This is a genomic window from Sunxiuqinia sp. A32 (assembly GCF_052690465.1).
In genome coordinates this window covers 1-57671 of record NZ_JBQYLI010000026.1, presented here as the reverse complement: position 1 = coordinate 57671, position 57671 = coordinate 1, and the positions used below count along the sequence as shown (strand labels likewise).

At 38.4% G+C, this 57671-nt stretch carries 43 protein-coding genes; 23 read left to right on the top strand and 20 right to left on the bottom strand.

Translation table 11 applies throughout. The features are described from left to right. Nucleotides 1-204: 204 nt before the first annotated feature. From ACUNWD_RS19460 to rpsO, 6 genes are all read right to left on the bottom strand, one after another. Entirely contained in the window at nt 205-1959 is a 1755-nt protein-coding gene (locus tag ACUNWD_RS19460; RefSeq protein WP_445589533.1) for a tetratricopeptide repeat protein, read from the bottom strand. 95 nt (nt 1960-2054) lie between these two features. Next, entirely contained in the window at nt 2055-2693 is a 639-nt protein-coding gene (locus ACUNWD_RS19455; RefSeq protein WP_445589532.1) for a deoxynucleoside kinase, read from the bottom strand. Nucleotides 2694-2771: 78 nt separating this feature from the next. Further along, nucleotides 2772-4874 carry a prolyl oligopeptidase family serine peptidase gene (locus ACUNWD_RS19450; RefSeq protein WP_445589531.1) on the bottom strand — a complete coding sequence of 701 codons (2103 nt, stop codon included), beginning with the start codon at nt 4872-4874 and terminating at the stop codon, nt 2772-2774. A 75-nt stretch (nt 4875-4949) separates the two neighbouring features. Next, nucleotides 4950-5432, bottom strand: a complete 483-nt coding sequence (locus tag ACUNWD_RS19445; RefSeq protein ID WP_445589530.1) for a hypothetical protein — start codon at nt 5430-5432, stop codon at nt 4950-4952. A 57-nt stretch (nt 5433-5489) separates the two neighbouring features. Beyond that, the gene (pnp, locus tag ACUNWD_RS19440) at nt 5490-7748 is read right to left on the bottom strand and encodes a polyribonucleotide nucleotidyltransferase (RefSeq protein WP_445589529.1); all 2259 of its coding nucleotides are present in this window, start codon (nt 7746-7748) and stop codon (nt 5490-5492) included. 106 nt (nt 7749-7854) lie between these two features. Continuing rightward, nucleotides 7855-8124 carry a 30S ribosomal protein S15 gene (gene rpsO, locus ACUNWD_RS19435; protein WP_445589528.1) on the bottom strand — a complete coding sequence of 90 codons (270 nt, stop codon included), beginning with the start codon at nt 8122-8124 and terminating at the stop codon, nt 7855-7857. Between the two features lie 245 nt (nt 8125-8369). Here rpsO and ACUNWD_RS19430 point away from each other — a divergent pair, with 245 nt between their 5' ends. After that, on the top strand, nt 8370-9854 hold the full coding sequence (locus tag ACUNWD_RS19430) for an alpha-L-fucosidase (protein WP_445589527.1): 1485 nt from the start codon (nt 8370-8372) through the stop codon (nt 9852-9854). An 81-nt stretch (nt 9855-9935) separates the two neighbouring features. On the opposite strand, the gene ACUNWD_RS19425 is transcribed toward ACUNWD_RS19430, so the two are convergent. Both ACUNWD_RS19425 and ACUNWD_RS19420 read right to left on the bottom strand, forming a co-directional pair. Then, nucleotides 9936-10976 (bottom strand): potassium channel family protein, encoded by a 1041-nt coding sequence (locus ACUNWD_RS19425; RefSeq protein ID WP_445589526.1) that lies wholly within the window; start codon nt 10974-10976, stop codon nt 9936-9938. Continuing rightward, nucleotides 10957-12258 (bottom strand): DUF2851 family protein, encoded by a 1302-nt coding sequence (locus tag ACUNWD_RS19420; protein ID WP_445589525.1) that lies wholly within the window; start codon nt 12256-12258, stop codon nt 10957-10959. Before ACUNWD_RS19420 ends, ACUNWD_RS19425 begins: the two co-directional genes overlap by 20 nt. A gap of 248 nt (nt 12259-12506) precedes the next feature. Between ACUNWD_RS19420 and ACUNWD_RS19415 the strand changes: the two genes are divergently transcribed. Continuing rightward, nucleotides 12507-12905: an HU family DNA-binding protein gene (locus ACUNWD_RS19415; RefSeq protein WP_445589524.1), complete on the top strand. Its 399-nt coding sequence runs from the start codon at nt 12507-12509 to the stop codon at nt 12903-12905. Nucleotides 12906-12976: 71 nt separating this feature from the next. On the opposite strand, the gene pyrF is transcribed toward ACUNWD_RS19415, so the two are convergent. The 7 genes from pyrF to ACUNWD_RS19380 form a co-directional block, all read right to left on the bottom strand. Continuing rightward, nucleotides 12977-13810, bottom strand: coding sequence for an orotidine-5'-phosphate decarboxylase (gene pyrF, locus ACUNWD_RS19410; RefSeq protein ID WP_445589523.1), 834 nt, complete (start codon nt 13808-13810; stop codon nt 12977-12979). A gap of 93 nt (nt 13811-13903) precedes the next feature. Next, entirely contained in the window at nt 13904-14989 is a 1086-nt protein-coding gene (gene prfA, locus ACUNWD_RS19405) for a peptide chain release factor 1 (RefSeq protein WP_445589522.1), read from the bottom strand. 73 nt (nt 14990-15062) lie between these two features. Then, nucleotides 15063-16229 carry an AIR synthase related protein gene (locus ACUNWD_RS19400; RefSeq protein WP_445589521.1) on the bottom strand — a complete coding sequence of 389 codons (1167 nt, stop codon included), beginning with the start codon at nt 16227-16229 and terminating at the stop codon, nt 15063-15065. 116 nt (nt 16230-16345) lie between these two features. Beyond that, nucleotides 16346-17533 (bottom strand): glycine C-acetyltransferase, encoded by a 1188-nt coding sequence (kbl, locus tag ACUNWD_RS19395; protein WP_445589520.1) that lies wholly within the window; start codon nt 17531-17533, stop codon nt 16346-16348. A gap of 141 nt (nt 17534-17674) precedes the next feature. Then, nucleotides 17675-18919 carry a hypothetical protein gene (locus tag ACUNWD_RS19390; protein WP_445589519.1) on the bottom strand — a complete coding sequence of 415 codons (1245 nt, stop codon included), beginning with the start codon at nt 18917-18919 and terminating at the stop codon, nt 17675-17677. Nucleotides 18920-19046: 127 nt separating this feature from the next. Continuing rightward, nucleotides 19047-19670: a ribonuclease HII gene (locus ACUNWD_RS19385; RefSeq protein WP_445589518.1), complete on the bottom strand. Its 624-nt coding sequence runs from the start codon at nt 19668-19670 to the stop codon at nt 19047-19049. 14 nt (nt 19671-19684) lie between these two features. Further along, complete coding sequence (locus ACUNWD_RS19380; RefSeq protein WP_445589517.1) at nt 19685-20824, bottom strand: glycosyltransferase family 4 protein; 1140 nt, start codon at nt 20822-20824, stop codon at nt 19685-19687. Between the two features lie 83 nt (nt 20825-20907). Between ACUNWD_RS19380 and ACUNWD_RS19375 the strand changes: the two genes are divergently transcribed. Together ACUNWD_RS19375 and ACUNWD_RS19370 are read left to right on the top strand one after the other, a co-directional pair. Further along, the gene (locus ACUNWD_RS19375) at nt 20908-22353 is read left to right on the top strand and encodes an oligosaccharide flippase family protein (protein WP_445589516.1); all 1446 of its coding nucleotides are present in this window, start codon (nt 20908-20910) and stop codon (nt 22351-22353) included. Then, nucleotides 22353-22994, top strand: a complete 642-nt coding sequence (locus ACUNWD_RS19370; protein WP_445589515.1) for a DUF3267 domain-containing protein — start codon at nt 22353-22355, stop codon at nt 22992-22994. Before ACUNWD_RS19375 ends, ACUNWD_RS19370 begins: the two co-directional genes overlap by 1 nt. Before the next feature lie 26 nt (nt 22995-23020). Here ACUNWD_RS19370 and ACUNWD_RS19365 read toward each other — a convergent pair whose 3' ends face one another. Next, nucleotides 23021-23560, bottom strand: a complete 540-nt coding sequence (locus ACUNWD_RS19365; RefSeq protein ID WP_445589514.1) for an RNA methyltransferase — start codon at nt 23558-23560, stop codon at nt 23021-23023. Nucleotides 23561-23565: 5 nt separating this feature from the next. Then, entirely contained in the window at nt 23566-24825 is a 1260-nt protein-coding gene (locus ACUNWD_RS19360) for an arginine deiminase (protein ID WP_445589513.1), read from the bottom strand. Nucleotides 24826-24956: 131 nt separating this feature from the next. Here ACUNWD_RS19360 and ACUNWD_RS19355 point away from each other — a divergent pair, with 131 nt between their 5' ends. Both ACUNWD_RS19355 and thpR read left to right on the top strand, forming a co-directional pair. Next, a complete protein-coding gene (locus tag ACUNWD_RS19355; protein WP_445589512.1) occupies nt 24957-25544 on the top strand; it encodes a DUF4294 domain-containing protein in 588 nt (195 codons plus the stop codon). Continuing rightward, entirely contained in the window at nt 25544-26101 is a 558-nt protein-coding gene (gene thpR / locus ACUNWD_RS19350; RefSeq protein WP_445589511.1) for an RNA 2',3'-cyclic phosphodiesterase, read from the top strand. Before ACUNWD_RS19355 ends, thpR begins: the two co-directional genes overlap by 1 nt. Here the strand turns inward: thpR and ACUNWD_RS19345 are convergent. Next, nucleotides 26086-27525, bottom strand: coding sequence for a sugar transferase (locus ACUNWD_RS19345; RefSeq protein WP_445589510.1), 1440 nt, complete (start codon nt 27523-27525; stop codon nt 26086-26088). The genes thpR and ACUNWD_RS19345 overlap by 16 nt on opposite strands. A gap of 104 nt (nt 27526-27629) precedes the next feature. Then, on the bottom strand, nt 27630-28460 hold the full coding sequence (locus ACUNWD_RS19340; protein WP_445589509.1) for a hypothetical protein: 831 nt from the start codon (nt 28458-28460) through the stop codon (nt 27630-27632). 136 nt (nt 28461-28596) lie between these two features. Here ACUNWD_RS19340 and ACUNWD_RS19335 point away from each other — a divergent pair, with 136 nt between their 5' ends. The 4 genes from ACUNWD_RS19335 to ispE all read left to right on the top strand — a co-directional run bounded on the left by ACUNWD_RS19335 (nt 28597) and on the right by ispE (nt 33710). Next, complete coding sequence (locus ACUNWD_RS19335) at nt 28597-29250, top strand: protein-L-isoaspartate(D-aspartate) O-methyltransferase (protein ID WP_445589508.1); 654 nt, start codon at nt 28597-28599, stop codon at nt 29248-29250. A gap of 10 nt (nt 29251-29260) precedes the next feature. Beyond that, nucleotides 29261-29902 (top strand): MBL fold metallo-hydrolase, encoded by a 642-nt coding sequence (locus tag ACUNWD_RS19330; RefSeq protein WP_445589507.1) that lies wholly within the window; start codon nt 29261-29263, stop codon nt 29900-29902. A gap of 76 nt (nt 29903-29978) precedes the next feature. Further along, entirely contained in the window at nt 29979-32843 is a 2865-nt protein-coding gene (gene gcvP, locus ACUNWD_RS19325; RefSeq protein ID WP_445589506.1) for an aminomethyl-transferring glycine dehydrogenase, read from the top strand. Nucleotides 32844-32897: 54 nt separating this feature from the next. After that, nucleotides 32898-33710 (top strand): 4-(cytidine 5'-diphospho)-2-C-methyl-D-erythritol kinase, encoded by an 813-nt coding sequence (ispE, locus tag ACUNWD_RS19320; RefSeq protein WP_445589505.1) that lies wholly within the window; start codon nt 32898-32900, stop codon nt 33708-33710. 64 nt (nt 33711-33774) lie between these two features. Here ispE and ACUNWD_RS19315 read toward each other — a convergent pair whose 3' ends face one another. Further along, entirely contained in the window at nt 33775-35586 is a 1812-nt protein-coding gene (locus tag ACUNWD_RS19315; protein ID WP_445589504.1) for a glycoside hydrolase family 2 protein, read from the bottom strand. A 361-nt stretch (nt 35587-35947) separates the two neighbouring features. Between ACUNWD_RS19315 and ACUNWD_RS19310 the strand changes: the two genes are divergently transcribed. The 13 genes from ACUNWD_RS19310 to ACUNWD_RS19250 form a co-directional block, all read left to right on the top strand. After that, nucleotides 35948-36571 (top strand): RNA polymerase sigma factor, encoded by a 624-nt coding sequence (locus tag ACUNWD_RS19310; protein ID WP_445589503.1) that lies wholly within the window; start codon nt 35948-35950, stop codon nt 36569-36571. Nucleotides 36572-36626: 55 nt separating this feature from the next. Then, nucleotides 36627-37766 (top strand): FecR family protein, encoded by a 1140-nt coding sequence (locus ACUNWD_RS19305; protein WP_445589502.1) that lies wholly within the window; start codon nt 36627-36629, stop codon nt 37764-37766. A gap of 182 nt (nt 37767-37948) precedes the next feature. After that, the gene (locus tag ACUNWD_RS19300; protein ID WP_445589501.1) at nt 37949-41329 is read left to right on the top strand and encodes a TonB-dependent receptor; all 3381 of its coding nucleotides are present in this window, start codon (nt 37949-37951) and stop codon (nt 41327-41329) included. A 19-nt stretch (nt 41330-41348) separates the two neighbouring features. Then, the gene (locus tag ACUNWD_RS19295) at nt 41349-43313 is read left to right on the top strand and encodes a RagB/SusD family nutrient uptake outer membrane protein (protein ID WP_445589500.1); all 1965 of its coding nucleotides are present in this window, start codon (nt 41349-41351) and stop codon (nt 43311-43313) included. A gap of 46 nt (nt 43314-43359) precedes the next feature. Further along, on the top strand, nt 43360-44637 hold the full coding sequence (locus ACUNWD_RS19290) for a DUF4959 domain-containing protein (protein ID WP_445589499.1): 1278 nt from the start codon (nt 43360-43362) through the stop codon (nt 44635-44637). Between the two features lie 35 nt (nt 44638-44672). Further along, complete coding sequence (locus tag ACUNWD_RS19285; RefSeq protein ID WP_445589498.1) at nt 44673-46325, top strand: DUF4998 domain-containing protein; 1653 nt, start codon at nt 44673-44675, stop codon at nt 46323-46325. Nucleotides 46326-46923: 598 nt separating this feature from the next. Further along, the gene (locus ACUNWD_RS19280; protein WP_445589497.1) at nt 46924-48483 is read left to right on the top strand and encodes a family 43 glycosylhydrolase; all 1560 of its coding nucleotides are present in this window, start codon (nt 46924-46926) and stop codon (nt 48481-48483) included. Between the two features lie 187 nt (nt 48484-48670). Beyond that, nucleotides 48671-49234, top strand: a complete 564-nt coding sequence (locus ACUNWD_RS19275; protein ID WP_445589539.1) for an RNA polymerase sigma-70 factor — start codon at nt 48671-48673, stop codon at nt 49232-49234. A gap of 94 nt (nt 49235-49328) precedes the next feature. Next, on the top strand, nt 49329-50411 hold the full coding sequence (locus ACUNWD_RS19270) for a FecR family protein (RefSeq protein WP_445589496.1): 1083 nt from the start codon (nt 49329-49331) through the stop codon (nt 50409-50411). A gap of 128 nt (nt 50412-50539) precedes the next feature. Next, nucleotides 50540-53953 carry a SusC/RagA family TonB-linked outer membrane protein gene (locus ACUNWD_RS19265; protein WP_445589495.1) on the top strand — a complete coding sequence of 1138 codons (3414 nt, stop codon included), beginning with the start codon at nt 50540-50542 and terminating at the stop codon, nt 53951-53953. Nucleotides 53954-53972: 19 nt separating this feature from the next. Continuing rightward, the gene (locus ACUNWD_RS19260) at nt 53973-55850 is read left to right on the top strand and encodes a RagB/SusD family nutrient uptake outer membrane protein (protein WP_445589494.1); all 1878 of its coding nucleotides are present in this window, start codon (nt 53973-53975) and stop codon (nt 55848-55850) included. A gap of 5 nt (nt 55851-55855) precedes the next feature. Next, on the top strand, nt 55856-56563 hold the full coding sequence (locus ACUNWD_RS19255; protein ID WP_445589493.1) for a DUF3823 domain-containing protein: 708 nt from the start codon (nt 55856-55858) through the stop codon (nt 56561-56563). Nucleotides 56564-56672: 109 nt separating this feature from the next. Further along, the coding region (locus ACUNWD_RS19250; protein ID WP_445589492.1) for a DUF4964 domain-containing protein at nt 56673-57671 on the top strand (999 nt) is incomplete at its 3' end.

The following is a 57671-nucleotide window of genomic DNA, read 5'->3' as shown; positions in this document are numbered from 1 at the left end:
ATGAAAATAAATTTTAATCTATATATAAATATAGAACCTTACGTATCGCGTAAAGCCGTGATCATATTTGCTTGACTGACGGGGGCTAGATGCAGATCCTGAAACAAGTTCAGGATGACGTGGTATAAAAGGGAAATGTGAAATTTAGCCCACAAAAAAAGCGGTCTCTTTCGAAACCGCTTTTGAAATATCTTTTTGAAAAGCTTATTCTACGATAGCTTTGAATTTAGCATCTTCGAAGTACTTAGCAAATTCCATATCAGTTTTTGCAGTAGCTTTCAAGTCAGCATTCTTTTTAACAGCATCAGCAAGGTTTTCGAACATCAAGTTTTCTTTGGCTGTACGGGCACCAATAACTGCAGTTAGGTAAGGCTTCATGAAGCATTGTTCCATATCGATAGCATTCAAGATTTTCAATGCCCCGTTGTTGTCACCAGCTAACATTTTAGCCAAGGCAGCGTTGATTGAACCTGATTCGCCGAAGTACTTAACAGCTTGGTCATAGTCGCCTTTTTTGATTGCAACGATACCTAAGTTGTGGTTTACTTCTTCGCCAGCGCCAGAAGCAGCACCGAACAACGTTTCAGCTTTTTCAATGTCACCTTCAGTCAATGCAACAGCACCTAAGTTGTTTTTGATGATAGGCTCGTCATTGTTCATGCCTTCAGCTTTTTCGAACAATGGCTTAGCGTCAGCATATTTTCCTTGTTGAGCCAATACCATACCAGCGTTGTTATAACCTCTCCAGTCTTTTGGATAAACTTTCATGAAAGAGTTATAGATAGCTAGTTGTTTGTTCTTATCAGAAGTTAATGTTCCGGCATAAAGCAATTCTGCTGGGTTTAATGAAGCAGGATCTGAATCAGCTAAAGCAGCAATTTCTTCGTCAGTTTTTCCAATTAAATCAACATCAGCAATCAATTTAGCACGACGTAGTTTTGGAAGAATTTCGTCAGCTACAGTAGTGAAAGCTTCAGACAAGTTTTTGATTTCACGTTCACGAACTTCAGGATCTGAGTACATAGAAAGCACACGCAAGATCAATTCTTTATCCTGGATGTTTGATTTTTCCATCAACTCTTTGAATCCATCCCAGTCTTCAGGAGTGAATTTAGTTTTCAATTCAGCTTCAACTTCTTCTTTTTTCAAGTTTTTAGCAACAATTTTAGAAGAAGAACCTTCACGTTTTTCTGCCAATTTTGTGTTCCAGTCCAATTCACCATCAGGAGAAGCGTAAGCAGAAATTTCAAGACCTTTTAAATCTTTACGTTCTGCAGTAGCAGCATCTTTTGCATAAGCATAGAATTCTTTCACGTCTTCAGCTGAAAGTTCAGTTCCGCGAACATATGAACTGTTGATCAGGTAGTGAATGTCTGCAATATACTGATCAGGCACAATGCGTTGGAATTTGTCAATATTTGGATCGTAAATACCGGTTGTGTTTGCTTCGCGCTGAACACCAATAATTGGAGATGGATAGTTTACAACCAATGTAGAAGTAGCAAGGACACCGTCGGCAACTTTGATAGGCTCAAAATCCAAGCTTTTACTTCCTTTAGAAGCAGTAATTCTGATTTCAAGGTCAGATAAACGCATGTCATCAGTAAAACCAACTGCATCTTTATATGCAAAACTTCCTCCTGTGCTGTAGCTAATAACTTTGTTGTTAGCATCCACTTTTTCACCTTGAACAGTTACAGGTTCAAAAGCGGTTTCTCCACCATCATATTTCAATACCGGAGTAGCAACAACCGTTGCTTTTTTGTTGAAATATGAAGCAGGAAAACGTCCGTTGATAGCAACGTCAACGTCACCACCGTGAGCTTCAAGGATTTCTGGAGTTACTTTGAAATCAATTTGATCAGCATTTTTCTTCATTTTCTGAAGGCTGGAGCAGCTTGCAAGAACAACAGCTGCCAGTGCGAACAAGGCTAGAGGTTTTAAGTTAAAATTTTTCATATTGACAGTATTAGAATATTGATTTTTAAAATTTCCGGTTAATGTTCACAAAATTAGCAATGTTTTGATGAAATAAAAGGATAAAGCAGACTTTTTTAATCCATTAAAACCCTGTTAATCCCCTTTGGATAGTCCCTTTCAAAAATTAATTGGGCAATCCTTTTATAATGTTCCTTATTTCGAACAAAATCTATCTTATTGGTATCTAATATTAAAATTGGAAAATTATTTTGTTGATTAAAAAAGCTAAAATACCCTTGACTTATTTTTTCAAGGTAGAGAGGATCCATTTTTTGTTCGTAGCTACGACCACGTTTTTCAATGTTTTTCAGAAGGTTATCTACGTCTAAATGCAAATAAACATAGAGGTCTGGTTTTGGAAGTTTCTCATAAATTATATTGAAAAAACGCTGATAAAGCTGGTATTCAGTCTCCGATAAAGTGTTTTGTGCAAAAATCAATGATTTCATGAAATAATAGTCGGAAATCACAAAAGAACTAAACAGTTCAAATTCCCTGATATTCTTATTCAGCTGACTGTAACGATCAGCTAAGAACGACATTTCAAGCGGGAATGCATATTTGTCTCGATCCTCGTAAAATTTTGGAAGAAAAGGATTTTCATTAAAGCCTTCCAAAACTTCTTTCGCATGAAATTCCTTTGCCAACATTGTAGCAAGGCTTGTTTTCCCGGCACCTATATTTCCTTCTATGACTAAATAATTGATTTTCATAACAAAAAAATCCCGAAGGAACTTACCCTCCGGGAAATAAAATTACAATATTTAATTCTGTTTTATCTAATCGAATGCTTACATTTTCACCCCTAAATGGTAGAACATAAACGACCACATATCTGTATATTCTTCAATCACTTTTGAAGTTGGTTTACCACCACCATGGCCGGCTTTGGTTTCAATTCGAATGAGTACAGGCGCTTTACCTCCCTGACACTCTTGTAAGCGGGCAATGTATTTGAAAGAGTGAGCAGGAACTACCCGATCGTCATGATCTGCAGTTGTAACAAGCACAGCAGGGTACTTAGTTCCTGGTTTGATATTGTGATATGGTGAATATCCATAAAGATATTCAAACATTTCTTTATCGTCTTCGCTGGTGCCATAATCGCCAGCCCAAGCCCATCCAATGGTGAATTTATGGAAACGAAGCATATCCATTACACCAACTGCAGGGATTGCAACTTTATACAGTTCAGGGCGTTGATTTACTACCGCTCCAACAAGCAGCCCACCGTTAGATCCGCCAAAGATAGCTAGCTTGTTGCTGTTTGTATAATTGCGCTCAATTAAGTGTTCTGCAGCTGCTATAAAATCGTCAAATACATTTTGCTTCTGAAGTTTCGTTCCGGCTTTGTGCCATTCTTCACCGTATTCGCCACCACCACGTAGGTTTGGCATTGCGAATACGCCACCATTTTCCATAAAAACTATGCGTGAGGTTGAGAAGCTTGGAGTCAGGCTGATATTGAAACCGCCGTAAGCATAAAGTAGAGTGGGGTTGTCTCCCGTTAGCTCAATTCCTTTTTTGTGAACGATAAACATTGGAACTTTGGTTCCGTCTTTTGATTCGTAAAACTCTTGCTTTACAATGAAGTCATCCGGATTAAACTGAACCTCGGGGCGATAATGCAGGCTTGACTCTCCAGTGCTAAAATCATACTTGTAAATTTCGCCAGGCGTGTTGAATGAAGTGTAGCTGTAAAAAGCAATCGGTTCGTCTTTTTTACCTGAAAGTGATCCGGCACTTCCGATTCCAGGAAGCTCAATAATATGAGAGAAAGCCCCTTCATAATCATAAACTTCCAATTTGCTCCAGGCATCTTTCATGTATTCGGCAACAATTTTACCTCCTACAAAGCTGATGGATTGGAGTACATCTTCTTTTTCTGGAATAATATCAACCCAGTTTTCTTCTTCAGGATGATTGGCATTGATTTTTATCAACCGATATTTTGGTGCCCTATAATTTGTCCTGCAGAATAATTCATTTCCAACATTATCAATAGGATTAAATTCATATTCGAAACTTTCCATCAATGGAACAAACTCGCTGTTCTTCTTTTCCATGTCTTTTACTGACAAAGCATTGCCATTTCCAGCTTCACTTTTAGTCAAAAACATAAAACGGTTATCCTCCGACACGCCAGCTCCAAACATTCGTTTCGGATGTTCTTTATCCTCGACAATTAATTGATCAGACGATTGGTCTGTGCCTAATTCGTGATAATATATCTTTTGGTGTTCATTTGATTTTGATAGTTCACTACCTTCTTCCGGTTGATCATAGGCACTATAGAAAAATCCATTTTTATACCAGCTTAATCCTGAAAATTTAACCCACAGTATGTGATCTTCAAGAAGCTCTCCGGTTTCAATATCTTTTACAAAAATTTCATTCCAATCAGAACCAGAGCGAGCAATTTTATAAGCAAGGTATTTCCCATCGTCAGAGATATCGCCGCCAGAGTAAGCAACCGTTCCGTCTTCCGATAAAGTATTGGGGTCTAAAACAACAGCAGGTGCTCCCCCCAGAGTTTCCGTCATGTAAAGAACACTCTGATTTTGAAGTCCGTCATTTTTAAAGAAAAAGTATTTCCCGGCTTCTTTAAATGGAGTGCTGTATTTTGGATAGTTCATCAGCTCGGTTAATCGAGCATTGATCTTATCACGATTTGGTAAACTTTCCAGATATCCAAATGTAACCTCATTTTGAGCTTTTACCCATTCTGCAGTTTCTTCCGAGTTATCATCTTCAAGCCATCGGTATGGATCTGAAACTTCGGTTCCAAAGTACGTATCTTTTACGTCTCCTTTTTCTGTAACCGGGTATTTAATTGATTGATCAGCGCAAGAAATCATAAATGATAATGCGATAAGGTAAATAAGTTCTTTCATTTTCAGGATGATTTATTAGTAAGATTCTCAAAAATAGAAAACATCATCCCATCTGTCTCCGAATCATCGGAAATATTACAATAGTTTTTGTCGATTTCTCACGTCTGAATCTTTTTTTGCGCCTTTTAGCTGGCCAACCAACAATCCAAGAACAAAAGCAGGGATCACGAAGAACCAGCTACTTATTTGTGGAAATAAAAAACTGATTAGATAAGCGGCAACTGATGAAACGGCAGGATAGATACTCCCCAATAAATAAGTAAAGTGATATGGAGGATAAAACTCATGTTTTTTCTGCATATGTTTCGAAAGTTTTCCCAACAAGCGATCGTATTGCCGGCGAACCTTTCCCGGATGGTTGACTGCTTGTCCGATAGAATCCACCTGTTTTTCAATTTCGTATTTGAATGTATTACACTCTCTGCAGCTTGAGTGAAACTCGTTTATGTGTTTTGCCATACGAAGAAATTCTTCAATGCGGAAAAAGCGCAGGTCTTTTTCCCGGGCGTTTGCAGTTTGTTCCCTGGTCGTGTTTTCTATAGTATTGTACCAATCCATTTCAAATCTTTTTAAAAAGAAAAAATGCCCGACAATGCGGGCATTTTATATCTTGGCTTAATCTCTGTTTTCTCTTGGAGGACGAGGCCCGCGGCGATCACGATTGTCACGGTTGTCACGATTGTCACGACGTGGAGGGCGACGATCGCGGTCACCACGTTCAGGACGTTCACGTTCTACATAACCTTCAGGTTTTGGCAATAAGACTTTTCTTGAAAGTTTAAATTTGCCATCACGGTCAATATCCAACAATTTAACTTCAACTTCTTCACCTACCTTAAGGGCATCTTCCACGTTCATCAAACGTTCCCAGGTAATTTCAGAAATGTGAAGCAATCCTTCTTTTCCAGGTAGAATTTCGATGAACGCACCAAACGAAGTAATTGATTTTACTTTCCCTTTGTACACTTCACCTTTTTCCGGCATCGCAATGATTCGCTTAACGCGCTCTTTGGCAGCATCAAGAGCTTCTTTGTTCAATCCTGAAATTTCAACCCAACCAAAATCATCACGTTCTTCAATAACAATTACAGTTTTTGTTTCTTCCTGCATTTGCTGAATATTCTTTCCTCCAGGTCCAATGATTGGTCCAATCATTTCTTTTGGAATCTGAATAGTTTCAACACGTGGTACATTTGGTTTGTATTCGGCACGTGGCTCAGGAATAATCTCCAGGATTTTTCCTAAAATATGCTCACGTCCTTCTTTTGCTTGATGCAATGCTTTTGAAAGTACTTCGTAAGAAAGTCCGTCAACTTTGATGTCCATCTGAGTTGCGGTAATACCTTTTTCGGTACCAGTTACTTTGAAGTCCATATCTCCCAGGTGATCTTCATCTCCCAAAATATCAGAAAGAACTGCAAATTTGTCTGAACCTTTGTCGGTAATTAATCCCATTGCAATACCCGATACAGGACGCTTCATGTTCATCCCTGCATCTAGCATACACATGGTTCCTGCACAAACAGTAGCCATCGATGAGGATCCGTTTGATTCTAAAATATCCGAAACAACACGAACAACATATGGGAAATCTTCAGGGATCATTCCTTTTAGTGCGCGGAAAGCAAGGTTTCCGTGACCAATTTCACGACGACCTAATCCACGAGGAGTTTTTGCATCACCTACACAAAATGGAGGGAAATTGTAATGCAACAGGAATTTCTCAGTTCCCTGGAAAGTTACATTGTCAATTTTCTTAATATCCATTTTTGTACCTAAAGTGATGGAAGAAAGTGATTGAGTTTCTCCACGAGTGAAAATGGCTGAACCATGAGCTCCTGGTAAATAATCTACTTCTCCCCAGATAGGACGAATTTCATTTGTTTTACGACCATCCAAACGAATACCTTCATCTAAAATCATGCGACGCATTGCTTCGCCTTCAACTTTATGGTAGTAACGTCTGATCAGTTTTTCATCCTGAACAAGGTCAATTTCTTCATTTTCAGCATTTGCTTCCAAGTATGCTTCTACATACTCATCGACAATTTTAGCAAACGACTCAATGCGAAGTTGTTTGTCTTTAATTTGCTGTTTTGCAATTTCGTAGCATGGAGCGAGCAAGTCAGCTTCAACTTTAGCTTTCAGTTCTGCATTATTCACTTCGTGACAATACTCACGTTTAACAACGCCAACTTCAGCTGCTAATTCTTCCTGAGCTTTACAATGAACTTTGATGGATTCGTGTGCAAATTTAATGGCATCCAGCATCTCTTCTTCGGACACTTCATCCATTTCACCTTCAACCATCATAATATTATCGTAGGACGCAGCAACCATGATGTCAATATCTGATTCAGCTAGTTGTGCACTGCTTGGGTTGATGATAAATTCACCATCCAGACGGGCAACACGAACTTCAGAAATTGGAGTTTCAAATGGTACATCAGAAACAGCAATTGCTGCTGATGCTGCTAACCCGGCCAATGAATCGGCCATTACATTTTCGTCATAAGAAATGAGGCTAATCATCACTGCAGTTTCTGCGTGATAGTCCTCAGGGAAAAGAGGGCGAAGCGCGCGGTCAACCAAACGGGCAACCAATATTTCATCATCTGAAGGACGAGCTTCTCTTTTAAGGAATCCACCAGGAAAACGACCTGCTGCTGAAAATTTTTCGCGATAGTCTACCGATACCGGCATAAAATCAACATCTTCTTTGGCATCTTTGGCTGAAACCACAGTTGCCAGCAACATGGTGTCACCCATTCTAACAACAACTGCCCCGTCAGCCTGTTTGGCTAATCGTCCGGTTTCAATCGAAATTGTCCGGCCGTCACCAAGGTCAATTGTCTTAATAATTGCTTGATTCATAATCAATTTTTGTGATAAAATTTAACAATACAAACTTTGTCGAATGGTGGTGGGGATTTCAAAAATAAGAAAAGGCAATAAATATATTGCCCTTTCTCTTGAAAAATTATCGACGTAATTTTAATTCTTTAATGATCGCACGATAGCGTTCAATGTCTTTTTTCTTGAGGTAATCAAGTAAGCTACGACGCTTACCTACCAAACTAATCAATGCACGCTGTGTGCTGTAATCTTTTTTGTTTTTTTTCAAGTGCTCAGTTAAGTGAGCAATACGATAAGAAAACAATGCGATTTGACCTTCGGCAGTACCTGTGTCTTGAGCATTTTTTCCAAACTTTTCAAAAAACTCTTGCTTCTTTTCAGGAGTTAAATACATTTTCTTTGTCTTTAAATTGTGATACAATCTTTAATCCGTTGCATTGCATTCAATAACAACGGCTTAAAATTAATTTCTAAAAGCTGCGCAAAAATAACTAAAATTCTTTGGATGTCAACTTTTTATCGTTTTTTTCTTTTTGTGTTTGAGAGAAACAATCACGGATCGTGATAGCACAGGACAGGTTGTTGATTTGATTTATTAAATTTGATAAAATTATAAGTTGAAACTAATACCTAACTAACATGTCACAAAAGATACGATTTTATGCGAAACTGGCTAAAGTTTGGCAATTGTCCCTTTATCTTGTATTTATCCCTTTAGTTTTTACAAGCTGCAGTAAACAAGTTCCTCCTCCGGAACCTTGTGGACCAACTCCAACCGAACGCCAATTAGCCTGGCATCAAATGGAGCAATATGCTTTTATTCATTTTACAACAAATACGTTTACTGATTTAGAATGGGGATATGGAGATGAAAGTACAAGTGTATTTAATCCAACGGCATTAGATGCAAACCAGTGGGCAAAAACAATAAAAGAAGCTGGGCTGAAGGGAATTATCCTGACTTGTAAGCATCATGATGGGTTTTGTTTATGGCCCAGTGAATATACAGAACATGATATTGCAAACAGTCCGTATAAGGATGGAAACGGGAATGTGGTGGAAGAGGTGTATGAAGCATGTAAAAAGTATGATCTGAAATTTGGGATCTATCTTTCTCCATGGGATCGAAATCATGCAAAATATGGCACTCCTGAATATGTTGAATACTATCGCAATCAATTGAAAGAATTGTTCAGTAAATACGGGCCGGTTTTTGAAATGTGGTTCGATGGAGCGAATGGAGGAGATGGCTATTACGGGGGAGCCAATGAGAAACGAAAAATTGATGGTTCAACCTATTACGATTGGCCGACAACTTTAAGAATGGTCAGGGAAATGGAACCGGAGGTGATCTTTTTTAGTGATGCAGGTCCAGACATTCGATGGTGTGGAAACGAACGGGGATCTATGGGAGAGACCAATTGGAATACAATTACTCCCGATACTTTATACGCTGGGAAAAGTGGCATCACCAAGTTGCTCAATAGGGGTTCGGAAGACGGGACCGCATGGATTCCTGCAGAGGTGGATGTGTCTATCAGACCAGGATGGTTTTATCATGCTGATGAAGATGACCAGGTTCGAACTCCGGAAAACCTATTTAAAATATATCTGGAATCAGTTGGGCGAGGAGCGAACCTATTGTTGAATATTCCTCCTGATCGCAGAGGCTTGATTCATGAAAATGATGTTACATCGTTGAAAGAATGGAAGCAAATGATTGATGATGCGTTTAAAACAAATTTAGCCTTAAATGCTGGAGTAGATGCATCAAGCGTGCGAGGGAAATCAAAAGACTATTCTGGCCCAAATGTAACTGATGCTAATCCCGAGACTTATTGGGCAACGAACGATGAAGAATTAACTGGACATTTAGTCATCAATTTGGAGGGTGCGAAATCGGTTAATTATGTCGTGCTTCAAGAGTACATCAAACTTGGACAACGGGTGAAAACTTTTGATGTTGAAGCGTTAGTAGATGGGAATTGGGAAATAGTAAAAACGGCGACAACAATAGGGTACAAGCGGATAATTCCTGTTGGCGGAATTCAGACCGATAAAATCAAGATTTCGATTACTGAATCAAAAGCTTGTCCGGTTATCTCGAATGTGGAGGTTTATTAACTCAATAAATAGGTGAACAAATAAAAAAGTCCCGGCATTTCTTGTTCCGGGACTCTCTTTATATTAATAAGTGGACGGTTCTTAATTATTCCCCTTTTCCAGTAAATTTCGAAAATTCTTAATTTGTTCAACAGATCCAATTACAAATAGCTGATCACCCCGGCTAAGTGTTAGTTCCGGATCGGGATTGAAAACATATTTTGCACCACTGATTTTAATCCCAATGATGTTGATCCCAGATGTGTCCATGTCTTTAAGCTGTTGGATGGGCTTATTTACAAACTGATCAGACATGTTGGTGCAGCTAATTTCTTCCAGGCTTACATCTTTACTTTTTTGAAGTAGAATGTTTTCAACAAACTCGACAACATCGGGTTGAGTGACCAGTTTCGCCATCCGTTGTCCACCGATTCGTTCAGGCATGATAACATTCGTAACACCTGCTCTTTTTAATTTTGTAACTGATTCAATCTCTGATGCACGACTCACAATTCGAAGTGCCGGATTCATGCTTCTGGCTGTAAGCGCTACAAATACATTATCCGCATCATTTGGAGTCGTAGCAATTAAAGCACGGGCTTTATCAACACCTGCATGTTTTAAGACTTCCTCATGGGTTGCATCCCCTCGAATGTAGAGCAAAGTGGCATCTTCCCGAATACGGCTGATCACATTCTCACGCTTGTCGATGATGACGAATTTAATGCCATGATCACGGAGTTCCATTGCTGCCTGCTCTCCATTTCTGCCATATCCAATAATAATGGCATGATCTTTTAGTTTAACAATTTTTTTATCCACGCGATATGTTTTTAAGTAATTTTTTAGTTCTCCATCAAATACAAAGCGGGCCATTGTAGAACCCACCCATGCAAGGCTTCCCAGGCTAAAGAAAATAAGTCCGGAAGTGAAAATTTTGCCGACATCAGACAGTGGTTTGATTTCCCGAAATCCAACTGTTGAGATTGTGATAACCGTCATGAAAAATGCGTCAATTGGCTTTAGTTCTTCCAGATACATGTATCCAAACGTGCCTGAGAGAATTGTAGCAATAAATAAAAAAATTGCCAACTGTATCGTTCGGTTTGAAATCTCTTGAAATTTATTGACCTGTTGATTCATGATTCCCGGGAATGTTTTTTTTAATGAGCTTTGCACCCAGGTGGCAATTTAAGCATTTTTTGTGGTTGCAGTAACAATTTTTTAATTGAATCAATGCTTGACTTTCAAATGCTGAACTGGCTTTAATTCCCATTTTCTCCCAGTTTGAGATGATTGAATTTTTTTCCGGGGGGATTGAATCAAGGTAGTCTAATGCCAGATCTTTCAGTTTTTCAACATGATGATAATCTCCATAAACAAACAAGAATGGAACAATGGTATTAATTACAATATTTTGAAATGCAGACTCGCCCAAATGTTTTTTACGAATGGGTGCTGTTTTATTGAATCGATAATGATTATCCCAATAGTTGGACGCAGATATATCAAATAATTTTTGAATTGATTTTAAGTCTGTGAGTTCTATTAATCGTGAAAATAGAGCCGACGACTGATGAATTAAATTTGCAAACTGAGCAATTCGGAGGCTTGGAAAGTTGACTGGACGTAATCGTAGGAACTTCCATAAATGAGCCTCTATTGGTTTCAGTTTATATTTCTTAAATAGATAGGAGTATTCTTTTCGCAATGCCAGGTAGTAATCGTCTCCTAACAGTTCTTGGTTCAGCAAACCCGCAGTTCCGAATAGCAATGCTTCCAACTGAAATAAATCGTTTTTGTGCTTGCCCAATATTGATAAGGGTACTGCTTTTGCCAGCATTTCGAACGGTAGTGCATTGGTTTTGAATCCAAAGTTGCGTGCAAGAAACTGGTAGAATGTTTCGTTCCAATCATTGTTGTTTTGAGCCAGCCTATCGGTTATTTCACTGGTTTTCTGTTGCAATCGTTCAATCATTAACGAGTGAAAACGGATTTTCAGTTCCAGCAAGTCGGCTTCCCTGATTATACTTCCGCAGGCGACCCATGCTTTCGATTTTAATAAATCCTCATAGTTGGTTTCTAAATGTTTGGGGTAGTCGAACTGATAGGTTGCAATTTTTTCTTTGTTCGAATTGAAGACAATATGGTCGTTGCATTGCACCACGTGTAAAATAACATTGTCGTACGCAGCATCTTTTTCGTGCTGGTGACGGTTCCAGTCAGACGCTTTTTGATGAATTTCGACATTCCCGGCCCAGGACGTTTCTCCGATTTTAATTCGTGCATTAAAAAAGTCAGGCCCCGAATCGGTATTGTGTTGCCCCGGCTGAATTATCTCAATAATATCACCATCAGTGGTTTGCATGTTCTGCGCATAATACAAGCGATGTTGCCAGATAAATTGTAGGAAAGCTTCGTTCATAACAGGGTGGATTTTTCATTAAAGTTATGAAAAACAAATTAAATTATTTGGTTTCCAGTAGTGGTTGTTTTGTTTGCAGAAGCATTCAGCACCTGATGATTTTTTTCTGCTTATGAATGGATAACTCTCTAGTGAGTAAATAAAATATAATAGGTATCAATTAATAAAATAATAGGTATTATATTTCATTTTAATAAGTATTAGATTTAAATTTAATAGCTATTAATAATTTATGATTTAATTAGATAATGAGTGTAAAATACAAATTGATTAAGCAAGCGACACCCGGGATCAAAGGTGGTGGTGCTTATAAATATTATGTGAGGGCTTGTGAGCGCCAGAAATCAACACTAAATGATGTTGCTTCAAAGCTCGCCGAACGATCGTCGTTGAGTAGGGCAGATGTGGTTGGAGTACTTACTGGGTTGGCTGATTTGGTGCCTGAATTGTTGTTGAATAACCAAACTGTGGAGCTTGGAGAGTTGGGGATTTTTAGTCTTCACTTAAAAAGTGAGTCTGCCGAACAGCCACGAGTAGATGCTTACCGACTAATTAAAGGTGTGCAGGTGCATTTTTCTCCCGGATCAGAGTTGAAGCGTGCTGTGCGTTTTCCGGACTATGAAAAATCGAAGCTTAATAAATATTAAAACGGGCAACAAAAAACCCGACTGTTTAGCCGGGTTGTATCTTGGTTCTTGAATCTAATATCTTTGTTCTTCTAAAGCAAATCTGCTTCGAGCAACAATTCTTCCATATCCACCTGTACTTCCATGGCAGCTTCGCGAGCTTTTTCAGCAAAGTCAGTTTCTGAAGAGGCATATATAATTCCGCGGCTCGAATTGACAAGTAATCCACATTGATCATTCATACCGTTTCTGGCAACTTCTTCTAAGCTTCCGCCTTGTGCACCAACTCCAGGAACCAGCAAAAAGTGTTCTGGAACAATCACTCTGATTTCTTTTAGCTTTTCTGCCTTGGTGGCACCCACCACGTACATCATCTGATCAGTATCTCCCCAATTTTGCGATGTTTTTAATACCGATTCAAACAACTGATCACCACTTGCTTCGTCTTTTAAATATTGAAAATCTGCGGCTCCCTTGTTCGAAGTTAAAGCTAACAGAATCACCCATTTGTCAAGATATGTCATGAATGGTTTTACCGAATCTTCTCCCATGTATGGAGCAACGGTAACCGCATCAAAATCCATGTGATCGAAAAAAGCGCGGGCATATAAATTCGAAGTGTTTCCAATATCGCCACGTTTGGCATCGGCAATAATAAACTGCTCGGGGTATTTCTCACGAATATAATGAACGGTCTTTTCAAGACTTTCCCAACCGGAAACGCCTAAGCTTTCGTAAAATGCCAGGTTGGGCTTGTAAGCGACACATAAGTCTTGCGTGGCATCAATAATTTCTTTATTAAAAGCAAATATGGGATCAGAAGTATCTTTTAGGTGTGCTGGTATTTTCAGTATGTCTGAGTCTAATCCAACACATAAAAAACTCCGTTTATTTTTGATTTGTTCGAAGAGTTGTTCTTTGTTCATTGCGAAATATTCTATGTTTTTACAGTGGTATATACGTTGCGAGTTCCGCGTTTTAAAAAAACGAACTCCGTAATTTGTAACCCGAAACCCGGTTTAAATTTCTGCTTCTTTTAGTTTTTCAGCGTTTTCCTCAACTTGTAGTTTTTCGATAATTTCATCAATGTCACCATTGATAATAGCCTGTAAATTATATAAAGTCAGGTTGATTCGGTGATCAGTAACACGACCTTGCGGCCAGTTGTAGGTGCGAATCTTTGCTGAACGGTCACCAGTGGAAACCATCGTTTTTCGTTTCGATGAAATTTCATCCAGGTACTTTTGGTACTCCATGTTATACAGGCGAGTACGCAATTCAGCCATTGCTTTATCCAGGTTTTTCAATTTTGATTTCTGATCCTGACACTGAACGACAATACCTGATGGAATATGTGTTAAGCGAATTGCAGAGTAAGTGGTGTTCACCGACTGTCCACCTGGGCCGGAAGAACAGAACTCATCTCGTCGGATGTCTTCAGTTTTTAATTCGATATCGAATTCTTCAGCTTCGGGAAGCACTGCAACCGAGGCTGCAGATGTGTGAACACGTCCTTGCGTCTCCGTTTGAGGAACTCGTTGAACCCGGTGAACTCCGGATTCGTACTTCATGACACCATAAACACCGTCGCCACTGATTTTGGCTACAATCTCTTTGTATCCACCAGAAGTTCCCTCATTCACGTTGGTAATCTCCATTCGCCAACCTTTTTTCTCACAGTATTTGGTATACATGCGGAAAAGGTCTCCGGCAAAAATACTTGCTTCATCACCACCGGTTCCAGCCCTGATTTCAAGGATTGCATTTTTACCATCCTCCGGATCAGCAGGAACAAGCAGCAGTTTAATTTCTTTCTCTTTTTCCGGCAACTGAACCTCGCTGGCTTCAATTTCTTCCTTCGCCATTTCCCTTATTTCCGGGTCTGATTCTTCAGCCAACATTTCCCTTCCGGACCGAATGTTGTCAACTAAAGCTTTATATTCTTTGAATGCCTGAACCAACGACTCCATTCGTTTGTATTCCTGGTTCAGTTTCACGTAACGCTTCATGTCGGACATCACCGAAGGGTCGGTAATTTGTTGCCCCACTTCGTCAAAGCGATGTTGAATTGCTTCGTATTTTTCTAAAATTGAATGATCTGCCATATTTTCTAGATGCTAGATACAAGATTTAAGATACTAGATTGTCAGTCCAGAATCAAAGATCGGGTATCAAGTTTTAATATTCAAAAGTTCCGTATTCAGATTGAATGGTGAGTTTTTTGCCTTCATAAGCTTCAACCCGACCAACAATTTGAGCATCAATGTCAAATGATTTTGAAATTTCTATAATAGATTCAGCAAGTTCAGGCTTTAGGTATATTTCCATTCGGTGTCCCATATTGAAAACCTTATACATTTCCTGCCAATCTGTTTTCGATTCTTGCTGAATCATTTTAAAGAGAGGAGGAATTGGAAACATGTTGTCCTTGATTACATGCACTCCATCAACAAAATGCAATACTTTTGTTTGTGCTCCCCCTGAGCAATGAACCATTCCGTGTATATCGCTGCGATGCTGGTCCAGAATTTTCTTAATAACGGGTGCATAAGTGCGGGTTGGCGAAAGAACCAGTTTGCCGGCATCTAATCCAAGCCCTTCAATTGTGTCAGTAAGTTTTTTACTCCCGGAATAAACCAACTCGGCAGGCACATCAGAATCAAAACTTTCAGGATATTTTTCAGCAAGATAATTGGCGAACACATCATGACGGGCAGAAGTTAATCCGTTGCTTCCCATGCCACCATTATATTCCTTTTCGTAGGTTGCTTTTCCAAATGATGATAGACCTACAATTACATCTCCAGCTTGAATATTATCTGCAGAAATGACCTCATCTCTTTTCATTCGGCAGGTAACGGTTGAATCGACAATAATGGTCCTTACCAAATCACCTACATCTGCAGTTTCACCTCCGGTAGGATAAATTCCAATACCCATTTCCCGCAATTCAGCGCAAAGTTCATCGGTTCCATTGATGATGGCAGCAATGACTTCGCCGGGAATCTTATTTTTGTTGCGACCGATGGTTGATGACAATAAAATATTGTCGGTTGCACCTATGCAAAGCAGGTCGTCAATATTCATAATTAGTGCATCCTGAGAAATGCCTTTCCATACTGAGATGTCACCGGTTTCTTTCCAATACATGTATGCCAGTGAAGATTTGGTACCCGCACCATCGGCGTGCATAATGTTGCACCAATCTGAATCTCCTCCTAAAATGTCGGGAATGATTTTGCAAAATGCTTTTGGATATAATCCCTTGTCAATATTTTTTATGGCGTTGTGCACGTCTTCTTTTGAAGCCGAAACACCCCTTGCCATGTACCTACTGTCGCTCATAAATTCTCTTACTAAATTCGAGGCACAAAGTTAATATTTTTAAGCGATTTTTTATAGGAAGAAAAATAGGGTTGTTTTCGCACAGAAAACAACCCTATTTTCATATTTTGAGTTGATTAAATAACTTTCAATTCTTTGCCAACTTTAATGAATGCATCCACCGCTTTATCGATTTGTTCTGGTGTATGAGCAGCAGATAATTGAACACGAATTCGTGCTTTGCCTTTTGGAACAACAGGGAATACGAAGCCAATTACATAAATACCATCTTTTAGTAATTCATCAGCAAATTTTACAGCCAATGGTGCATCATAAAGCATTACCGGAACAATCGCGGTTTCGCCTTTTACTAGATCAAATCCCGCTGCTTCCATCTTACTGCGGAAGTTGTTGGCATTTTCCATTGTCCGGTTTTGTAATTCGGATGAAGAAGTAAGCATCTCCAGAACTTTTAAAGTTGCTCCGACAGTTGCAGGTGCCAATGTGTTGGAAAATAAATAAGGACGAGAACGTTGGCGAAGCATCTCGATAATTTCTTTGCGTCCAGAAGTACAACCGCCATTTCCACCTCCAAGAGCTTTCCCAAATGTGGTTGTAATAATGTCGATTTTACCAAGTAAGCCGAAATGTTCAGCAGTACCACGCCCGGTTGCTCCTATATAACCCGATGCATGAGAATCATCGACCATTACCAATGCATCATATTTATCCGCTAACTCAACAATTTCGGGCAACTTGGCTAAATCACCATCCATGGAAAAAACACCATCTGTTACGATGATTCTATATTTTGTGGATTGTGAGTCTTTTAAACATTGCTCCAATTCTTCCATATTGGAATGTTTGTAACGAAAACGTTGAGCTTTGCAAAGCCTTACCCCATCGATAATGGAAGCATGGTTCAATTCATCAGAAATGATGGCTGAGTCATCGCCTAAAAGTGGCTCAAAAACACCACCATTCGCATCGAAAGCTGCACAATATAGAATGGTGTCTTCTGTTCCTAAAAACTCAGAAACTTTTTGCTCCAGCGTTTTATGAATTTGTTGTGTTCCGCATATAAAACGTACCGAAGAAAGACCAAATCCCCATTCATTCATTATGGTTTGAGCTGCTTTCACAACTTCAGGGTGATTAGCCAGGCCAAGATAATTATTAGCACAGAAATTCAGTACAGTATCTTTATTATTAACAGTTATTTCTGAACTTTGAGAAGAGGTAATAATGCGTTCAGCTTTGTATAATCCTTGTTCTTTTAAGCTTTCTAAGGTGTCTTGTAAATCTTGCTTTATTTTTCCGTACATGCCAGAATTATTTGAGGGTTAAAAAGTCAGAATAATCAATCAGTACAAAGTAAGTGAATAACTTAATCTGAAAAAGTGAAATAAATCACAAATTCCGGATTCTGATCTTTAAATCAAATTATAAAATGGCAAATAAGTCGGTTATCCTTTTAGTCGTGGGTTTACAACATTGTTGAATAAAGAACCAAAAGTAAATGAAAGCCCCATGCGTATCTGATAACGATAAGCCGTAGCCATTTGTCGTTGTTTTAAAAGAATTTCTTCGATACTGGCTTCAGCTTTTTCAATAGAGAGGCGGTCGTTAATCATCGAGTAATTTCCAGATACATTTAAAGACAATCCTTTCCAAACCCGAACGTACAATCCTGACCAAATTGAAAGGCTGTTTTTCTGAAAGTCATGAAAGTAATTTTGAAAAGAAACTGAGGTGTATGCAGATCCCCATTCTTCTTTTACTCTGTACGCGATTGCAAATCGTTCACGGAATAAATCTTCATCTATTTTGTTGAAAATGGTTGTGTCATTGTATTGTCTTCCATTGTAACCTACAAAATATGAGAAACGAAGTTGTTTTCTGCTGGACAACTCGTATGGGAAAAGATTATATTCTATCGCAGGGAAGAACCAATAATTCAATTTGATGTTGTTATAGCTACTCGTTGAAATTCCATTTTCCATCCCAATTGCCATGTGGTCACCAATACTTTTTACAATTAGTGATTCAAATTTTCTGGATAAGCGGGTTGCTATAACTTCTTCTTCACCGGTGTCATACCAGTCTTCATCATAGTTGTTGTCAAAGTCGAATTCGTATCGCCATTCTGGTGTAATTCTGGTTGCTTCAAGTGATAAGTCTAAATCAAATTCACGTTCGGCTTCTTCACCAGCTATGTTGGAGTTTAAGTCAATGTCAAAGACCCAACTGTTCCATTTGTCTTTTTCAATAGCAACAGGTTTTTCATGATGTCCGTTAAATATCAGGTCAACCCATTCCTGAGCATGAGCCAGATAACGAACCATTCCCATTTTTATAACTTTTGTGTATCCTTCACGAACTTCAGTTCCGGTATCACTTCCTGATGAAAAATAAGATAAGGTATCGTTAAGTGTGTCAAATTCCTTTAGTCCAATAAAGTAAAACGTATATTCACGGCCACCACTTCCGGTTCGGTCTAAAGTTCCCAGTAAATGTACATTTGCGGCTTCTCTGGTTCGTACATAATTAACATGTTTCAATTCTTCACGAAGAAAATTAAAATCAATACCAGGAGCATCAACAAAAACATTGACATCACCTACCTGTGATTCCGATTCCTGTGAATAAACATTGAAGGTAAACAGCAACAAAAAGACGTGTAAAATTGAAAATAGCTTCAGAGTTTTCATAATGAAATCGACGTAGAATTTTATTAGTGGTTTTGGTTACGCGCAAAATTAGAAAGATTAATTGATTATCAACCATTGATTTGCATGTCAAATGAGAAAAAAAACGTCTATTAAGAAATATTTACATTTAGAGGTCAAGGCGAAGTTGGTTGTCGAGTAATTGAAAACTCATTCTGTGAAAAGGTGTAGTTCCAAATTCTCTGATTCCATTTCGGTGAGCTTTGGTAGGATAACCTTTATTTTTATCCCATTGATAATTCGGGAATTTTTGATGAAGTTTAATCATCATATCATCCCGATAGGTTTTTGCAATTACTGAAGCTGCCGCAATCGGTAGCAACTTCCCATCGCCTTTGATAACGCAGGTGTGTTCAATTTCAGGAAAAGGTTTGAATCGATTACCATCAATTAATAGATGTTCCGGAATTTTCAAAAGTTTCTCAACTGCCCGGTGCATTGCTAAAAAAGAAGCGTTTAATATATTAATCTCATCAATTTCAATATTGTTGACAATACCTACTGCGAAGGCCATAGCTTCTGCCTCGATAACAGGTCGCAACTGGTAGCGTTGTTTTTCTGTTAGTTTTTTTGAGTCGTTTAGTAAACTGTTTTCGAAATGTGGTGGGAGAATTACGGCTGCAGCAACCACAGGACCAGCCAAACAACCTCTTCCGGCCTCATCGCATCCAGCTTCAATTCTTCCTTCTTCTAAAAATAATTTCAGGGAATTTTGCACTTTACTCTTTCTCACAACTCATTCAACTTTTAGGTGTTTAAACAAATCTGAATGCTTCCCCAGAGTTGGTCTGCGGTTTTGTCCCAACTAAATTTCTTTTGTTGTACGTGTCCTTTTCTTATTAAATCCATCCTGAGTTGTTCATCTTCGAGTACATTAATCATGGCATCTTTTATTTGGCTGATGTCGAATGGATCGGCATAATAAACAGCATTACCACCAACCTCGGGAAGAGAAGTCGTGTTTGAACAAATTACAGGAATACCAGCGCTCATGCCCTCAATCACCGGGATACCGAATCCTTCAAAGAAAGGAACAAACGTTAACGCAAGGGCTGCTCCTAGAACTTGGTGTAAGTCCTGGATTGTTAATCTTCCGGTAAATATCACATCATCCTTAAAGCGCATTCCCTCATAGGTTTTTGTAATATCGCCGGTTTTAAACATTTCCCCGCCAGTAATCAATAGTTTAACATTACTATCCATGGAAGTGCGAAATGCGTCATAAGCTCTTAATAGTCCACAAATATTTTTGCGTGGATGGAGCGAACCGATATATAAAAAGTAAGGTTTTCCGTTGCTGTATTTCAAACGAGTTTGATCCTGTTCTTCAGTGTCGGTTGGAGTGTATAAGGTATTTACGCCATTGTAGATAACGTCAATATTGTCCGGATTAAGTTTATACGTGCGGACAATATCTTCTTTTGAATAGAATGATACAGTTGCAATACGTTTGGCTTTCCGGGCAAACTTTGGAAAAAAGAAATTATAATATTTTGCTGTCAACCAGGGTAAATCTTTGGGGCGGTGTGCAAAGTTAATGTCATGAATAACTGTAAGTTGCTTTACTTTAGTATTGAGGGATAAGTATCCATCTGGTGAGAGGAATAAATCTACTTTATATTTTTTCAGGATTCTGGGTACTTGTAATTCAAACCACATATACCACAAAATTGGATGTCTCGTGGGAGGAGGTATAACAACGGGAATGACATTATCCGAGAAAATAAATTCTTCATCATATGGCCGGTCAAACAGGAAGATGAATTTATGATAGGGGTGATTTCTCGTAATTCTCGAAAGAGTTTCGCGAGTAAACCAACCAATTCCTTCCAGTTTTCCTTTTTGCAATAAGCGGGTATTAACGGCAATGACCATTTGATTTTTCATTAGATAGATTTCATCTCAAATGTACAAAGTCTGCCCAAAAAATGCTTACTTTTATCCAAATTAATCTGCAAAAAGCCGCAGCTTTGAAACGAAAGTTTGTTACAAATTTACTGCTGATCCTTTTCCTCAATATTTTAATTAAGCCTTTCTGGATATTTGGGATAGACCGGACCGTTCAAAATATCGTTGGTTCAGAAACCTGGGGCCTGTACTTTTCATTGCTCAATTTTTCTATGATCCTTAATATTTTGCTTGATCTTGGGATTACCAATTACAATAACCGGAACATTGCCCAACATCATCAACTTTTGTCCAAGCATTTGAGCAATATTGTTGGCTTGAAGTTCATGTTGGCAATTGTTTATGCCATTGTTTGTTTGGTAGTCGCTTCGGTTATTGGCTACAATGAAGTCCAGTTTCACCTGTTATTTTTCTTGATATTTAACCAGTTCCTGGTTTCATTTACCATGTATCTCCGATCCAATATTAGCGGACTTCACCTGTTTCGGACAGACAGCCTCTTATCTGTGCTAGATCGCAGCCTGATGATTGCATTTGTTGGGGTGTTACTTTTTACCGATTGGTTTGGAGGGTACTTTTCCATTGACTGGTTTGTGTATGCGCAGACTGCAGCCTATGCGTTTTCAAGCTTAATAACATTTGTAATTGTTTTGGCGCAATCTGGTAGAATCAGGATAAGGTTTGACTACCGATTCTTTTTAGTGTTTTTGAGACAAAGCTATCCATACGCATTGCTCATTTTATTGATGTCCTTTTACAACCGGATGGATTCGGTGCTGCTTGAACGATTGCTCCCTGATCCTTTGGGTAAAGAGCAGGCAGGAATATATGCGCAGGCCTTTAGGTTGTTGGACGCATTTGCAATGTTTGGGGTGTTGTTCGCAGGCTTGTTGCTACCCATTTTTGCGAGAATGATCAAACAAAAGGAGGAATTGGGGCAGATGCTTCGATTTGCATTTCTTCTAATTATTGTTCCGGCAATCATCATAGCAGTTTCTGCAAATGTTTACGAGAACGAGATTATGCACTTGCTTTATTGGGAGCATGCTGATCAGTCTGCTCCCATTTTTGGGATTTTGATGATTGGTTTTATAGGCATTGCAACCACCTACATTTTCGGTACGTTGCTAACTGCCAACGCAAGTATGAAGCAGCTGAACCTGATGGCAGCTTTTGGCATGGTGATTAATATTGGTCTAAACCTGGCATTGATCCCAATCATGAATGCGATGGGCCCTGCATACGCTAGTTTGATAACCCAAATCTTTACTGGTATTGCTCAATTAATCATTGCAGTGTATGTTTTCAAACTTTCGGTAAACTACCTTTTAATTTTAAAATTGATTGGGTTCAGCATTTTCACCATATTAGCGTTTAAAGTTTCAACTTTATTGGATGGATGGATGCTTGGTTTTGGTCTGGCAGTACTATCCAGTGTGCTTTATGCATTGGCAACCCGTCTGATTAATCTGAAGACTTTCTTTTTGATTTTGAAAAATGAACAGTGATGCATCAATTAACTCCGGAAGATATAATCAATAATGAAAACTTTGAGTTGATTGCTGAAGTTGAGCACGTCAAAATAAAGGCATTCATCATGGAGCAGGTGATGAAAGAAAAAGAAGTAATTCGTGCTTATGGGATTTACCAGGTGAGCATGATGGCTATCTTTTTATTTATTCTTGTGAAAGCTATTATTGCATGGACTCGAGCAGCTGCTGAGCCTATTGGATGGATTGGATTATCTGTTGTTTTTTCTCTGACGGCTTTGGTTGTTATTCACGAGTTAATTCACGCGCTTGCCTACTGGACTCTGGGAAAACGTAACCTGAAAGTAGGTGCAATGTGGCGGAAATTTATCTTTTATATTGCCGCCGATCGCCAGGTCGTTGATTTTTCTTCTTTTCGAAAAGTCGCTTTAGCTCCATTTGTTGTGGTGAAAATGGGTTGTATTGTTCTGGCAATTTATTTTTGGACTACTTCATTGGCATATTTCTTCATGAGCTTAATGTGTATCCATTCCTTGTTTTGTGCCGGAGACATTGCCATGCTGGCATTTTATCATCTTCATCATGATAAGGAAATCTATAATTTTGATGATTTGAAAGAGGGCAAAACCTATTTTTATTCCAGGAAGTCATCTATTTAATGATGATTCAAGCTTTAGCGATGTCGTCAAAAATTCCCATTCCTAATCTTGTTAAAAATATCCCAAAGCACGATTCCAGCGCTTACAGAAACGTTGAAAGAATGCTTGGTGCCGTATTGTGGAATTTCAATAGCCCCATCACAGAGGTCAATAATTTTTTGCTGTACTCCTTTTACTTCATTCCCAAAAACCAAGGCTAGCTTTTCATTTTCTTTTGGTTGAAAATCTGGAAGCATAATACTGTTTTCAACCTGCTCAATCGCAAAAATTTTATAACCTTTTTCTTTTAAATCAGCCAACGAATCTTCGGTTTGTTCGAAGTATTTCCAATCAACCGATTTCTCTGCATCCAATGCAGTTTTATGTATTTCCTTATTTGGAGGGGTTGCTGTAATTCCACATAAGTGAATGGCTTCGAGTAATAATGCATCCGATGTGCGGAAAAAAGAGCCAATGTTATTACAGCTTCTAATATTATCCAGAACAACGACTACCGGATTTTTGGTAGTCGTTTTATATTCATCTGCACTGATTCTTCCAAGTTCGTGAGTTCGTAATTTTCGCATTTGTTTTACCAATTTACAGGTTTCCTTTTAAATGGCATGGTCATACATCTGGCGCCGCCACCACCACGGGCTAATTCCGATCCGGCAATTGTTATAACACATTTTCCATTTCTTGGAATCACTTTTTCTTTGTTCAATATTTCATTGGCCTTGATCACTTCAAAACCATTTTTATTTAATTCTTCTACTGTTTTTACATTGCGTTCGTACCCGATGACCTGCCCAGGAGCAATAGCAAAAAAGTTGGCTCCACTATGCCATTGCTCACGCTCTTGTGCCCATGTTTCGTTACTTCCGCCGCACTTAACAGGTTTTAAATCCATCCCTAGCTTCTTTAAAGCAGCTGGTAAATTTTTCTCTTCAATAATGGAGGTGACTTCACCATTTTCAACTTGAATATGGATGGTGTGATATCGATTGGTCCCCAAAATAAGTGGTTCGTAAACCATGCAGGTATCCGTATCCAGAAAGGTGAAAACCATATCCAAATGGATGAAAGATTCCGGTGTATCTGGAAGCTCCTGAACCAAGATGTGGCGTACCTTTTCTTTCTTGGATTTAATACTTTCCAAAATGAAATCAATTCCTTCTGTGGAGGTTCTGATGCCTGTGCCAATAACTAATACATCTTCACGGGCAACCTGAACGTCTCCGCCTTCAATAGAAATATTTTTCCCAACAGATAATACTCCTGGCTTTTCAGAATTGATTGTTTTTGTTTTCAAACTGGGATGATAATTAAATATAGCTTCCATGATCATGGCTTCACGATCACGCACTTTGTTTGCCATTTTCCCAATCAGTACTTCATCACGAATAGTCATTGATGCATCACGAGTAAACAGAAAGTTGTGAAGCGGCCAAAGACTAAAACGCTCCTGGCTCAAATATCGTGTAAGGTTATTCCGGTTGATAGGCACTCCCTGAATTAATTGACGGGAAAGTTCCTTTGCTTCCAGATCAACTAAAACAGGATAAATGTCCTCGGCTTGTTCCATCCTGCAAATGTCTTTCATTAAAGACTTTTTCACCTGATCGTCACTCAATATCTCAGATAGTAAGTCACTTACTTCATGGCATTCTGCTACTGACGACAAAACTCCTTTAAGTTGCCGGTATTCTTCGGTTGCTACCGATAAATTTAGAATGTCGCTGTATAGTGCACGCTTGGCTGTTTCTGGTGTCATTTCTTCAACCTCAAGCCCGGGTGTGTGGATGATCACGCCTTCGAGTTCCCCAAACTCAGAAGTAACGTTTACATTCATTTTAGACATGTTTTTACCCTTTTCAAATTTTAGCAAAGATAATAACTCTATACTAGAGGATAATTCTAAAGGCTACTTATTCGTTTCAGTTTAATAACATATATTATCTTCGCATTGAAGGAACAGAAAACATGAAGAAACTCTTTATATATATCATGTTAGCGTTGCTGGGAAGTATTGAAGCTCACTCGCAAATTCTCGATTCGTTGAATATATTAGAAGGCATTCAACAAGATGGAGACACTTTGCCTCACCAAACAATTGGGGCAGTTGTTGTATATCCGAAGAGGGATTTTAAAAACACGCGCCAGGAAAGACGGTATTGGCGTTTGGCTGCTAAAGTGAAGAAAGTTTATCCGTATGCTAAAAAAGCAGGAGAATTATTGGACAAATATGAAGCTGATTATGAGGCTGCCAATAGTCCAAAGGAGAAGCGGAGGTATGTAAAACAAGCGGAAAAGGAATTGTTTGATGAATATGGGCCACAACTAAAAAAGCTAACACTCTCGGAGGGACGAATCTTAATCAAACTGATTGATAGACAGACCGGACATACTTCTTATGATTTAATTAAGGATTTAAAAGGAGGTTTATCTGCTTTTTTTTGGCAAAGTGTAGCTCGAATATTTGGCAATGACTTGAAGGATGATTACGATCCGGTGGCGGAAGACCGGATTATTGAGGAAATTATATTTTACATTGAAGCTGGAATAATGTAATGAAACGACTATTTATCGGCATAAAGATTGAGCTTGAAGCTGTATTGAAGCAGGTGGCAGATGTGTTGAAAAGGCAATTGAAGAATGAACGAATCAAATGGGTTCCTGATGAAAATTTGCATATCACTCTTCATTTTCTGGGTAATACAAGCGCTGTTCAGCTTCAGAAAGTTGTAGAACTAATGCACATGGAAATCTCCCGGAAAAATAGTTTTTCATTTCGGTTGGGAGAGGTAGCTTATTTTAAACGTCATGCAATGCCTAGTGCATTGTTCTTTAGCCTGTATGATGCAGATGAGTTAATTGAGTTGGCTGGTAATTTAAAGGATGGATTGAAAGATTTGGGTTTTAATGTAGGAAATACCTTTAAGCCTCACTTGACACTTGGCAGGGTGAAAAACCTAAAGGACAAGAGGAATTTTTATGAAACGGTGCATGCTCTGCAAAACGATACGCAGCAAGTAGTGCAGGTTGAAAAAGTTATTTTATTTGAAAGTGTATTGAACCCGGCTGGCCCGATTTACAAACCACTGGAAATTATTTACCTGGAAGGTTGAGTTCCGTTTCCGTTTCCGTTGCCTTTAAAACAAGCCATGATGGTGTAAATCAGTATTTTGAGATCGACATAAAAAGAAATGTTTTTAAGATACACCAAATCATATGGAAGTCGTTCCAGCATTTGGTCAATATTGGAGGCATAGCCATATTTTACTTGTCCCCAGGATGTAATTCCAGGCCTGATTTTTTGAAGTTGTTTATAGTGCGGAGCTATTTTTACTATTTGATCGATATAGAATTGTCTCTCAGGACGAGGCCCCACCACTGACATTTCTCCTTTAATAACATTATAAAATTGTGGAATTTCATCGAGATGTGTACGTCTTAGAAAGTGGCCGATTGGTGTAATTCTTGGATCATTTTTGCCAGATAATTCAGGGCCATCAATTTCTGCATCAGCAACCATTGTGCGGAATTTGTAGATCGTAAATGGTTTCCCAAATCGACCAATTCTTCGTTGTTTGTATAAAATAGGTCCTTTTGATTCCGTTTTAATTATCACGGCAATGGCTACTAAAAATGGGATTAATAATATAAATGCTACAATTGAGAATACTACATCAATCATTCGTTTTAAATTCTCCTGCCAGGCTGGCATCAATCCATTTGATATTTTTATTAGCGGACTGCTATAAATAACATTCGTCTTAGCGTTTGCCGAGAGTAGGTCAAAAAGGTCAGGTATTCCCCAGATGGTCAGCGACCAGTTTTGAAGAGAAGTCAGAATCTTACTCATCAAGTCATGCTGGGTGGTTTCAAGTGCAATTATTACTTCTTCAAGTTCGTTGTTCTGAATGATTTCAGGTAAGTCGTTGAGGTTGCCTAATCTCGGTAAATTATCTTCCAGAGGATAGCGATCACTTTCATCAACACTTACAAACCCAATAAATTTATTGCCGGCGGGACGATATTGAGAGCTCAGTTCCCAGTATATTCGTAACGCTTTATCATTTCCTCCAATAATTAATGTGTTAAACCCAATTTCCCTTTTATGTATTTTGTGAACAGTCTGGCTGGTAAGAATAAACCTGAACAGGAAGGTGAGCCCAAAATGCAAACCTAAAAGCGTAAAAAACAGGTTGTAGTAGTTTTTATACGAGTCAATAAAGTCATCTAAAAGCAACGCAAAGAAAATAATTACCACTCCAATAATAGAAGTTGTAATTGTTTGTCCCAGTTCGATTAATCTTGATTTTCGATAGATTTTACTGTAGTACCCAGTTATGTAGTAGAAGGTTAGCCAAAAAACAGGAATGAAAATGAGACCCAAATAAAAGCGCGTAGTAAATTCTATTGGAACATCGGTGCCAAATTTTTGCGGCTCAATAAATAGTTTACGATAGATAAAAAACAATACCCAGCTTCCCGATGCAGCAATAAAATCAAAAAACAAGTACTTGGCAACTTGTACTTTTTTATTCATGAAATACGCAATTTACTTTGGTCAACTACCGGAACATGCATGCATGTTGTCCATTACAGACAAACGGCATAAATAAAAAAAATATTGCGGCAATTATAGGGAAATTAATTTGATAAGCTAATGTTCGGATATTTTAATTTTTCCTTTATTTCGTGTAGTGCTGATAACGCAAGATGCAGATCGTTCAATGATAGGGTGGTAGCATCTTTATTTTTGTGACTTTTAATAAATTCCTTCAGTGAATTTTTTTCACTGGCGCTAACCTGTGTTTCCGAATTTGTGATTTCAATATTTACAGGAACTTTATCTTTTTGAAAAATAGAAACCTTGCAGGATGATTTGGATTTTTCGCCCATGTAAATATTTAATTGGGCAACCGATCCTGAAATAAATTGCATGTGTAGGTTTAGCAAGAAATGCTTTTCTCCCTGAAGAGCAAAAACATCTATTTTCCGATACCCGCTATTATCCGTTTTTGAAAGATAAAGCAATACGTTCAGCAGCTCAAATTCAAGTTTGCCTTTTTCTTCCAGGTTAATGCTTATTTCTGTAAGCTGAGGTTTTTCCAACGTTGAGGATATTTTCAAAACGTCCGAAGTAAACAAATAAGGATTATTGATTTGCACAATGCACTCAGCTTCCTGTTGAAGCGAGATTAATTCTTTAATATCAGTTAGTTTGGAGAAAAATGCTTGTTGCAGAAATATGTTTTTGCTTTTGCGAAGAATCATTTTCAGAAAGTCTTTCTCTAATGTTCCATTGTGTGCAATATATACAGCTTCTGAATTCTCCAAAAGGCTTTCTTTTGCATATTGACTTTTTTCGCATTCTTCGGGATTTAATGACCCCGAAATTTTAAATTCCTTGAATTGTTGAATTTTTTGAATGTATTCAACGCCAATTTGACTTTTATTTAAAATTCCAATCCTTATCATCGCTGCAAATTATAAATAAATAGCTATTTTCAGGCTGTGTTAGAGATAGAACTTTTCAACTTCGTTTGTTGATAATGCAAATACTTTCCTTGCTTGTGAAGAAGGAGTTAATTTTTTTATAATAAAAAAATCAAAAATGATAGATTCTCGTGATACTCTGAGGCATCAGGGGCTTCGAAAAAGGCTGACTGAGGGAATTCGTATTAAGGGAATTCGTAATCAACAGGTGCTTGACGCCATCGCAAAAGTGCCACGGCACTTGTTTATGGATAGTAGCTTTATTCAGTTTGCCTACAAAGATCAGGCATTTCCCATCGGATCGGGGCAAACTATTTCGCAACCTTTTACAGTAGCATTTCAAAGTCAACTGTTGCAGGTGCAGCCAAATGAAAAGGTATTGGAAGTAGGAACCGGCTCTGGTTATCAGGCAGCTGTCCTTCTGGAAATGGGGATTAAGGTTTTTACCATTGAACGTCAGCGTGAATTGTATTTAAAAGCACAGCAATTGCTTCCGGAGATGGGATATTTCCCAAAGTTTTTTTACGGTGATGGATACAAAGGTTTGCCAACGTATGGACCTTTTGATGGTATTATTGTAACCGCGGGAGCTCCAATTATTCCCCAGGATTTATTATCTCAATTGCGTGTTGGGGGAAGACTGGTCATTCCTCTTGGACCAACCGAAAAGCAAATCATGACTGTAATTACCCGTGTTGATGAGGAGAACTATAAAAAGGAAACTCATGGAACATTTGTGTTCGTTCCTATGTTGAAAGGGACAGAGAAATAAAACAATTAGTATGATTCAGATTCAGAAATTCACATTTAATCCTGTTCAGGAAAATACCTATTTATTATATGATGAAACAGGGGAGTGTATTATTATAGACGCAGGTTGCCATTTTGATTACGAAAAAGAAGAGCTGGATAGTTTTATTACTGATAAAGGGCTCAAGCCGGTTAAGCTGGTTAATACGCATTGTCATTTCGATCATATACTGGGAATAACCCATTGCCGAACCAAATACAAGATTCCATTCTATGCTCACCAGGCTGATGAGTTTCTAATTGAAAATGCAGTTGCCCATGGAGATCGATTTGCTGTGCCTGTAGAACCGATTGATAAACCAGATCATTATTTGGATGAAGGAGATTTGGTGGAATTTGGTAATTCAAAACTGGAAATTATTCATGTCCCTGGTCACGCCCCGGGTAGCTTAGTTTTTCATCAGCCAGAACAACAATTTATTCTCGTAGGAGATGTCCTTTTTTATGGAAGTATTGGAAGAACCGATTTGCCTCAGGGAAGTTTTGAACAATTAATTTCCAATATTAAAAATAAGCTGTTTATTTTGCCGAATGAAACCGTTGTTTATTCTGGCCATGGTCCGGAAACATCAATTGGTTTTGAAAAGCAAAATAATCCATTTCTAATGGATTAAAAATTACCGGATAAAAGTCATTTTTCAATATTGTTTTTCGTCATAATATTGTCGAAAATTTTCAAATACTCTGAGCATGCCAAGTGATAAATTTGCTGCCCGTCATATAGGGCCAAGAAAACAAGAAGTTACAACTATGTTGGAAAAGATTGGTGTTTCTTCATTGGAAGAATTAATCAGTCAAACAGTTCCAGCAAATATTCGTTTAGAACAGCCTCTAAAACTGGAAGATGGTTTGACGGAACGTCAATATTATCGAAAGATATTATCGCTTGCATCAAAAAATAAGGTATTTAATACCTACATCGGAATGGGATACTACGACACAATTACACCCGCTGTAATTTTGCGTAATGTACTGGAAAATCCGGTTTGGTATACTTCCTATACTCCTTATCAGGCAGAAATTTCTCAAGGACGGTTGGAGGCCTTGTTGAATTATCAAACAATGGTTTGTGAGTTGGCAGGAATGGAGCTTGCTAATGCGTCGTTGTTGGATGAAGCCACTGCTGCTGCCGAGGCTATGATTCTCATGTATAATTCGCGTTCCAGGGTAAAAGCAAAAGCTGGAGCAAATGTCGTTTTGGTTGACAAATATATATGGCCTCAAACATTGGATGTGTTGCAAACCAGGGCAATTCCTTTAAATATCGAGTTGAAAGTGTTGGATGCCGTTGATTTCATTTTCACTGATGAGGTTTTCGGTGCAATTGTGCAATATCCAAACTCAAATGGAGAGATTATTTCTTACAAAGAAATAGCAGAAAAGGCACATGCTGCTGATAGTAAATTAGCTGTTGCTGCTGATTTGTTGAGTTTAGCCATGTTGGTTCCACCGGGAGAATGGGGTGCTGATGTTGTTTTTGGTAACTCGCAACGTTTTGGAGTTCCGATGGGCTATGGTGGTCCGCATGCAGCGTTTTTTGCTGCAAAGGATGAATTTAAACGTAATATGCCTGGACGCATTATCGGAGTTTCTAAAGATGTGCATGGGAATCGTGCGCTTCGGATGGCTCTTCAAACCAGGGAGCAGCATATTAAGCGTGAGCGGGCAACTTCAAATATTTGTACAGCACAAGCTTTATTAGCTACAATGGCTGGGTTTTATGGAGTTTATCATGGTCCTGAAGGTGTTCATCAAATTGCAGAACGCGTTCACTGCATTACTGTTTTGTTAGCAAAAGAAGTCGAAGCATTGGGATACAAACAACTCAATGAAAATTATTTTGATACCATACGTTTTGCTTTACCAAAGCATGTGAAGCTTGAGGATATTGAATGGCTCTCTCATGAATTGGAGATGAACTTCCGTTATTTTGAAACCGGTGAAGTTGGCTTAAGCATCGATGAAACGACCAATCTCGAAGATATTAACTGGATTATTGAAGTATTTGCAAAAGCTGCAAATAAACGGTATCCAACTATTAATGCATACCCTGAGATTTGCTCTATAAATGAAGACTTTTTGAGAACTTCTTCTTACATGAAGCAGGAAGTATTCAATAAATTCCGATCTGAGACAGAAATGGTGCGTTACATCAAAAGATTGGAGCACCGTGATATTTCACTGACTCATTCTATGATTCCACTCGGATCATGTACCATGAAATTGAATGCAGCAACAGAAATGCTTCCATTAAGTTGGATTGAGTTTGGCGGAATTCATCCTTTTGTTCCCAAAAATCAGGCTCGTGGGTATCAGGAAATGATGGAAGAGCTTCGTCGCGATCTTTCCGAGATCACCGGTTTTGCAGATGTGAGCTTGCAGCCAAACTCTGGAGCTGCTGGCGAATACGCCGGGCTCATGGTTATTCGTGAATATCATATCAGCAGAGGTGAGCCACAACGCAATGTTGTTTTAATACCGTCTTCTGCACACGGAACAAACCCTGCAAGTGCCGTTATGGCTGGGATGAAAGTGGTTGTTACTCCTTGTGATGAAAAAGGAAATGTTGACGTGGCGATTTTAAAACAAAAAACTGAAGAGTACAAAGATACCTTATCCGCATTCATGGTTACGTATCCTTCAACACATGGTGTGTTTGAGGCTTCCATAATTGAGATGTGTGATATTATTCATCAGTATGGCGGGCAGGTTTATATGGATGGTGCCAATATGAATGCTCAGGTTGGGTTAACCAATCCGAAACGTATCGGGGCAGATGTGTGTCACCTGAATCTCCATAAAACATTTGCTATTCCACATGGTGGTGGTGGCCCTGGTGTTGGACCGATTGCCGTAGCTGAGCATCTAGTAGAATTTTTACCATCGCATCCGGTCATGAATAATGGGCATATTGGGATTTCTGCAGTTTCTGCAGCTCCCTGGGGAAGTGCTTCTGTATTGCCAATTACCTATGGTTATATTAAAATGCTTGGTGCAGATGGTCTTACAAAAGCAACTGAGATTGCTATATTGAATGCCAACTATATTGCCAGTGAGTTGAAAGATACTTATGGTATTTTGTATACTGGAGAGAATGGGCGAGTAGCTCACGAAATGATTTTGGAATGTCGTCATTTGAAAAGTGAATCAGGCATTACAGAAGCAGACATTGCCAAACGTTTAATGGATTATGGTTTTCATGCTCCAACATTGTCTTTCCCGGTTCATGGAACATTAATGGTGGAGCCAACGGAGAGTGAGTCGGTTCAGGAGCTTGATCGATTCGTTGGAGCTTTAAAATCGATCTACCAGGAAATTATGGATATTACGGATGGCAAGCTGGATAAAGTTGATAATCCACTTAAAAATGCACCTCATACTGCAGAGACAGTAATTAATGATACCTGGGAGCATGGATATACCAGGCAGCAGGCAGCCTTTCCTCTTGAGTGGTTAAAAGAGAATAAGTATTGGGCCCCCGTTGGTAGAGTTGATGACGCATATGGCGATAGGAACCTGGTTTGTACCTGTGATCCAATTGAAAGTTATCAATAGCTGTCAATTTAATGGAACCCTTTTCGTAAATTTGGGTTACTATTATAAAGAGCTATGATAAGTTATCCAATTTCTAAAATCAACATTGGGCTAAATATTACAGAAAAGCGCCCGGATGGATTCCATAATCTGGAAACCATCTTTTATCCCATTCAACTTCAAGATGTACTGGAGGTGGTGGAGTCGGATGCTTTTGAATATAGTGCAAGTGGAATACCTGTTGATGGAGATGGGAAGGATAATTTGGTGGTAAAAGCTTACGAGCTGCTAAAAAGGGATTATAAATTACCGCCAGTAAAAATTCATTTGCATAAGAATATTCCCGCTGGTGCTGGTCTTGGTGGAGGTTCGTCTGACGCTGTTTCAATGATGAAGATGTTGGACCAGCTTTTTCAGTTGAAGATTCAGCCTAATAAGTTATTTGATTATGCACTTTCTTTAGGTAGCGATTGTCCTTTTTTTATTGATCCAAGACCTGTTTTCGCAAGGGGGCGAGGTGAAGTGTTTACGGATGTTCAAGTGAACCTTTCATCCTTTCATTTAATTTTGGTGAAACCTTCGGTGCATGTTTCCACTGCAGAAGCTTACAGTCAGGTCGAGCCTCACAAGAGTCGGCTGTCTTTGAATGGTTTGGTGAAGTTCCCGGTGACTAAATGGAAAGGAAATATTCAAAATCAGTTTGAGAGTTCTGTTTTTGCCAAACATCCGGAAGTGAAGGAAATAAAGAACAGACTTTACGATGAAGGTGCTGTTTTTGCATTAATGTCTGGGTCGGGTTCAGCAGTTTACGGGCTTTTTAGGAGTGAAAAACGAGGAATTGAAAATTCATTCCCAAAGGACTATCAAATATTTAGACATAAACTGTAAACCAGTGTAAAAAAAGGCCGATAGGAATTAAACTATCGGCCTTTTCTATATTGATTGCGTTGTGTTATTTATCCAACGAATTGCAAATTGCCTGATTAATTTTGCGAACCCGTGCTTCATCAATCTTCATTACTTTACGATCGTAAGTCATTAAGCCGTTTACTTCACCTTCAACATCTGTTGTCTGTGTATAAACACCTGCCGAGAATCCAGCTTTGATAAGCTTCAGTAACTCGCTGCCATATTTTACATACTCATCGGTAACTTCATCTGAATTCTTGAACTGGACATATCCCCAGTTTCTGTCTGTTGCCCAAAGATGATCTTCCAAGGCAAGTCCAATACCTCCGTATTCTCCAAGAACAGTAGCACGATTCGCATCATACAGATACATAGCTGGTCCTGGATAGTTGTGAAGGTCAAGCATATCTCCTACAGTGTAATGGTTACCTCCACTTGCTGGGTTTACCAAACGACTTGGATCATAAGCTTTTGTCCATTCAACAATTTCTTGTGTTTTAAATTGGCCCCATGCTTCATTGAAAGGTACCCAACAAACAATAGATGGATTTGAGTATAAATAGTCCATGATGCCCTTCCACTCTGCGCGGTAGTTAGCTTCTGATTCTGCACTTCTTTTTAGCTCTGTGCCATCAAAATACTGGCGATTTTGCCAACGTGGAGAACGGTCACCATTAGGCATGTCTTGCCAAACTAAAATTCCCAATTGATCACAGTAAGTATACCAGCGGGCAGGTTCAACTTTTACGTGCTTGCGAATCATGTTGAAACCCCATTCTTTAGTTTTGATGATGTCGTATTTTAAAGCTTCATCAGTTGGTGCAGTGTATAATCCATCTGGCCACCATCCTTGGTCGAGTGGGCCAAACTGGAACTGGTCTTTGTTATTTAATTGAAGGCGAACGATTCCAAATTCATCTCTTTTGGTAGAAATTTTGCGCATTGCAAAGTAGCTATCTACATTGTCGATAACTTTCCCTCCACTAATCAGACTAACTTTGATGTCATATAAGAATGGATTATCAGTATCCCAAAGTTTTGCATCAGGAATTGAGATATCAACTGTTTGCGTGGCAGAACCTTTAGCTGTGGCTATTTTAGTTGTACCATCAAAAACTTCAACTTCATATAGATCTTTATAATCAGTACCACAAGATACCAGTTCAATTGAAACTTTTGAATTGTCAATATCTGCGGTGGAGCGGACAGCTTTGATGTGCTTTTCTGCAACAGGTTCCATCCATACCGTCTGCCAAATTCCGGTTACAGGCGTATACCAGATTCCTTCAGGACGGCTTGTTTGTTTCCCGCGTGGTTGGTATCCTTTTTCGGTTGGATCCCAAACTTTAACAACGAGTTTTTGATCTCCGGACTTTGTTAGGAATGGAGTAACATCAAATGAAAATGGAGAATATCCACCTTTATGACTTCCAACTTTAATGTCATTAATCCAGATGTCTGATTTCCAGTCAACCGCTCCAAAGTGAAGAAGAATCTTTTTGTTTTTCCAATTAGAAGGAACTGTGAATGTACGTTTATACCATAGTTCATTTTCGTCTCCAACAGTTTTCATTACTCCTGAAAGACTTGATTCTGCAGCAAAAGGAACAAGTATTTGCCCATCGAAGCTGCTTGGTTCAGCTGAACCAGCTTTCAGAATTGCATAATCCCAAAGACCATTAAGGTTTTTCCAGTCAGATCTCTCCATAATTGGCCTTGGATATTCGGGTAAAACATTGTTTACATCAATTTCTTCGGCCCATTTTGTTTTAATTTTGTCTCCGGCAGGTGCCCATTGAGCAAAGGTGTTTGTTAAAATTAGTGCTAATACAAGTAATAGTGATACTTTCTTCATTTCTCTGAAAATTTATTAGATTTATATAGATTGCATTCAACTTAGTTGCTGAATAGTTCTACTTAAAATACAGATTTAGGGGACATTTTACTCATTTATTTGGTGCTAAAAATTTGTCATCACCTATTGTAGGGGCAGTATTTATTTTTATCATCCCTAGAATTAAGAAAAATTAAGTGTGTATGTTTCTCTTCTTGGTCGTATCAATCCTTAATATAGCGAAGTTTATTATTGAGAAAATCAACTTAGTAAATATATAATAAATCCATAATTCTTATTCATGGTTTAATATTGATGGTTGAAAAATAATTTTAACTTTACATTCAAGTGATGAATTATTTCTCGCAAAAAATTCCATTTTATGAATTTTGAAATGAATGATGATTATCAGCTTTGGGAGCGATTTAAGAAGGGAGATAGGGAGGCTTTTTATCATTTGTATGATTCTTACGTAGATGTTCTATATGGATTTGGTAAGCAGTTTAGTAAGGATAGTGAATTTGTAAAAGACTGCATTCATGATCTTTTTCTTGATTTGCATAAGTATCGGAAAAAATTAGGACGAACAGATTCAATAAAATTATACCTATTAAAATCTTTGAGAAGAAAAATTCAGTTTGGCAAAATAAAGCATGAATTTGTGGGCATGGATGATACATTTGAAAGTATGCCTTTGTTTCAGGCAACAACCCATGAACAAACAATAATTGAATCAGAGAACAAAGAATTTAAAAGTGAAAAATTATCACAGGCTGTTAACAAACTCACTGATCAACAGCAAGCAATATTGTACTTAAAATTTGAACAAGACTTACCATATGATGAAATAGCTAATATTTTAGATATTTCGGTAGAATCTGCACGCACAAGCGTTTATAGGATTATCAAAACACTTAGGAAATCTTTAAAAGAAGACAGGGTTTCTCTGAATTTGTTTATTCTTCATGTCAGAGATAATCTTATTTTTAAAAATATTTCATTTTAGGTGTCTATGTTTTCTAACTTTTCTTCTTATAGTATTAAAGGATTAATTGAAAATTTTGAAAAAGAAAGTCGAAGATATTTTAACGAAAGAAAATATTTCTATAGAAGATATTCGAAATATTGATGATTTGGATCCTAAAAGTTTGCAGAAGGCAAACGATATGTATGCCTATCTGAAAACGCCAAAACATCAACTGTCAGCTTCCGAAAAAAATAAGATAAAGACTAAAATAGCGAACTCCGTTGCTCGGTATGAAAGATCGAGTGTGATAAAATGGTTTGCGGCAGCATCAATTCTAGCTTTTTGCTCGCTAGGAACATTTCATTTAGTGAAGAAACCATCCGTTACAGAGATCGCTAGTTACGCTGGAAATATTCAAGAAAATAAGAAGGATACGGTGACTCGATTGGTTTTAGATGAAGGAAGGGAAATCCAAATAAATGAAAATGAATCATTGATTGAGTACAGTGCGAAGGGTGAGGAAATTGAAATTGGATCAACTCAAAAGGTACATCAGGAATTGAAACCTATTGAACCAAAATTTAATACAGTAGTAGTGCCTTATGGAAAGCGAGTCCAAATTACATTGTCGGAGGGAACTCGTGTATGGCTGAATTCTGGTTCTAAATTTGTTTACCCCGCGATATTTAAAAATAAAACCAGAGAGGTGTATATTGATGGAGAAGCTGCATTTAATGTAAGTAAAGATGCCGAAAAACCATTCGTAGTACGATCCAAGTTTTTTAATATAGAAGTATTAGGTACTGTGTTCGATGTTTGCTCGTATGCTGATGATACATATTCTAATGCAGTTTTGCTGGAGGGGCAGATAAAATTGACCGAAAGTGGAAAGTCAATTATAACTTCAAAAAGTCAACTGATTAAACCCGGGGATATGGCTTATTTTGATCAGGATACTGAGAATCTTAGCGTTAAAAAAGTTATTCCGAATAATTATTTCACATGGAGGAATGGCTATTACGTGTTTGATGGCGAAAATTTTAAAGATATTATCAAGAAACTATCCCGTTACTACAATATAGAAATCAAAATAGAGAATGAAAAACTGCTGGACATGACCTTCTCTGGCAGTCTAGATTTGAAAGAGAAACCAGAAGACGTTCTGAACATAATAAGAAGAACCACACCATTTAAAATAAGAAAGGAGGATGAAAACAAGATAATTGTATTTTAATGAATCACTAAACTTATTAAAAACAAAAGCCTGCAGGTGGTGGAAACACCTACAAGCTTATCTCTAACTAACATCGCATCTGCGATATTAATCACTAAACGATGAACAAATTTATGAAAAAAAGCAGCATTTATGCTCATTTTTTCCATATAAGGAAATATTGTGCGCATATTTTAAGGTTTATGAAGATAACCGCATTACTTTTTTTCCTGGGGATTGGAACTGTGTTAGCCTCACAAACGTATTCGCAAAACACAAGATTCACTTTCAACCTGGAAAATAAAACGATGAAACAGGTTTTTGAAGAAATTCAGAAACAAAGTGAGTTTATTATTTTTTACAGAGACAGTCATATTGATTCTGATAGAAAAGTCACAATCAATGCTGACCATTCTACTGTAGATCTGATATTGACACAAGCGCTTAGCGGTTCGGGGCTGACGTATCAGATTTTTGACAGACAGATTGTTATTACTCCTGATGAGAAAAGTGAGATTGCAGTTAAAGCAATAAAACAACCTGGAGTAAAATCATTGACAGGTATTGTAAAGGATGATTTTGGATTAGGACTCCCCGGAGTAACTGTAGTGGTAAAAGGAACCACAAACGGTACTGTCACCGACGCAAACGGTGAATTTAAAATGGAGGCATCCTTGGGTGATACCCTCATTTTTACTTTTATTGGGAAAAAAACCATCGAAAAAATTGTTGATCAACGTAATATCTTCGACGTTGTATTATATGAAGACGATACTCAACTTGATGAAGTTCAGGTTGTAGCTTTTGGTACGCAGAAAAAGCAAAGTGTAATATCTTCGATCGAAACAGTTAAACCTTCCGAATTAAAGCAGCCTGCTTCGAATTTGACAAGTGCTCTTGCCGGAAAAATTCCTGGAATTATATCTTACCAAACAACTGGTGAGCCAGGAAATGACAATGCTCAATTCTTCGTACGTGGTGTTACAACCTTTGGATATAAAACGAATCCACTGATATTAATCGATGGATTTGAAGCTTCCTCAGATGATCTTGCGCGTATGGAACCTGATAATATTGAAAGCTTTTCAATTCTAAAAGATGCATCTGCAACCGTATTATATGGTGCGCGTGGTGCAAATGGTATTATCATTGTTGAAACGAAGTCGGGACGTGAAGGTCCAGCGAAAATAAATGTTAGGCTGGAAACGCACGTAGCTACCCCAACTGAAATGAACGAGCTACTGGATGGTGTAGATTATATGAGACTTTATAATGACGCTCGCATATCCAGAAATCCATTGCTCGGAACCTATTATAGTGAGCAGAAGATCCAATCTACTGCAGACGGACTTAATCCAATGATTTATCCCAATATTGATTGGTACGACGAATTGTTCGAAAAAACCACCATCAACAAGAAAGCCAACTTCAATGTATCGGGTGGTGGTCAGGTTGCTACATATTATGTATCTGGAAGCCTGGAAAATGAAAATGGCTTATTAAAAGTAGATAAGAAAAATAATTTCAATAATAATATTAGCATCAACAGGGTTCAATTAAGGAACAATGTTGTATTTAAGATTACACCTACTACTCGCTTAGATACTCGCTTGCAAGGTCGCTTTGAGCGTTATAACGGGCCACACACTGCAGCCGGCGATATTTTTAGAATGGTTATGTATTCTAATCCTGTTGATTTCCCGGCAGTTTATGAGCCAGATGAAAAGCATGAGTATGCGGATCACATCCTATTTGGTAGTACTTTTGTTAGAGGTATCTTAAAACCAAATCCTTATGCAGAAATGGTTCGTGGTTATGAGGACAGAAATGAAAGCTCCATCACTGCCATGGCCACGCTTTCTCAGGATCTTGATTTTATTACTGAGGGTTTGAAGTTGCAGGCAAAAGCATCGGTAAATACCTGGAGCAAATATTCAAGTAGGAGAACTTATTATCCATTTTATTATGACCTCGAGAACTACAATCAAATTACTGAAGAATATACGCTGTTTGCATTAAATCCAACAGGTGGACAAGCATTTCTGGGAAATGTAGTTCCAGGGCGAGATGCCAGTGCTCACTATTATTACGAAGGGCGTTTGAATTGGAACAGGGAGTTTGGATCTCATAGCATTGGATTAATGACAGTGGGTATGTTTGAAGAGTACTTGCTTACAGCTGGTAACAGTACATCCATTTACGAAACTCTACCAGAAAGAAATATGGGTAACTCTGGACGTTTAACCTATGATTATGACACTCGTTATTTCTTAGAGTTTGCATATGGATACAACGGTTCAGAGAAATTCAGTGGGGATAAAAGATATGGTTTCTTTCCATCAATTGGTGGTGGCTGGTTGATTTCAAATGAGTCTTTCTGGGCTTCTATGGAAAATATTATCAACACGATGAAGCTGAAATTTACCTGGGGTAAGGTAGGTAATGATGCCATTGCTCAAAGGCAGGATCGTTTCTTCTATTTATCCGATATTGCTAGAGGAGGAGGTGGATACACTTGGGGGGAAACCTTTAATACTGCATATAGTGGTTACAGGATTAATCGATATGCTAACCCTGATATTACCTGGGAAGTTTCCACTAAGATGAACCTTGGTGTTGAACTGTCTTTTCTTGATGATGCCTTGAAAGTTCAAGGGGACCTTTTTAAAGATGTTCGAGATCAAATTTATTTGCAAAGACAAAATTTCCCATCAACAGCTGGCTTGGAAGCATCCATTAGTGGAAATGTTGGTAAAGTAGAATCATGGGGATATGAAGGTTCCATTGATTACCAATATATATCCACAAGAGATTGGTGGATGACTGGACGCGCCAACTTTACTTTTGCGACTAATAAATATGTACAGTTAGACGAGAAAGATTATGCTGATGAATATTTGAAGCGCAAAGGACATTCAATTGGTCAATGGTGGGGATTGATTGCTGAACGTTTGTTTGTTGATGAAGCTGAAATTGCAAACTCTCCAAAACAAGATTTTGGAACCTATCAGGCCGGTGATATTAAGTACAAAGATGTAAACAATGATGGTGTTGTTAATGATAATGACCAGGTCCCAATCGGTTTATCAACAGTACCTGAAATTCAATATGGTTTTGGTCTGTCTGGAGGGTATAAAGACTTTGATATGTCATTCTTCTTTCAAGGGAATGCACGAGTGTCGTTCTTTATTGACCCAAGCGCTGGTGACGGTGGTATTGCACCGTTTGCTTTAAGGCGTAATGCACTTTCTCTGATTGCAGAAGATCACTGGAGTGAAACAGACCCGGATGTACATGCTTTTTGGCCTCGGTTGTCAGTGGATCCTTTACTGAATAACACCAAAACATCAACATGGTGGATGAGGAACGGTGCTTTCCTTCGTTTAAAGACGGTTGAGTTAGGATACAACCTACCTGAAAATACTTTCAAGAAAATTGGACTGCAACAAACAAGATTTTATGCGAGTGCTTCAAACTTGTTTGTTATAAGCCCCTTCAAACTATGGGATCCGGAGATGGGCCGTGGTGGATTGGGTTACCCACCAAATAGACGATTCAATGTTGGTGTCCAATTATCATTTTAATACCTAAATAAGATTAAAGATGAAAAAATTGAAAAATTTAATCATAATATTATTTGTTCTCGCCATTTTACCTTCTTGTACAGAGTATTTGGATGTGGTACCGGACAATACACTAACCCTGGAAGACCTTTTTAAATCAAAAGAGGAAGCTTGGAATGCCCTGGCCAAAGTGTACAGTTATATGCCAAGGATAGAACAAACTCACAGCTCCATGTGGACTGCAGGAGATGAATTTATTGGGAGGCTGGATTTAAATGACAATAACTGGGATCTTCGAGGAATTCGATTAATGAGAGGCCTTCAGTCCGTTTCTGATCCACTTATGGGAGACTGGTCTGGAACCTCGGCAGGATCTTCTTTATATGCTGGAGTGCGTCAGGCAAATGTTTTTTTGAGTAATATTGATAAAGTTCCGGATTTGACGGTAGCGGAGACAGCAGAATGGCGAGCACAGGTTAAGTTTTTAAAAGCCTACTATAGCTTTCTACTTGTTCAAAAATATGGACCGATTGTTATCATTGATGAATTGATTTCTCCTGATGCGTCCAAAGAAGAATTATTTCTAAAACGTTCGACTGTAGAGGAGTGCTTTGATTACATAATTGCACTGATGGATGAAGCTATTCCTGATCTTCGGGAAAAAATGATTTCGACGTTACTAGGACAAGTTGATCAGGCTGCAGCCAAAGCAATTAAAGCTCGTGTTATGTTATTCAGAGCAAGCCCGTTTTTTAATGGTAACGTTGAATATTTCGGTGATTTTACAGACACTGAGGGAAATCCCTTCTTTCCGTTGGAGTATGATAAAGAAAAGTGGAAAGATGCCATTGATGCTATTGATGACGCACTTAATACTTGTCAGGCAAACGGTATTGAGTTGTATACATACGATGCCCAACCTTACATTTTCGATCGTGAAGATTATATGGCCAATACAGAAAAAGTAAAACGGATCTATGATTTAAGAATGGCAATTACTGATCCTTGGAACAAAGAACTAGTTTGGGGATTTTCCAATATTGATATTTATGGTGGTTCTGAGTTGGCTCACTCAACAAACATGAGATTACCAGATGGTTATGGCGGCGGTATCACCAATACACCTGGTTATTCCTGGCAGTGGATGGCTTCAACCTACCGAATGGCCGAACGTTATTATACGGAGAACGGTGTTCCGATTGATGAGGATCTGAATTTTAACTTGGATAAGAAATGGGAATTAACTACAACTCCTGGAGCTGCCGATCCGGAATATCAGGAACTTCGCGGGATTCTGCAGCCAGGGGCTGAGACTATCAATTTGTATATGAATCGCGAGCCGCGTTTTTATGCCAACCTGGCTATTACAGGTGGTTACTGGCGTTCACACGGTGTTCGTATTAATACGATGATGTATGCTGGTAGCGATGGTGGATTCAATTCATCACAACATACAACTGATTTTTATGAAACCGGTATTGGTATCAAGAAATTTGTTCACATGGAGTCCAAGTCAGGTCACTGGGCAAGAACAGTGAAGTACCCTTATCCAATTATACGTTTAGCTGACTTGTATTTAATGAAAGCAGAAGCTTTAAACGAGTATTATGATGCTCCAAGTCAGGAAGTATATGATGCTATAAATATGGTTCGTGAGAGGGCTGGTGTTCCAAATGTTGAAGCTGTTTGGGCTGATGCAAGTATTGTGAAAACCGTCAATAAACACAAATCAAAGGAAGGAATGCGCAGTATTATTCTTGATGAAAGAGGTATTGAATTTGCATTTGAGGGAAGTCGATACTGGGATATGGTTAGAACGAAACGAGCTGTAATGGAATTTTCAACTCCTGTTTGGGGATGGGATTATACAGGTAATACTGGTGCTGATTTCTTTAATCTTGAAGTGAAACAAGCCAGAAGGTTTACCATTACTGATTGCCTGTGGCCAATCGATTTGAACGAGATAAATACCAATTCGAACCTGGTTCAAAACCCAGGATGGTAAGATGAGGTTATTTTTATTTACAACTAAAAACGACAAACAGAATCGTATGAAAACCATAAGAACTTATTTACTCATATGTACAGCATTTTTGTTGCTTGTATCTTCCTGCGAAGAGGAGAAGATGCATCAGGCAACATCTGATGATACGACCCCTCCAAATGCCCCCACTGGGGTGACATACAAACCTCTCTACGGTGGTGCACGCTTTTTTTATGAACTTCCTGATGATGAAGATTTGCTGAGTGTTGAAGCCATTTATACCAATAAAGATGGGGAGTCATTCTCATTCGCATCCTCTTATTTTGTAGACTCTTTGGATGTCTTTGGTTTTGGAGATACTATCAATTATAGTATCGATTTATTTGCTGTGGATCGAGCAGGTAATCGGTCAATTCCAATTAGTGTGACTGTTAAACCGTTAGAATCTGCCATTTCAAGAGTTGTAAAATCACTGGATTTAAAAGCAGCATTCGGCTCTTTCTTTGTTGATTGGATTAATGAGTTAGAGCAAAGCATCAATATCTACGTTGATTTCGACTATACCAAAGACGGAGAAGGAAAATCCTTTACGTCTGTGTTTTCGTCCAACCTGGAGGAAGATCGCCGATTTATAGAAAATCTTAATCTCGGGGCAAACGATCCTATCAATGTCACCATTAGGGTGTCCGATATTTATGGAAACATATCAGATCCGGTTGATATGGGAGAGATTCATTTGCTTGAAGATGGCGTAATTGCTAAAGATGGCTGGGTATTACCTTTGAATAGCGACTCCGTTGGTGGTATTCCTCAGGGATTTGGTGATAATGTTGAAGGACGTTTAGTAAGTGTAATCGACGGCATAATTGATGAAGGTAATAACCTGAACTTCATGCATACCGGAGGTAGAGGACGTACAGGAAATAGCTCGGATGGGAATATGCCGTGGAATGTAATCATTGACCTGGGTGCTCATTATGAGCTCAGTCGTATTTTGACTCACCAACGTCATATGGACTTCTGTGGTGACTTGTGTCAGGGACAGTACTATCGTGGAGAGAATGTTGGCCTTTATGAAATGTATATTTGGGATGATGACACCGAGGCGTGGGAGTTAGTTTCAGAAAATAAAATCGAACTTCCTGTTGGGTTAAGTGAACTTGAAATCGTGAAAAAAGGAAAAGCAGGAGACATGGCCTATATGTTTCCGGATGAACCTCAGTATACCAAGCCAACTCGTTGGTTCAGGTATCGCGCTATGAAAGGATTTGGTGGAAATTATACACTGGACAATGCAAACTGTTTATCAGAGATCACGCTCTATGGCAGAAAAGCGGGAAATTAGGTTCATAAACAAACAGTGATTTAAAGATTAAAATTATGAGAAACATATTATTGTTATCATTAATCGTTCTTGCAGGTTTCATGTTGTCATGCGAAGGAATGTATGACAAGCAAGAGCAATATGAAGGCGAAATTGTCTATCCGGCGAAATACGATACCGTTGTTGGGCATATCGGTTTCGAGCGAGTAGAAATTGACCTGTTGAAAGCAGGGCGTTTACCAAGCGATGAAATCAATCTTGGAAAAGCCAAAAAGACAAGAATTGAATATGATGACCAGATAATCGAAATTGATTCCCTGGTATCTTATGTCAATATAACTGGATTAACCCAGTCAAAACTCTATCGATTTAAAATTTTTACTATTGATGAGTTTGGAAATGAATCGGTACCACAAGAGATTGCTTTAATTCCATTTACAAGTTCCGATTTGGCTAACTTCGCAGTAAGCCCACCTAGGGTTTTGGCTTCGCCATCTGCTGCTGTTATTGATTGGCCAAATGGTATCTCGTCCGTTCTGATGAATTATTATGGTTTGACATTTGAGTATACTGATAAAGATGGAAATGTTCAAGGTGGTGAACGAGGCGCGAATTCTAGATTTTTTATTGGTAATGTTGAAGCAGGAAAACCAGTCTCAATTGATATGGAATACAAAATTGTTCCGATTGTCAATCGCCAACCAATTATGGATACTGTAGTATTCAATTCTGCACTGAATGTGAATATGCCAACAAGTTCAAGTGAATTTGCTCCTGCAGAGAAAGATATTCTTATTGCAAACGGAGTGACAACTTTTACAGCTGATGGAGTATCCTCTATTGAAAAGTTGACTTACCCGGTACATGCCAATTCTTTACAGGATATTTTTTATTTTCCAAATATTAAAATTTTGGATTTAACTGGAGGCGATCTATTCACTCTACCTGAGTTGCATTATGACCGAAATGGCGTTCAGGACGTTGTCGGTGGTGGCAGTTTTGCTCCATTTGTTCGCAAAATGGGTGATATTTCAAATGGGAATCAACAAGCATTGAAAGATCTCCTTGAGGCTGGAATCCTTGACAAGGTTTATTATGTGCCTCATTCAATGGGGTTGGATGATTTACTTGCACCTTTTGTTGAAAGTGGAGTTGTTGAATTAATTGAAACGCCAAGTTCAGTATTGGTTGATAATCAGTTTCATTTGGATGGACTTTTGCAAGATGGCAATTGGAGCTTAGATGTTATTTATCCTGCTACTGATGCTCCTGAAGGAGAAGGCCTGGAGAATATCTATAAAGTTATTCCTAGAAAAACCAGTGCCTCTTTTGTATTTGCATTACCAAAAGAATATTCGTTCAATGCTGACGAGTATAAATATTTGAAAATGATGGTTTACCTCCCTGCTGCAAGCAATTTTACAGGTATTTATGATAATTTTAGACGTCTATGGCCTAGGTTTATGAATAATATGTGGGCGTTTGGTGGTAACAGTTCCTTTGGTCAGGAATATTGGGAGCTTCCTCGTTTTTTCATTGAGGAATCAGACTTGGAAAATTGGACTGAAGTTACTATCGATATGTCGGGTGCTCAGGGTAGACATACCCGGGTGTTTGTAATAAATATCGGTGGTGAACCGTGGATTGATTATAATCCACCAGCAGATATTGAATACTATTTTGCTAATATTCGGTTTACTAAAGAATAATAACAAAGTAAAACTTGGAAAGAGCTCTCAATTTAATTGAGGGCTTTTTTTTGCACCTATGATTTCAATCTCGTTAAAAAAATGAAAAACGAATGAGTGTTTTTCAACGACTGGTGTTAATACTTTTGAAAAAGTATTTATTGAATTGGGTAGGTCAAGCAAGCTGGAGGTGCGAAAGTGAAATGAGATAAAGATGTTTTTATGTTGCTGTTATCCCGGTTGTTATTGAAAGGAGAGTACCTTTGGGTGTAACTGACAAGTGCGAAACAGTCACAGGATTCTGCAGTGATTTTTTGTCGAAGGTTGACGCATTCACTATGTGAACTTAGTTTTCCTGCAAAGCAGGTTCTCGAATGATTTGGCACTTTAGCCAGTTCCTGAAAGAGAAGAAATACTTAAGGAAGAGTTGAAAGATAATTGGGACGTAATCGCGCAAGTTCCAATTGGCGTTTAAAAAGACGAAATATAGCTATTCCTGTAACGAGATAATGGGGTGGTTTAGATTTTAATAGTTTGATTAGTAGTTTGGATACCAATGCAGTAAATCCTATTTGTTTAGGTTTGCATTGGTTTCATTAACTCACGAATAATTATGTGTATGAAAAGAAATGTGAGTCGGAGCTTGATAATTGTTTTGCTTTTTAGCTTCGTGTGGGGATGTAACATTCAAAATGAGGAAGATAATTCTTTGATGAACCCGGTGCTGCCGGGTGATAGACCAAATCCAACAATTACAAAGATTGACGATACATATTATGCTTCAGCAACAAGTAGTGAGTGGTCTCCTTTATTTCCTATTTACAAATCGACTGATTTAAGTAAATGGGAATTAATATCCTATGTTTTTCCTGGTGGTGCACCGGATTGGGCAAAAAATAATTTTTGGGCTCCGGAATTATCGTACGATGAAAAGCAACAAAAGCTTTACGTGTATTATACGGCACGTGACAAAGAAGCCAATCAGGTTTGTGTGGCAGTTGCAGCAGCTGATAGCCCGGATGGACCTTTTACGGATTTTGGACCATTGATTAAGCATGAAAATGGAGTAATTGATCCTTTTGAGGTTAGAGATGAAAATGGGAACTTGTACTTGATCTGGAAAGAAGGTTATGTAGTAGGGAAACCTTCAACTATATGGGGGCAATCAATCTCCGAAGATAGGACAAAGATTACCGGGGAAAAACATGAATTAATTCGGAATGACTGCGACTGGGAAGAACATACGGTAGAAGGGCCATGTGTGTATCGGAAAGGTGACTATTTCTATTTATTTTACTCTGCTGGAAATTGCTGCGATATTAGTTGTAACTATAAAATCGGTGTAGCACGATCTAAATCATTGTTAGGAAAGTGGGAGAAGTCGGACAACAATCCGATAATGGTTGATGGAATTAATTGGAAGTGCCCGGGAACTGGTAATGTTTTTGATTTTAAAAATGATCAATATTTATTATTGCACGCTTATCATACTAAAAATGGCGACTTTATCGGTAGAGAAGGAGTTTTATGTAAATTGAATTGGACTGAAGATAACTGGCCATCATTGGAGAATATTGCTTCAAATGAATTGAATCCTGAAATGATAGATTTTGAAAGTGACTTTTCAGGTGCTCTCGATTTGTGTTGGCAGTGGAGAACGACACAGAAATTGAGTTATGCAACAGGTGAAGATGGACTGATGCTCGCAGCTTCCAATGAGAATAATTCTATTGGAAGCATGCTGGTGCAGCCGATTAAGTCAATCGATTTTGAATTAAAAGCAACAATTGATTTAAGTAATACCGGTGAGAATGTGACTGGTGGAATTGCACTGATCGGTGGATCGGACAATAGCTATGGGTCTCCCATTGCGGGTTTAGGAATATCGGTTAGTCAAAACTTAGCAGAAGTTTGGGTAAACTCTGATGCTGAAAAAAATGTTATTGAAGCTGTACCTGTTTTAAAAACTAATGACCAGGCTGAAATCATGTTGGAACTATTTGACGGGCACCTTTTGCGATTTTCACTGTTTGATGGGAATTATTGGCAAACAATTTCTGATTCAGTTGATGCTTCATCTTTTGTTCCGTGGGGCATGGGGTTTCGTTTGGGGATCGTTTCTCAGGGAAATTCCGATGAATTTGTAAACATTCGTAAACTATCAATTAAGAACTCATGATTATGGGTTTATGTTGAACAACTTATATATTTTGATCTTTTTAAGAGAACTTTCCGGTATATTATGAGAGTCCACTTTTTGTGTTTTTAACAATTTAAATTTTTTTACTAATCTTTGTCTGAAATAATCAGACATTAAAATGTAGCATAACGAATTGAAAAAACGACCTGAACATATAGACAGGGAAATGATCAGAAGGCTGAAAAGTGGGGATATGAAAGCTTTTCAGGACGTTTTTACAACTTACAGCGACAATTTATACCATTTCACTCTTTCCTACTTGAAAGATACTTATGAGGCGGAGGAAATTGTTCAAGATGTATTTGTTCGTATTTGGGAGATTCGAGAGGATATTGATGAAGACAAATCATTTAAGAGTTTTCTTTATCGCATGACTGTCAATAAAGTGTTTAACCATTTAAAGCACAAGGTTGTCAGGCAGAAATATGAAAACTACTTATTGAATTTTGACCAAGCAATTAGCGATAGCCCGGAAGCACGAATGCATTTTGAAGAGCTTGAGAAGAAAGTTGAAACACTACTTCAAAAATTACCGGAACAACAAAGAAACATTTTCACCTTAAGTCGTATTTCGGGACTCTCCAATCCTGAAATTGCCGAAAAATTAGGATTATCAATTCGCACAGTTGAAAACCAGGTTTATAGAGCCGTTAAGTTTCTAAAAGATAATTTGAAGAATGAATATCTTTTTGTGATTTTTTGTCTTTTTTACAATTTGATAACAGTTTGATGTTGAGGGATTAGCAGGTGTTGTTTCTTTAATATTTAAAAAACGTTAAATTTTTTGTGAGTAGTGTGAGTGTTGACATTGTATTACTAGTGAAATGGAAAATAATTTGAACATAGAAGAGCGTTTTTCCCAGCTGATTAAAAAGTTCCAGCTGGGTGAGTGTTCTTTAAATGAACTTTATGAGCTGGAGACAATCCTTGAAAAGGAAAAATCAGCTGTTATTGTTAAGAATCACATGTTACAAGATTTGGAGAATCGAAACTTCGAATTCTCTGAGCAGATTTCTAACGAAGATGTATTTAAACGAGTTAAAGAACAGATAGTTAAAAACCAACAGAATAAGCAAGCTAAAGTCTTACCTCTATATGTACGGGTTGCGCGAGTAGCAGCGGTTATAATCGCTTCATTTGTTTTAGGAGGAGCTGCTGTAAAATTTCTTGAGTCAAAACCAATCCCAGAACGTATTGAGTACTGTGAAATCGTGTCTCCGATGGGAGCGCAATCTCAAGTTATATTGCCAGACAGTTCTGTTGTTTGGTTAAATGCTGATAGCAGATTAAGATATTCAACAAACTTTAATAAAGCTGAACGGAATATTGAATTGGAAGGTGAAGGTTATTTTCGCATTGCAAAAAACAAAGAGCTGCCATTTATTGTTGATGCTGATGGTTTTTTAGTTGAAGCAGTTGGAACCGAATTCAATGTTAAAGCGTATAAGGACGAAAAAACGATAGAAACTGTATTAGTGGAAGGAAAAGTGAGGTTGGATCATAAAACAGAATCAATCGCTCCGAATGTATATTTAAATCCCAGATATAGAGCTACTTTCTATAAGGATGCAAGTGATGCGAAGTTGAATAATAATCAGCCAAGACTGGTTATTAGCCCGAATGTCGACCCCCGACCTTTAATATCATGGAAAGATGGCAGATTCATATTTGTAAGTGAATTGCTTGATGATTTGGCATTGAAACTTGAGAGGAAATATAATTGCAAGTTTATGTTCGAATCAGAAGATATCAAGAACTACAGGTTCTCTGGTACTCTTGAAGATGAGACATTAACGCAGGTGATGGATGTGATTTCAAGCACAGCACCGATCTCATATAAAATGAATGGGAAAAATGTAATAATAAATAAAGATAAAAACAGAACAAATATTTTTAAGAAGCACTAAAAAAAATAGAGGGAACAGATTTTTGACCCAATCGTTCCCCCTACGTAATGAGTTAAATTTTAATAAACGCTGCACGGTGTGGAAACTAATGCAAGCGTAAATTGTGAAACATTTAACAAACCAAATGTATGAAAAAAAATCTAATTGGATTTGTTTTCCCTGCAAGGGGGAAGCTTAAAAAAACATTACTTGTGATGAAACTTACAGCCTTTTTTATTTTGGCCTTACTTCTGCAGGTAAACGCTACAGTGTATTCTCAGAATACCAAGTTTGATGGCGATTACCGGGGGAAAACTATTAGAGAGGTTTTTAATTCTATCGAAAGTGAAAGTCGTTTCCGATTTTTCTTTAACGATGATTTTACAAACATTGATCAAGTAGTTGATTTTACAGTTAAAAATGAGAATATAGATGATATTTTGGACAGGCTTTTTGAAGACTCCAATATCAGTTATAACATCTTGGAAAATGACTTAATTGTTATTACAACTTCAAAATCTGCTCAATCAAGGTCTATATCAGGTGTTGTAACCGATAAAGATGGAGAGCCGCTTCCTGGTGTTACTGTGGTAGCAAAAGGAACTGCGAGTGGTACAATAACTGATTTTGACGGTAATTATGCTATTAATGTTGATGTTAGTGTTGATGCATTGGTTTTCTCTTTTGTGGGAATGGAAACTATTGAAGTTGCTATAGGCAACCAAAAAGTTATTAATGTAACCATGCAGGAAGCTTCAATCGGATTGGAAGAAGTTGTTGCAATTGGTTACGGTGTTCAAAAGAAAGAATCATTAACCGGTGCGATTTCTGGTGTTACTTCAGATGATCTTGAGAGAGTTCATGCTACTACTGTCAGTGGTGCTCTTGCAGGTAAAATTGCTGGTGTTTCTTTCCGTATGCCTGATGGACGTCCGGGAGCAAGTGCAAACATCCAGATTCGTAATATGGGTAATCCATTGTATGTTATTGATGGTATTCAAAAAGATGCAGGTCAGTTTAATAACTTGGCTCCAAATGACATTGCCAGTATTACTGTACTAAAAGATGCATCAGCTGCGATTTATGGTGTTCGTGCTGCAAACGGAGTAGTTGTTGTAACTACCAAACGTGGTAAAAAAGGAACAAAAAATACCATTAATGTTGATGCTTACACAGGATGGCAAAACTGGTCACGTTTCCCTGAAACTGTAAATGCATATGAGTGGCAGCTTGGTAAAGCTTATGCTGATATGAACCTTGGAGGAAGTACCAATATTACTCAGAGTGAATTGGACAAGTGGAAAGAAGGTACAGAATACGGTTACCGTAATTTCAACTGGTATGATTTCATTATCCAACCTAATTCTCCACAGACTTCCATCAGTGTTAGTACTTCTGGTGGATCTGAAAAAATCAACTATTATTTATCGGTAACACGCTTGGATCAAAATTCAGTTTTGGGTCGTGAATTTACATTCGGACGTACCAATGTTCAATCAAATGTTGATGCGCAAATTACGGATCGTATTAAAGTTAGTGCTTCTATAAATGGACGTATTGAAACTCGCGATAATCCTGGTGTCCCTGGTGGAGATGACTATTGGGCTCCTCGTTTTGCCTTATTCCGTAACCGTCCATACGAACGTCCTTACGCCAATGATAATCCAGAATATGTGAACAATATTGGTCACATGGCAGAAAACTGGGGATTGTTGACGAAAGAAAAATCAGGTTACTGGACTGAAGACTGGCGTGTACTACAGATGAACTTTTCTGGAGAATATGATATCCCGGTTGATGGTTTAACTGCTAAAGGAACTTATTCATATTATATCGCTGACCGATTAATGAATGGTCACGAATATACCTATGATGCCTACACTTATTTTCCTGAGACAGACTCATATGAAGTTACTTTTGCTAACTTAAATCCATGGCGTGAGCGTGGAACGCATAAAGTATTTGAAGAAGTAATGCAGTTCCAGTTAAATTATGCAAAAGAATTTGGAAAACACAGCATTGCAGCAACTGCGGTTAATGAGCGTATTGAAAGACGCGAATTAGATGTTTGGGTACATTCTGTGCCAAAAACAAACGCATTGCCATTATTGCAATTTGCGGATATGGATACATATAATGATAGAGACTGGACTCAAGCTCGTATTGGTTACATCGGGCGTATCAACTATAATTATGCTGATAAATACTACATTGAATTAGCTGGTCGTCAGGACGGATCGTGGAAATTTGCTTCTGATCGTCGTTGGGGTTTCTTCCCATCAGGATCTGTAGGTTGGAGAATTACGGAAGAGAATTTTGCAAAATCACTGATGGGCGAAAGTAGCTTTGATTTGAAAATTCGTGCTTCATATGGTGAGCTTGGTGATGATAATGTTGGAATCGGTGACTTTGATTACCTGACAGGTTACAACTATGCTACTTCTACGGTAATCATGGACGGACAGATTATAAAAGGATCGCGTGATCGTGGAGTTCCTGTTACTTCTATTAGTTGGTATACCAGTAAGATTACCGATATCGGTGCTGATTACTCATTCCTTAATGGAAAATTGAGTGGTAGTGTCGACTACTTCTATCGTAAACGCGAAGGACTTCGTGGGCGTAAATATGATGTGTTAGTTCCAAGTGAATTAGGTTATAGCTTACCTGATGAGAACGTGAACAGTGATGCAACTATGGGTGCTGAAGCATCTATTTCATATGATGGAAACTTTGGTGAATTTAAATATGCTGTTGGCGGAAATATTTCCTATGCACGTAATAAATTCCTCGAATCCTATAAACCAACCTGGGGTAACTCATGGGATCACTATCGTTCTTCTTCGGAAGATCGTTGGACCGGACGTTATTGGGGGTACGAAGTTGTTGGTCAGTTCGAATCATTCGATCAAATTAATAGCTGGCCTATTAATAATGATGGTCAAGGTAATAAAGACATGTTACCTGGTGATTTGATTTATAAAGATATTAATGGTGATGGTGTGATTAATGGTTATGATGAAAGACCTATTGGTTTCCCAAGAGATCGCAACCCAATCCTGAACTTCGGTTTCAATATTTCAGCTGAATACAAAAACTTCGATTTGAAAGCAGACTTTTCTGGTGGAGCAATGTATTCATACGAACAAGGATGGGAGATGCGCTGGCCTTATCAAAACACTGGTAACTTGTTGAAGCAATTCTATGATGACAGATGGCATCGTGTTGATCCGTTTGATTTAAATAGCGAATGGATTCCTGGCAGATACCCTGCATTGAGATTCAATACTGGATGGCATAATAACTACAATAAGAACTCAACGTTCTGGTTGACGAACGCAAGATATGTCAGATTGAGAACTCTGGAGCTTGGTTATACTTTACCAAAAACTCTAATTGCAAAAGCAGGTTTGCAGAAAGCACGAATCTATGTGAACTCTTATAACTTATTATCTCTTGATAACTTGAAAAAGTTAGGGGTAGAGCCTGAGGTAATGGATCAAAACGGTTTACAGTATCCTCAAAATACCATGGTGAATGTTGGTGTTAACCTTTCTTTCTAACCATAAAATCGATTTAAAAATGAAAAAATTTCTTTATATACTAATCATGTTGTTTACCCTGGGATGGGGATGCAACGATGATGAATTCCTGGATAGAGAACCAACCAACGTCTTAATCGATGATCAGGTTTGGGGCGATAAGGCTTTGATTTTGTCAGTGGTAGCTGACCTATATGATAGAATTCCAGAGTACCAGTCTATTCAGAACTGGTGGAACTATGCAGACTTTGATGAAGCATTTGGTTCTGCATTCCCAGATTACTGGCGTCATAAGAATAATGGATGGGGCTACGGAGAATGGGGACTATGGAACTATAGTTTTATCCGTGAAGTCAATTTATACATTCAGAAAGCAGATTCTGAGTTAACTGAGAGTTTGCAAGCGGGAGATCGTGCACGCTTTATCGCTGAAGGTCGTTTCCTACGTGCTGCTGTTTATTTTGAAATGGTTAAGCGTATGGGTGGTGTTCCACTTATCTTAGAGCCTCTGACTTATGACTTTAGTGGAGATCCTTCCTATTTGGAATATCCTAGGGCTAAAGAATCTGAAGTGTATGATTTCGTTATTAGTGAGTTGGAAGCGATTAAAAATGATTTACCTGATGATGTAAATATTAAAGGTCGCGCTACAAAAGGGTTGGCTCTTGCTATGCAAGCCAGGGCAGCATTATATGCTGGTTCAATTGCAAAATATGGTGCAACAACTCCTAATGTATCATTACCAGGTGGTGAAGTAGGTATTTCTGCTGGAATGGCTGATGGCTATTATACCAAAGCATTAAGCGCTGCTGAAGAATTAATCAATAGCGAAACATATGCATTGTACCAGGAAAATCCGGATGATGTATCACAAAACTTTGCTGATTTGTTCGTGAAGAAATCAAACAACCGAGAGGTTATTTTTGTGAAAGATTTCAAATTGCAAAGTGGTAAGGTTCATGGGTTTACTGTGCAAAACCAGCCTTGGTCTGGAGCTGAAGATTTGGAAGGTGGTCGTTTGAATCCATCTTTAAACCTTGTTCAGGCATTTGAACTGTTAGATAATTCATTCGCAAAATTTCCAACAATGACGGAAACTGGCGAATACATTTTCTATGACAGTCCAAAAGATATTTTTGCCGGTCGTGATGCACGTTTAGAAGGTACAGTAATTGTTCCTGGTTCTAAATTCAAAGGGAAAGATTTGGATATTTGGGCTGGATATATTTTCCCTGATGGAACAATATTAACTGGTGATACTTACGGACAAAGAAAAGAATTGGGTGGATCTAATGTACCTGTAGTAGGTTATGATGGACCAATTGATGAACTTGAGTTCACTGCTCAGACAGGTTTCTATGCTCGTAAATTTATGGATCCTGCAACAGGTTCCGGACAACGGGGTTTGAACAGTGAAGTATGGTGGGTACGTTACCGTTTGGCTGAAGTATACTTGAATGCTGCTGAAGCTGCCTTCGAATTAGGCGACCCTGGTAAAGCTGCCGGTTATTTAAGCGTAGTTCGTAGAAGAGCTGGTTTCCAAACTGACCTTGTTGCTGGTGATATGTCATTCGACCGTATTGTGCATGAGCGCAAAGTTGAACTAGCACTGGAAGGACATATTCTTTGGGATATGAAACGCTGGCGTTTAGCTCACATTGTTTGGAATGGACAATCTGTTCCATTGACTGATAAACCATGGAAAGCTGACGAGGTAAGTAACCGCGTATTTGGATTGTGGCCATACAAATACTATGATCCAGGTAGTCCAAACCATGGGAAGTATATTTTTAAGGAAGTTCTTCCAAGAGTAGTTTCAAATGCCGACCGCTTTGTTTTAGGTAATTACTATTCATTAATTGGAGATGACATCTTAAATAACAACCCACAAATTGTTAAGAACCCTAATCAAAACTAAAGATGATGACAAAAATAAAATTTATAATATTATTGGGGATCGTAGCGGGATTTCTCTCATCATGCGAGTGGGATAATTACGATGCACCAGGAATAACCCTCGAGGGACAAATTATGTACCAGGGGGAGGCAATTAATGTTGCTTATGGAGAAGTAGGTTTCCAACTCTGGGAACCAGGATGGCAAAAAAGTTTCCCGATTGATGTTGCAGTTGCACAAGATGGATCGTATTCAGCTTTGTTGTTTGATGCATCATATAAGCTGATAATTCCAGCTTTCCAGGGACCATGGAGAACTAAGATTAACTCTGAAACTGGTTCTGACACCATCTTGGTAGATCTTACTGGAAATAAAACGTTGGATATTGAAGTTGAGCCTTATTACATGATCCGTAATACGCAGTTCTCAGCAAGTGGTGGAGACATTACTGCGACCTTTAAAGCTGAAAAGATCATTAATGATGCTGGTGCCAAAGATATTGAACGCGTAAACTTCTATATCAATAAAACCCAATTTGTTGATTTTCGCGGTAATTCAAATATTGCAAATGCTCAAATTGGAGGTGGTGATATTGCTGATCCAAATTCAATTAGTATGTCGGTAACTGTACCTGATATGGTACCATCTCAAAGCTATGTTTATGCTAGAGTTGGGCTAAAAGTTGCTGGTCGTGAAGATATGATCTTCTCGCCGGTTCAAAAAGTTGATTTATAATTTATGACCTAATATAATTTAGGGCTATCCATGTGTTTAATTTTCGTGGATAGCCCTTTTTATGTAATTTTGATTCATGTTTTTTTAATTTCCTAAACCTAAATTCACAATGGCAAAAAGAGTCAATTTTTTGTTTTCGATTATTATTGTTGTCAGTGGTCTTCTTTTGGGATCATGTTCTCAATCAAGCACTGTAATCAAAGAGACTTCACTTACCGAGTTAAGGGCTCCAGCGTATCCGCTGATAACCATTGATCCATACACCTGTGCCTGGTCTGAATCTGATCAGCTATTTGATACACCTGTTCGGCATTGGACTGGAAAAACACACTCTCTCATCGGAGCGATTCGTGTTGATAACGAAGTTTATCGTTTTTTAGGAGATATGGATATCCCCTGTGACGCTGTTATCCCAATGGCCAACTACGAAGCCTGGGAGGGTAAATACACAATGAATGAACCTAAAAAAGGCTGGAGCGAAAAGAAATTCAACGATGCTTCATGGACCGTTGGAAAGGCAGCATTTGGTACAAATGGAATGCCTGCCTTGTCAACAGCATGGAATACAAAAGATATTTGGGTTCGCCGTGAATTTACAATGCCGGATAACCTTCGGAAAGAGGATATATACCTGATTTATTCTCATGATGATATTTTTGAATTGTACCTGAATGGGAAACAACTGGTAAAAACAGCATACGAATGGCATAACAATGTGGTACTTAAAATTGATCGCGACTTGTTAGACATGGAGGGGGAGAATGTTATTGCTGCACATTGCCACAATCGCACCGGAGGTGGTTATGTCGATTTTGGCTTATTTCAGGAAAGCGAACAAAAAGACATCTTTGCCCAAACAGCCGTTCAAAACAAAGTGGCGATGTCTGCCACACAAACACACTACAATTTCACTTGTGGACCGGTTGATTTAAATGTAGAGTTTGTATCACCTTTATTGCCAGGTAACCTTGACCTGTTGTCCCGCCCTGTAAATTACATCAATTACGAAGTAGTTTCCACTGATGGTGCAACGCACGATGTACAGGTTTATTTTGAAACCACCCCTGAGTGGGCCGTTAACGAAGTTAGCCAGGAAGTGGAAGTCAGC

Excerpts from the sequence above, each read along its gene's own strand:
- ACUNWD_RS19460 (WP_445589533.1), bottom strand. The coding sequence starts at position 1,959 with ATGAAAAATTTTAACTTAAAACCTCTAGCCTTGTTCGCACTGGCAGCT.
- ACUNWD_RS19455 (WP_445589532.1), bottom strand. The coding sequence starts at position 2,693 with ATGAAAATCAATTATTTAGTCATAGAAGGAAATATAGGTGCCGGGAAA.
- ACUNWD_RS19450 (WP_445589531.1), bottom strand. The coding sequence starts at position 4,874 with ATGAAAGAACTTATTTACCTTATCGCATTATCATTTATGATTTCTTGC.
- ACUNWD_RS19445 (WP_445589530.1), bottom strand. The coding sequence starts at position 5,432 with ATGGATTGGTACAATACTATAGAAAACACGACCAGGGAACAAACTGCA.
- pnp (WP_445589529.1), bottom strand. The coding sequence starts at position 7,748 with ATGAATCAAGCAATTATTAAGACAATTGACCTTGGTGACGGCCGGACA.
- rpsO (WP_445589528.1), bottom strand. The coding sequence starts at position 8,124 with ATGTATTTAACTCCTGAAAAGAAGCAAGAGTTTTTTGAAAAGTTTGGA.
- ACUNWD_RS19430 (WP_445589527.1), top strand. The coding sequence starts at position 8,370 with ATGTCACAAAAGATACGATTTTATGCGAAACTGGCTAAAGTTTGGCAA.
- ACUNWD_RS19425 (WP_445589526.1), bottom strand. The coding sequence starts at position 10,976 with ATGAATCAACAGGTCAATAAATTTCAAGAGATTTCAAACCGAACGATA.
- ACUNWD_RS19420 (WP_445589525.1), bottom strand. The coding sequence starts at position 12,258 with ATGAACGAAGCTTTCCTACAATTTATCTGGCAACATCGCTTGTATTAT.
- ACUNWD_RS19415 (WP_445589524.1), top strand. The coding sequence starts at position 12,507 with ATGAGTGTAAAATACAAATTGATTAAGCAAGCGACACCCGGGATCAAA.
- pyrF (WP_445589523.1), bottom strand. The coding sequence starts at position 13,810 with ATGAACAAAGAACAACTCTTCGAACAAATCAAAAATAAACGGAGTTTT.
- prfA (WP_445589522.1), bottom strand. The coding sequence starts at position 14,989 with ATGGCAGATCATTCAATTTTAGAAAAATACGAAGCAATTCAACATCGC.
- ACUNWD_RS19400 (WP_445589521.1), bottom strand. The coding sequence starts at position 16,229 with ATGAGCGACAGTAGGTACATGGCAAGGGGTGTTTCGGCTTCAAAAGAA.
- kbl (WP_445589520.1), bottom strand. The coding sequence starts at position 17,533 with ATGTACGGAAAAATAAAGCAAGATTTACAAGACACCTTAGAAAGCTTA.
- ACUNWD_RS19390 (WP_445589519.1), bottom strand. The coding sequence starts at position 18,919 with ATGAAAACTCTGAAGCTATTTTCAATTTTACACGTCTTTTTGTTGCTG.
- ACUNWD_RS19380 (WP_445589517.1), bottom strand. The coding sequence starts at position 20,824 with ATGAAAAATCAAATGGTCATTGCCGTTAATACCCGCTTATTGCAAAAA.
- ACUNWD_RS19370 (WP_445589515.1), top strand. The coding sequence starts at position 22,353 with ATGCATCAATTAACTCCGGAAGATATAATCAATAATGAAAACTTTGAG.
- ACUNWD_RS19365 (WP_445589514.1), bottom strand. The coding sequence starts at position 23,560 with ATGCGAAAATTACGAACTCACGAACTTGGAAGAATCAGTGCAGATGAA.
- ACUNWD_RS19360 (WP_445589513.1), bottom strand. The coding sequence starts at position 24,825 with ATGAATGTAAACGTTACTTCTGAGTTTGGGGAACTCGAAGGCGTGATC.
- ACUNWD_RS19355 (WP_445589512.1), top strand. The coding sequence starts at position 24,957 with ATGAAGAAACTCTTTATATATATCATGTTAGCGTTGCTGGGAAGTATT.
- thpR (WP_445589511.1), top strand. The coding sequence starts at position 25,544 with ATGAAACGACTATTTATCGGCATAAAGATTGAGCTTGAAGCTGTATTG.
- ACUNWD_RS19345 (WP_445589510.1), bottom strand. The coding sequence starts at position 27,525 with ATGAATAAAAAAGTACAAGTTGCCAAGTACTTGTTTTTTGATTTTATT.
- ACUNWD_RS19340 (WP_445589509.1), bottom strand. The coding sequence starts at position 28,460 with ATGATAAGGATTGGAATTTTAAATAAAAGTCAAATTGGCGTTGAATAC.
- ACUNWD_RS19335 (WP_445589508.1), top strand. The coding sequence starts at position 28,597 with ATGATAGATTCTCGTGATACTCTGAGGCATCAGGGGCTTCGAAAAAGG.
- ACUNWD_RS19330 (WP_445589507.1), top strand. The coding sequence starts at position 29,261 with ATGATTCAGATTCAGAAATTCACATTTAATCCTGTTCAGGAAAATACC.
- gcvP (WP_445589506.1), top strand. The coding sequence starts at position 29,979 with ATGCCAAGTGATAAATTTGCTGCCCGTCATATAGGGCCAAGAAAACAA.
- ispE (WP_445589505.1), top strand. The coding sequence starts at position 32,898 with ATGATAAGTTATCCAATTTCTAAAATCAACATTGGGCTAAATATTACA.
- ACUNWD_RS19315 (WP_445589504.1), bottom strand. The coding sequence starts at position 35,586 with ATGAAGAAAGTATCACTATTACTTGTATTAGCACTAATTTTAACAAAC.
- ACUNWD_RS19310 (WP_445589503.1), top strand. The coding sequence starts at position 35,948 with ATGAATTTTGAAATGAATGATGATTATCAGCTTTGGGAGCGATTTAAG.
- ACUNWD_RS19300 (WP_445589501.1), top strand. The coding sequence starts at position 37,949 with ATGAAGATAACCGCATTACTTTTTTTCCTGGGGATTGGAACTGTGTTA.
- ACUNWD_RS19295 (WP_445589500.1), top strand. The coding sequence starts at position 41,349 with ATGAAAAAATTGAAAAATTTAATCATAATATTATTTGTTCTCGCCATT.
- ACUNWD_RS19290 (WP_445589499.1), top strand. The coding sequence starts at position 43,360 with ATGAAAACCATAAGAACTTATTTACTCATATGTACAGCATTTTTGTTG.
- ACUNWD_RS19285 (WP_445589498.1), top strand. The coding sequence starts at position 44,673 with ATGAGAAACATATTATTGTTATCATTAATCGTTCTTGCAGGTTTCATG.
- ACUNWD_RS19280 (WP_445589497.1), top strand. The coding sequence starts at position 46,924 with ATGAAAAGAAATGTGAGTCGGAGCTTGATAATTGTTTTGCTTTTTAGC.
- ACUNWD_RS19275 (WP_445589539.1), top strand. The coding sequence starts at position 48,671 with ATGATCAGAAGGCTGAAAAGTGGGGATATGAAAGCTTTTCAGGACGTT.
- ACUNWD_RS19270 (WP_445589496.1), top strand. The coding sequence starts at position 49,329 with ATGGAAAATAATTTGAACATAGAAGAGCGTTTTTCCCAGCTGATTAAA.
- ACUNWD_RS19265 (WP_445589495.1), top strand. The coding sequence starts at position 50,540 with ATGAAAAAAAATCTAATTGGATTTGTTTTCCCTGCAAGGGGGAAGCTT.
- ACUNWD_RS19260 (WP_445589494.1), top strand. The coding sequence starts at position 53,973 with ATGAAAAAATTTCTTTATATACTAATCATGTTGTTTACCCTGGGATGG.
- ACUNWD_RS19255 (WP_445589493.1), top strand. The coding sequence starts at position 55,856 with ATGACAAAAATAAAATTTATAATATTATTGGGGATCGTAGCGGGATTT.